Source organism: Xanthomonas sp. CFBP 8151 (assembly GCF_011761885.1).
GTDB lineage: Bacteria > Pseudomonadota > Gammaproteobacteria > Xanthomonadales > Xanthomonadaceae > Xanthomonas > Xanthomonas arboricola_B.
Genome location: NZ_JAASQZ010000004.1, coordinates 1 through 57,671, shown reverse-complemented (window position 1 = coordinate 57,671; position 57,671 = coordinate 1). Strand labels below are relative to the sequence as shown.

41 protein-coding genes and 1 pseudogene (1 of these 42 running past the window's edge) are annotated in these 57,671 nt (G+C 65.3%); 20 read left to right on the top strand and 22 right to left on the bottom strand.

The features are described 5' to 3' along the window. Positions 1–1,814, top strand: the 3' portion of a protein-coding gene (locus FHT08_RS17070) for a glycoside hydrolase family 3 protein (RefSeq protein WP_166775976.1). It extends 874 nt beyond the left edge of the window; 1,814 of the gene's 2,688 nt are visible here — the last part of the coding sequence; its start codon lies beyond the left edge, outside the window; its stop codon occupies positions 1,812–1,814. Positions 1,815–2,041: 227 nt separating this feature from the next. Then, positions 2,042–3,505, top strand: coding sequence for a mannitol dehydrogenase family protein (locus FHT08_RS17065; RefSeq protein WP_166775974.1), 1,464 nt, complete (start codon positions 2,042–2,044; stop codon positions 3,503–3,505). Positions 3,506–3,652: 147 nt separating this feature from the next. Here the strand turns inward: FHT08_RS17065 and FHT08_RS17060 are convergent, their stop codons facing one another. Further along, positions 3,653–4,039 (bottom strand): VOC family protein, encoded by a 387-nt coding sequence (locus FHT08_RS17060; protein WP_166776241.1) that lies wholly within the window; start codon positions 4,037–4,039, stop codon positions 3,653–3,655. Between the two features lie 433 nt (positions 4,040–4,472). Between FHT08_RS17060 and FHT08_RS17055 the strand changes: the two genes are divergently transcribed. The 5 genes and pseudogenes from FHT08_RS17055 to FHT08_RS17035 all read left to right on the top strand — a co-directional run bounded on the left by FHT08_RS17055 (position 4,473) and on the right by FHT08_RS17035 (position 9,839). Next, positions 4,473–4,631, top strand: a complete 159-nt coding sequence (locus FHT08_RS17055) for a DUF2256 domain-containing protein (protein ID WP_166775972.1) — start codon at positions 4,473–4,475, stop codon at positions 4,629–4,631. 227 nt (positions 4,632–4,858) lie between these two features. Beyond that, on the top strand, positions 4,859–5,863 hold the full coding sequence (locus FHT08_RS17050) for a 2-hydroxyacid dehydrogenase (RefSeq protein WP_104537785.1): 1,005 nt from the start codon (positions 4,859–4,861) through the stop codon (positions 5,861–5,863). 38 nt (positions 5,864–5,901) lie between these two features. Then, positions 5,902–7,524, top strand: a complete 1,623-nt coding sequence (locus FHT08_RS17045) for a lactate permease LctP family transporter (RefSeq protein WP_104537784.1) — start codon at positions 5,902–5,904, stop codon at positions 7,522–7,524. A gap of 386 nt (positions 7,525–7,910) precedes the next feature. Further along, a pseudogene (locus FHT08_RS17040) lies at positions 7,911–8,825 on the top strand (kelch repeat-containing protein); the annotation flags it as partial. 117 nt (positions 8,826–8,942) lie between these two features. Next, a complete protein-coding gene (locus FHT08_RS17035; RefSeq protein WP_243849079.1) occupies positions 8,943–9,839 on the top strand; it encodes a DUF3800 domain-containing protein in 897 nt (298 codons plus the stop codon). 207 nt (positions 9,840–10,046) lie between these two features. Here the strand turns inward: FHT08_RS17035 and FHT08_RS17030 are convergent, their stop codons facing one another. From FHT08_RS17030 to FHT08_RS17005, 6 genes are all read right to left on the bottom strand, one after another. Next, on the bottom strand, positions 10,047–11,093 hold the full coding sequence (locus tag FHT08_RS17030; protein ID WP_104607195.1) for an SMP-30/gluconolactonase/LRE family protein: 1,047 nt from the start codon (positions 11,091–11,093) through the stop codon (positions 10,047–10,049). A gap of 76 nt (positions 11,094–11,169) precedes the next feature. Continuing rightward, complete coding sequence (locus FHT08_RS17025; protein ID WP_166775970.1) at positions 11,170–12,354, bottom strand: endo-1,4-beta-xylanase; 1,185 nt, start codon at positions 12,352–12,354, stop codon at positions 11,170–11,172. Between the two features lie 50 nt (positions 12,355–12,404). Continuing rightward, the gene (galB, locus tag FHT08_RS17020) at positions 12,405–15,104 is read right to left on the bottom strand and encodes a beta-galactosidase GalB (RefSeq protein WP_166775968.1); all 2,700 of its coding nucleotides are present in this window, start codon (positions 15,102–15,104) and stop codon (positions 12,405–12,407) included. A 164-nt stretch (positions 15,105–15,268) separates the two neighbouring features. Continuing rightward, positions 15,269–16,690, bottom strand: a complete 1,422-nt coding sequence (uxaC, locus tag FHT08_RS17015) for a glucuronate isomerase (RefSeq protein WP_166775966.1) — start codon at positions 16,688–16,690, stop codon at positions 15,269–15,271. A gap of 41 nt (positions 16,691–16,731) precedes the next feature. Further along, a complete protein-coding gene (locus FHT08_RS17010) occupies positions 16,732–17,721 on the bottom strand; it encodes an endo-1,4-beta-xylanase (protein ID WP_166775964.1) in 990 nt (329 codons plus the stop codon). A 10-nt stretch (positions 17,722–17,731) separates the two neighbouring features. Further along, on the bottom strand, positions 17,732–19,060 hold the full coding sequence (locus FHT08_RS17005) for an MFS transporter (RefSeq protein ID WP_166775962.1): 1,329 nt from the start codon (positions 19,058–19,060) through the stop codon (positions 17,732–17,734). 466 nt (positions 19,061–19,526) lie between these two features. On the opposite strand from FHT08_RS17005, the gene FHT08_RS17000 reads away from it, so the two are divergent. The 3 genes from FHT08_RS17000 to FHT08_RS16990 all read left to right on the top strand — a co-directional run bounded on the left by FHT08_RS17000 (position 19,527) and on the right by FHT08_RS16990 (position 25,125). Next, positions 19,527–22,469 (top strand): TonB-dependent receptor, encoded by a 2,943-nt coding sequence (locus FHT08_RS17000; RefSeq protein WP_166775960.1) that lies wholly within the window; start codon positions 19,527–19,529, stop codon positions 22,467–22,469. 99 nt (positions 22,470–22,568) lie between these two features. Continuing rightward, entirely contained in the window at positions 22,569–24,056 is a 1,488-nt protein-coding gene (locus tag FHT08_RS16995; protein WP_166775958.1) for an MFS transporter, read from the top strand. Between the two features lie 34 nt (positions 24,057–24,090). Beyond that, positions 24,091–25,125 (top strand): glycoside hydrolase family 43 protein, encoded by a 1,035-nt coding sequence (locus FHT08_RS16990; RefSeq protein WP_166775956.1) that lies wholly within the window; start codon positions 24,091–24,093, stop codon positions 25,123–25,125. 182 nt (positions 25,126–25,307) lie between these two features. Here FHT08_RS16990 and FHT08_RS16985 read toward each other — a convergent pair whose 3' ends face one another. Continuing rightward, positions 25,308–25,958 (bottom strand): DUF6058 family natural product biosynthesis protein, encoded by a 651-nt coding sequence (locus FHT08_RS16985; protein WP_166775954.1) that lies wholly within the window; start codon positions 25,956–25,958, stop codon positions 25,308–25,310. A gap of 253 nt (positions 25,959–26,211) precedes the next feature. Between FHT08_RS16985 and FHT08_RS16980 the strand changes: the two genes are divergently transcribed. After that, the gene (locus FHT08_RS16980; RefSeq protein ID WP_104537937.1) at positions 26,212–26,745 is read left to right on the top strand and encodes a lipocalin family protein; all 534 of its coding nucleotides are present in this window, start codon (positions 26,212–26,214) and stop codon (positions 26,743–26,745) included. Positions 26,746–26,836: 91 nt separating this feature from the next. On the opposite strand, the gene FHT08_RS16975 is transcribed toward FHT08_RS16980, so the two are convergent. Continuing rightward, on the bottom strand, positions 26,837–27,190 hold the full coding sequence (locus FHT08_RS16975) for a ribonuclease E inhibitor RraB (protein ID WP_166775952.1): 354 nt from the start codon (positions 27,188–27,190) through the stop codon (positions 26,837–26,839). A gap of 516 nt (positions 27,191–27,706) precedes the next feature. Between FHT08_RS16975 and FHT08_RS16970 the strand changes: the two genes are divergently transcribed. Beyond that, the gene (locus tag FHT08_RS16970) at positions 27,707–27,961 is read left to right on the top strand and encodes a hypothetical protein (protein ID WP_166775950.1); all 255 of its coding nucleotides are present in this window, start codon (positions 27,707–27,709) and stop codon (positions 27,959–27,961) included. 65 nt (positions 27,962–28,026) lie between these two features. Here the strand turns inward: FHT08_RS16970 and FHT08_RS16965 are convergent, their stop codons facing one another. Together FHT08_RS16965 and FHT08_RS16960 are read right to left on the bottom strand one after the other, a co-directional pair. After that, positions 28,027–28,380 carry a hypothetical protein gene (locus FHT08_RS16965; RefSeq protein ID WP_166775948.1) on the bottom strand — a complete coding sequence of 118 codons (354 nt, stop codon included), beginning with the start codon at positions 28,378–28,380 and terminating at the stop codon, positions 28,027–28,029. 185 nt (positions 28,381–28,565) lie between these two features. Further along, positions 28,566–29,138 (bottom strand): hypothetical protein, encoded by a 573-nt coding sequence (locus FHT08_RS16960; protein ID WP_166775946.1) that lies wholly within the window; start codon positions 29,136–29,138, stop codon positions 28,566–28,568. 156 nt (positions 29,139–29,294) lie between these two features. Here FHT08_RS16960 and FHT08_RS16955 point away from each other — a divergent pair, with 156 nt between their 5' ends. Next, positions 29,295–29,498, top strand: coding sequence for a YdcH family protein (locus FHT08_RS16955; protein WP_039513143.1), 204 nt, complete (start codon positions 29,295–29,297; stop codon positions 29,496–29,498). A gap of 233 nt (positions 29,499–29,731) precedes the next feature. Here the strand turns inward: FHT08_RS16955 and FHT08_RS16950 are convergent, their stop codons facing one another. The 3 genes from FHT08_RS16950 to FHT08_RS16940 form a co-directional block, all read right to left on the bottom strand. Further along, positions 29,732–30,712 (bottom strand): zinc-binding dehydrogenase, encoded by a 981-nt coding sequence (locus FHT08_RS16950; RefSeq protein ID WP_166775944.1) that lies wholly within the window; start codon positions 30,710–30,712, stop codon positions 29,732–29,734. A gap of 326 nt (positions 30,713–31,038) precedes the next feature. Next, positions 31,039–33,705: a glycerol-3-phosphate 1-O-acyltransferase PlsB gene (gene plsB / locus FHT08_RS16945; RefSeq protein ID WP_166775942.1), complete on the bottom strand. Its 2,667-nt coding sequence runs from the start codon at positions 33,703–33,705 to the stop codon at positions 31,039–31,041. Beyond that, positions 33,705–34,679: a hypothetical protein gene (locus FHT08_RS16940; protein ID WP_166775940.1), complete on the bottom strand. Its 975-nt coding sequence runs from the start codon at positions 34,677–34,679 to the stop codon at positions 33,705–33,707. Before FHT08_RS16940 ends, plsB begins: the two co-directional genes overlap by 1 nt. 407 nt (positions 34,680–35,086) lie before the next feature. Here FHT08_RS16940 and FHT08_RS16935 point away from each other — a divergent pair, with 407 nt between their 5' ends. The 4 genes from FHT08_RS16935 (at position 35,087) to FHT08_RS16920 (ending at position 44,407) form a co-directional block, all read left to right on the top strand. Beyond that, the gene (locus FHT08_RS16935) at positions 35,087–36,139 is read left to right on the top strand and encodes a LacI family DNA-binding transcriptional regulator (RefSeq protein WP_104537774.1); all 1,053 of its coding nucleotides are present in this window, start codon (positions 35,087–35,089) and stop codon (positions 36,137–36,139) included. 134 nt (positions 36,140–36,273) lie between these two features. Further along, a complete protein-coding gene (locus tag FHT08_RS16930) occupies positions 36,274–39,300 on the top strand; it encodes a TonB-dependent receptor (protein WP_166775938.1) in 3,027 nt (1,008 codons plus the stop codon). 323 nt (positions 39,301–39,623) lie between these two features. After that, complete coding sequence (locus FHT08_RS16925) at positions 39,624–42,656, top strand: TonB-dependent receptor (RefSeq protein ID WP_166775936.1); 3,033 nt, start codon at positions 39,624–39,626, stop codon at positions 42,654–42,656. A gap of 230 nt (positions 42,657–42,886) precedes the next feature. Then, positions 42,887–44,407 (top strand): tryptophan halogenase family protein, encoded by a 1,521-nt coding sequence (locus FHT08_RS16920; RefSeq protein ID WP_166775934.1) that lies wholly within the window; start codon positions 42,887–42,889, stop codon positions 44,405–44,407. A 238-nt stretch (positions 44,408–44,645) separates the two neighbouring features. On the opposite strand, the gene pyrF is transcribed toward FHT08_RS16920, so the two are convergent. Together pyrF and FHT08_RS16910 are read right to left on the bottom strand one after the other, a co-directional pair. Next, positions 44,646–45,377, bottom strand: a complete 732-nt coding sequence (pyrF, locus tag FHT08_RS16915) for an orotidine-5'-phosphate decarboxylase (RefSeq protein WP_166775932.1) — start codon at positions 45,375–45,377, stop codon at positions 44,646–44,648. Continuing rightward, positions 45,374–46,339, bottom strand: a complete 966-nt coding sequence (locus FHT08_RS16910) for a 5'-nucleotidase, lipoprotein e(P4) family (RefSeq protein ID WP_166775930.1) — start codon at positions 46,337–46,339, stop codon at positions 45,374–45,376. The genes pyrF and FHT08_RS16910 overlap by 4 nt, the downstream gene beginning before the upstream one ends. 291 nt (positions 46,340–46,630) lie before the next feature. Here FHT08_RS16910 and FHT08_RS16905 point away from each other — a divergent pair, with 291 nt between their 5' ends. After that, positions 46,631–47,302, top strand: a complete 672-nt coding sequence (locus tag FHT08_RS16905; protein ID WP_166775928.1) for a YceH family protein — start codon at positions 46,631–46,633, stop codon at positions 47,300–47,302. Between the two features lie 132 nt (positions 47,303–47,434). On the opposite strand, the gene FHT08_RS16900 is transcribed toward FHT08_RS16905, so the two are convergent. From FHT08_RS16900 to rep, 3 genes are all read right to left on the bottom strand, one after another. Beyond that, positions 47,435–48,469 carry a DUF4272 domain-containing protein gene (locus FHT08_RS16900; protein ID WP_166775927.1) on the bottom strand — a complete coding sequence of 345 codons (1,035 nt, stop codon included), beginning with the start codon at positions 48,467–48,469 and terminating at the stop codon, positions 47,435–47,437. Positions 48,470–48,623: 154 nt separating this feature from the next. Further along, positions 48,624–49,214 carry a GNAT family N-acetyltransferase gene (locus FHT08_RS16895; protein ID WP_166775925.1) on the bottom strand — a complete coding sequence of 197 codons (591 nt, stop codon included), beginning with the start codon at positions 49,212–49,214 and terminating at the stop codon, positions 48,624–48,626. Between the two features lie 62 nt (positions 49,215–49,276). Further along, positions 49,277–51,253, bottom strand: coding sequence for a DNA helicase Rep (rep, locus tag FHT08_RS16890; protein ID WP_166775923.1), 1,977 nt, complete (start codon positions 51,251–51,253; stop codon positions 49,277–49,279). Between the two features lie 113 nt (positions 51,254–51,366). On the opposite strand from rep, the gene FHT08_RS16885 reads away from it, so the two are divergent. Both FHT08_RS16885 and FHT08_RS16880 read left to right on the top strand, forming a co-directional pair. Further along, a complete protein-coding gene (locus FHT08_RS16885; protein WP_104607414.1) occupies positions 51,367–52,011 on the top strand; it encodes a thymidine kinase in 645 nt (214 codons plus the stop codon). A gap of 224 nt (positions 52,012–52,235) precedes the next feature. After that, positions 52,236–53,480: a GAF domain-containing sensor histidine kinase gene (locus FHT08_RS16880; RefSeq protein ID WP_104537763.1), complete on the top strand. Its 1,245-nt coding sequence runs from the start codon at positions 52,236–52,238 to the stop codon at positions 53,478–53,480. 147 nt (positions 53,481–53,627) lie between these two features. Here FHT08_RS16880 and FHT08_RS16875 read toward each other — a convergent pair whose 3' ends face one another. The 3 genes from FHT08_RS16875 to mutM all read right to left on the bottom strand — a co-directional run bounded on the left by FHT08_RS16875 (position 53,628) and on the right by mutM (position 57,401). Continuing rightward, positions 53,628–55,229: a glucan biosynthesis protein D gene (locus FHT08_RS16875; RefSeq protein ID WP_166775921.1), complete on the bottom strand. Its 1,602-nt coding sequence runs from the start codon at positions 55,227–55,229 to the stop codon at positions 53,628–53,630. Between the two features lie 68 nt (positions 55,230–55,297). Then, a complete protein-coding gene (locus tag FHT08_RS16870) occupies positions 55,298–56,401 on the bottom strand; it encodes a DUF4380 domain-containing protein (protein WP_166775919.1) in 1,104 nt (367 codons plus the stop codon). Between the two features lie 184 nt (positions 56,402–56,585). Further along, a complete protein-coding gene (gene mutM, locus FHT08_RS16865; protein WP_166775917.1) occupies positions 56,586–57,401 on the bottom strand; it encodes a bifunctional DNA-formamidopyrimidine glycosylase/DNA-(apurinic or apyrimidinic site) lyase in 816 nt (271 codons plus the stop codon). Positions 57,402–57,671: the final 270 nt, after the last annotated feature.

Sequence of the window (57,671 nt, the reverse complement as noted above, 5' to 3'; positions counted from 1 at the left end):
TCGTGCCCACGCCCGAGGCCGCGGCCGCGCTCGGCGTCAAGCACGGCACCGACCTGGACTGCGGCGACACCTACGCCGCATTGCCGGCGGCGGTGCGCGCCGGCTTGATCGACGAGGCCAGCATCGACACCGCGCTCAAGCGCCTGATGACCACGCGCATGCGGCTGGGCATGTTCGACCCGCCGGCCAAGGTGCCCTGGGCGCAGATTCCTGCGACGGTGAATCAATCGCCAGAGCACGATGCACTGGCCCGCCGCACCGCGCGCGAATCGCTGGTGCTGCTGAAGAACGACGGCCTGCTGCCGCTCAAACCCACGCTCAAGCGCATCGCCGTGATCGGCCCCACCGCCGACGACCCGATGTCGCTGCTGGGCAATTACTACGGCACGCCAGCCGCGCCGGTCACCATCCTGCAAGGCATCCGCGACGCCGCACCGCAGGCACAGGTGGTCTACGCGCGCGGCAGCGATCTGGTGGAAGGGCGCGAAGACCCCAATGCCGCGGCACCGATCGACACCCGCTATCTGCGCCCGGCGCCAGATGCCAAGCAGAACGGCCTCACCGGTGAATACTTCCGTGGACGTGCGTTGGCCGGCCAGCCGGTGCTGACCCGTATCGACCCGCGCATCGCCTTCCGCTGGGACCGCAATGCGCCTACCGACGATGCCGTCGGCCGCGGTGAACTGCAGGCCGACCGTGCACTGGCCAAGGACGACTTCAGCGTGCGCTGGCATGGCCAGCTGCTGCCGCCGGTGTCGGGCACCTACGAGCTGCAGATCGCCGCCGACGATGGCGTGCGCCTGTTTCTGGACGGCAAGCTGCTCATCGATCAATGGGGCGAGGCCCCGCGCATGCGCGGCGGCAATGCCAGCGTTGCGCTGGAAGCCGGCAAGGCCTACGACCTGCGCGTGGAATACTTCGAGGCCACGCGCGATGCCGGCGTGCGTCTGGCCTGGCGCATGCCCGGCGCCAAACCGCCGCTGCAGGAAGCGGTGGACGCCGCACGCAACGCCGAGGTGGTGGTGTTCGTCGGCGGGCTCACCGGCGATGTCGAAGGCGAAGAGATGGACGTCAACTATCCTGGCTTTGCCGGCGGCGACCGCACCGACACCCGCCTGCCCAAACCGCAGCGCGAATTGCTGCAGGCACTGCAGGCCACCGGCACGCCGGTGGTTGCGGTGCTGACCACCGGCTCTGCGCTGGCGATCGACTGGGCGCAGCACCACGTGCCCGCGATCCTGTTGGCCTGGTATCCCGGCCAACGCGGCGGCAGCGCGGTCGGCGATGTGCTGTTCGGCCAGGCCAGTCCCGGCGGCCGCCTGCCGATCACCTTCTACAAGGAAGACGAGCGCCTGCCCGCCTTCGACGATTACGCCATGCGCGGCCGCACCTATCGCTACTTCGACGGCAAGCCGCTGTACCCGTTCGGCCACGGCCTGTCGTACACGCAATTCGCCTATTCGGATCTGCAGCTGGACCGCACCACGGTTGCAGCCGATGGCACGCTCACGGCAACGGTCACGCTGAAGAACACCGGCCAACGCGCAGGCGATGAAGTGGTGCAGCTGTATCTGCATCCGCTCAAGCCGCAACGCGAACGCGCCATCAAGGAACTGCGCGGCTTCCAGCGCATCACCCTGCAACCCGGCGAACAACGCCAGCTGCGCTTCACCCTCAAGGCGCAAGATGCCCTGCGCATCTACGACGACCAGCGCAAGGCCTACGCGGTGGACCCAGGCGACTACGAAATACAGATCGGCGCTTCCAGCGCAGACATCCGCAACAAGCAGCGCTTCACCGTCACCGACAAGTAGCAAATGCCGACACCCACGCCATGCGGACATGGGCAAAGAAGCCCCCAGCCGCGATTCCCCTAAAGCCCCTCTCCCGCCGGGGCGAAGAGGCACCGCTTGGGCGCCACTGACGCGCGTGCCTTGGAGCGCCCGCGTCGCAAGACGTGGGCCGGGGCGCGGAGCGGGGGTTGGTGAGGGTACGGCCACAGGCGAACTTGCAGCACCCCCACGATTCCAAACAAAAACCCATGCCAATTCCAACGCTCTCCATTGCAACGCTCTCCCATCTGCCAACCACCGTCCTCCCTCCCAGCTACAACCCCAAACACACCACCATCGGCATCGTCCATCTGGGCGCTGGCGCCTTCCACCGCGCCCACCAGGCCGTCTACCTCGACGACCTGCTCGCGCAGGACCCCAGCTGGGCCATCTGCGCCGTGTCGCTACACAGCGCGGGCGTGCGCGACGCCCTGCGTCCGCAAGACGGCCTGTACACCCTCGCCTTGCTCGACGAGCACCCCCAACTGCGCATCATCGGCGCCATCCGCGAGGTGCTGTGCGCCGCCGACGAACCCGCCGCCGTGCTCGCGCGCCTGGCCGATCCCGCCGTGCGCCTGGTCACCCTCACCGTCACCGAAAAAGGCTATTGCCTGGCCGGCGACACGCTCGACCTGGCCCATCCCGACATCGTGCACGACATCGCCAGCCCCGGCACACCGCGCAGCGCCATCGGCTATCTGGTCGCCGGCCTGCAACAGCGCAGGCAGCAAGGCAGCGCACCGTTCACCGTGCTCAGCTGCGACAACCTGCCCGACAACGGCAGCCTGCTGCGCAGCGCGGTATTGCGGCTCACCCAGCAACACGATCCAGCACTTGCTGCATGGATCGACCGCCAAGTCAGCTTTCCGCGTTCGATGGTCGACAGCATCACCCCCGCCACCGACGACGCGCTGCGCGCAAATGTGCAAGCGCAAACCGGCTTGCACGACGCCTGGCCGATCCAGCGCGAGCGCTACAGCCAGTGGGTGATCGAAGACCGCTTCTGCAACGGCCGCCCCGCGCTCGAGCGCGCAGGCGTGATTCTCAGCGACGATATCGCCGGCTACGCACGCGCCAAACTGCGCCTGCTCAACGGCCCGCATTCCGCACTCGCCTATCTCGGCAGCCTGCTCGGTCTGGAGACGGTCGCCGACGCCATGCACCACCGGCAACTGGCCGCCTTTGTCGAAGCCCTGATGCGCGCGGACATCGCCCCCACCCTGCAGCCCATGCCGGGCTTCGACCCGCAGCACTACATCGATGCCATCCTGGCCCGCTTCCGCAACCCCGCCATCCGCCACCTGCTCGCCCAGATCGCCTGGGACGGCTCGCAGAAGATTCCGGTGCGCCTGCTCAGCGCGATCAGTGATGCATTGGATGCCGGGCGACGGATCGACCGGCTCTGCATTCCGGTAGCGGCGTGGTTGCAATTCGTGCGCAGGCAGGCGGCCAACGGCGTGGCCTTGGTCGATCCGCTGGGCGAAGTCCTTAGCGACATCGGCCGTTCGACCACCGGCGATGCCAGCCATGACATCGCGGCATTCCTCACCGTGGATGCAGTGTTCGCTTCGCTCTCTGGCGATGCGCGTTTTATGGAGGCACTGCAAGCTGCCTACGCTACGCTGGGCACTGCAACACCGGCGCAGATACAGCTGCCAATCGATGCAAGGTGATGCACGGCAAACGCATCGCCCGCTGCAATCGCATGCCGACAGGGTCCGATGTCTGCGTCGTGCGATCTCTGGCAGCGTGTACCTCGTGCCACCTGGTCGATGGCCTGTTCCGGCTGTGCAGGTATGCAGATGCAGGCGATTGGACGCCTAGTTACCGATTACCTGCCCAATCCTGATCAGATTGCCGTTTTCATCGACAAGCGCAAATTCCCGCATCCCCCACGGCTTGTCGCTGACAGCATCGAGCCTGGGGATGCCGTGCGCCGGTAGCTGCGCGGCACGCATGGCGGCGTAGACCGCATCGACATCGCCAACCCGGATGTAGCAGCCCGCATAGCAGGCAGCAGGTTCAAGATCCGGGTGCGCGAAGAAATGCAGCTCCACCTCGCCACGCGTCAGGATCGCGTAGCCCGCATCGTGCGGGTGCGCGTCACCGACAAAGCCCAGCCGCCGATAGAAGGCGAGCGTACGTTCGATCGAGCGACCGGGGAGCAGTGGGATCGTACGGTCTGGCGTTTCAGCAGTGGAAGTCATCGCTTTCTCGTAGTGGGATAACGAAGCCGTCTTTGGGCGCAACGATACGCCAGATACGAAAGATCGGTTGGGAACCGTGCCGTGCCGTCTTGACTCGCCGCATTGGCGAATAGCAAGATCCCTGTGCTGCGGCACATTCCACAGCCGAATTTGACAGTCCGAAACCACAAGGCGCACCAGCGCCCCTTGCACGATGTCGGCGCTTCTTTTTCCCGACTTATCGCATGGGCAGGCGCGCTCGCTTTACGGCTGGTGGTGCGCGAAGACCACAAGGTCTGCCGACTCCTTGCAACCTGTCTACTAACTGCGCATCGTCCGCCACCCTTGTTTAGCAGCTTCTTGCCTGCAATGGCATCTGCATCGCGTCGCTCGCCATGACATGCTTGGCCCTATCCACGACCCCCGCCCAGGTTCGGTTAGGTTCAAGCTCCGCATGGGCATGCGCAAGAAACACGAGTTGCCGGAAAAACCCTGCATGCAATGCGGGCGGCCGTTTCGTTGGCGCAAGAAGTGGGAGCGCGTGTGGGACGAGGTGAAGTACTGCTCCGACCGTTGCCGTGGCGAAAGCAAGCGGACGCGTGTGGCTCCGTGATCGGCGCGCTGTATTGATCGCCGGTTAACACATCGGAACTCCACCGCCAAACCCTTGCACACAGGCGCACTCGCGTTGTGTCGGTGCGCGACGTACAGCAGCGGACCTCGGTACCGGTGTGATTTCCCGATGGCCACTGCTGGTCGCAGTCGCGACGTTTGGCCAAGCGCGGTGGAAGACGCGGGGTTGGTAGGCTACCTTGTTCGTGCACCTATGGAGTTCTCTGCATGAAACTGGCTGTCTTCAGCACCCGCCCTTACGACAAGCGCTTTCTCGACGAAGCGAAACTACGCCTGGGCGTGGAATACGCAGTCGAGTTCGTCTACTTCGAGGCATCGCTCAACCTGCAGACGGCAACGTTGGCGCAGGGGTGCGAAGTGGTCTGCGTCTTCGTCAACGACCAGCTCGACGCGCCCGTGCTGCAGGCACTGCACGCGGCCGGCGTGCGCGCAGTGCTGCTGCGCTGCGCCGGTTTCAACAATGTGGATCTTGCTGCGGCTGCGGCACTCGGGCTGTTCGTGGCACGCGTGCCGGCCTACTCGCCCGAGGCGGTGGCCGAGCACACCCTGGCGCTGGTCATGACGCTCAACCGGCAGACGCACCGCGCCTACAACCGCGTACGCGAGGGCAACTTCATGCTCGATGGCCTGCTCGGCCGCACCTTGCGCGGCAAGACGGTGGGCCTGATCGGGCTGGGCAAGATCGGGCTGGCGACTGCACGTATTTTTCAGGGAATGGGCTGCAGCGTGCTGGGCTTTGACCCCTATCCCACGCCGGGGTTCGAGACGCTCGGGCAGCGGGTCGAGCTGGAGACGCTATTGGCTCGCTCGGACATCGTCTCGCTGCACTGCCCGCTGACACCGGCGACCCAGTACCTGATCAATGACGCGTCGCTGGCGTCGATGAAGCCGGGTGCGATGCTGGTCAACACCTCACGCGGTGGGCTGGTGGATACCGATGCGGTGATCCGCGCGCTCAAGTCCCGCCAGCTGGGCCATCTTGCCATCGATGTCTACGAGCAGGAAAACGCATTGTTCTTTCAGGACCGCTCGGGCGAGATCATCGACGACGAGGTGTTTCAGCGCCTGATGACCTTCCCCAATGTGCTGGTGACCGGGCACCAGGGATTCTTCACTGCCGAGGCGCTGCAGGAGATCTCCGAGATCACCTTGCGCAACCTCGCCGACTTCGCTGCCGGTTCCCCGTGCGCGAATCGTGTGCCGACAGCTTAGCGTCACCTTTTCCGTTCACCACTCGCGCAGGTTCGACCATGTGGCAACAACTCTACGACCCGCTCGGTAACGCCAACCTGTCGGCCTTGCTGGCCGCCTTGCCGGTGCTGTTGTTTTTGCTGGCACTGACGGTGCTGCGGCTCAAGGGGCTGACCGCCGCGTCGCTGGCCGTACTGGTCTCGGTGGCGGTGTCGTCGTTGGTGTTCGGCATGCCGATGGCCAGCATCGTGGGCGCCGCGCTGTTGGGCATCGCCAACGGTATCTTCCCGATCGGCTTTATCGTGCTGATGGCGGTGTGGCTGTACAAGCTGGCCATCCGCAGCGGCAAGTTCGAGGTGATCCGCGGCAGCATTGCCACGGTGTCCGAAGACCAGCGCATCCAGGTGCTGCTGATCGCGTTCTGCTTCGGCGGATTTCTGGAAGGCGCCGCGGGGTTCGGCGTGCCGATCGCCATCTGTGCGGCGCTGCTGGTGGAGCTGGGCTTCCGTCCGCTCAAGGCGGCGATGCTGTGCCTGCTCGCCAACGGCGCGGCGGGCGCCTACGGGGCGATCGGCATCCCGGTGCTGGTCGGTGCACAGCAAGGTGGCGTGCGCCTGGACGAGATGTCGCTGATGCTGATGGTGCTGGTGCAGGTCTGCGCACTGTTGGTGCCGGCGGGGCTGGTGGCGATGCTCGATGGTTGGCGTGGCGTGCGCGAGACCTGGCCGGTGCTGCTGTTTGTCGGCGTGGTGTTCAGTGGCGTGCAGACGTTGACGCTGTCTCTGCTGGGGCCGGAACTGGTGGACATTCTCGGACCCTTGGCCGGCATGGGCGGGCTGGCACTGTTCATGCGGTTCTGGCGCCCCAAGCGCATCTACCGCGAGGCGCAGGCCCCGCCGTGCTCCGCCCAGCGCTGGACGCTCACGCAGGTGCTGCTGGCATGGTCGCCGTTCTACATGTTGACCGGCGCGATCCTGGTATGGAGCCTGCCTGCGTTCAAGGCGCTGTTTGCCGCAGACGGCGCGCTTGCCGACACGGTGCTGCGTCTGCCCATCGGCCTGCTCGATCAACGCGTGCAGGAAGTGCCGCCATTGGTCGCCAGCGTGCGTACGCTGCCTGCGGTGTGGAACGTCGGTTGGCTCAACGCCTCCGGCACGGCGATCCTGATCGCAGCGGTGCTCACGGTGCTACTGTCGCCGCGCCTGAACCTGCGCTCGGCAACGGGCGAACTGGTCCAGTCGGCGAAGGAGATGTGGAAGCCGCTGGCCACCGTGTCGCTGGTGATGGCGGTGGCCTATGTCACCAATTACTCCGGCGCGTCCTCGTCCATCGGGCTGGCGCTGGCCCAGGCAGGAGGCGTGTTTCCGTTGCTGTCGCCGGTCATCGGCTGGATGGGGGTGTTCATCACCGGCTCGGTGGTCAACAGCAATACGCTGTTTGCGCACCTGCAGGCAGTGACGGCGGCACAGATCGGCGTGCCTGCTGCGTTGCTGGTGGCCGCCAACACCGCCGGTGGCGTGATGGCGAAACTGGTCTCGCCGCAATCGATCGCCATTGCGGCGGCCGCGGTCAAACTGGTGGGGCAGGAGTCGGCGATCATGCGGACCACCCTGGCCGCAAGCCTTGGATTGCTGGCGTATGTCTGCCTTTGCACGTGGCTGCTGTCGATGGTGTTGCAATGACTCTTCGATGATGCGCGCCGCCATGTGTTGCGCGTTGCGGCTTCACCGGCACGCTCTTGTGCGGATCGACGCGTGCGTTGCTTGAATCGGGTGCTGCGTTCTTTGTGCTGATGCCATAACCGGGCAACCAAACGAGTGCATCGGTTCAGTTCGCTACGGCGTGCGCGCTTTTTTTGTGCCTGAAAGAATCCGGCATTTTCCTTGCAAACCGTATTGCGGCGATGTCGCTACACTCGGCATTCCCTGCGCTCAGGTAGCAGCCGTCCATGACCCTGTCAGCAAACGCGTTACGTGTGGCTTTTGTATTGGCCATGTCTGCATGCTCACCCGCGTTCGCCGAGACGGCGGTGCAGGCACCTGCATCGCTACAAGCTCGGCACGCATTGCAATGGAAAACCATGACCGGCGAAGGCAGGCCGCATGCACGGCACGAGAACAGCCTGGTGTCGGTCGGCGACCGTCTCTATCTGATCGGAGGGCGCGATGACCGGCCGCTGGACATCTTCGACACCACAACACGGCGCTGGTCCAAGGGCAGCACGCCGCCGCTGGCGGTCAGCCACGCACAGGCAGTGGTGTCGTCGGGGAAGATCTACTTCGTCGGCGGCCTGACCGGCGACTACCCGGAAGAAGCGGCGCTGACCCACCTGTTGATCTACGACCCCACCACCGACCGCTGGCAGGTGGGTGCGGAGATTCCCGAGGGCCGTCGCCGCGGCGCGGCAGGCGCGGTGGCGCACGCCGGCGTGCTGTACCTGGTGGGCGGCAATACGCGCGGCCACATGAGCGGTTATGTGCCGTGGCTGGATGCGTTCGACACCAGGACGCAGCAATGGACGCAGCTGGCCGACGCACCGCGTGCGCGCGATCATTTCCATGCGGTGGTGCTCGACGGCAAGCTGTATGCGGCCGGTGGCCGCAGGTCATCGCACGAGAGTGGCAACACCTTGGCGCAGACGATTTCCGAAGTCGACGTCTACGACATCCAGCGCGGCACCTGGAGCGTTGCCCCGGCCGCACTGCCGACGCCGCGCGCCGGTGCCGCCGCCATTGCGCGCAATGGCCAGGTGCTGGTCATGGGCGGCGAGAGCACGCGCCAGGTCAAGGCGCACGATGACGTCGAAGCCTACGACCCGGCCACCTCCACCTGGCAGACGCTGGCTGCGTTGCCGCAAGGACGCCACGGCACCCAGGCCGCAACGGTCGGCGGCGATCTATACATCGTGGCGGGCAGCGGCAACCGTGGCGGCGGGCCGGAGCTGGATGATGTGCTGGTACTGCACGGAGGCAGCACGCCGTAGGCCATGCTGACGCCCGCGTGCGGCATGCTGCGAGAGACATGCTTGAAGATTGTGCCTGTGCAGATGCGGATCTAATCTGCTGCATCGTTGTTCAATGTGCAGCGCCAGGGAGTGGTCATGCCAAAACGTGGATCAGATAACCCGCTATCAACGATGCCTGGCGTTGCCGGGCAATTTTCGCTGCCATTGGTACAGGCGGAAGGCGAGCCGGCGACACCGCCACTGCTGGCAGCTGCCGACCCGCGTTACAGCAATTACATCGTCTATGTCGATGAAAGCGGCGACCACGGCCTGGAGTCTGTAGATCCCAACTATCCGGTGTTTGTGCTGGCATTGTGTGTCTGCCACAAAGGCCACTACGCGCAACGCGTGGTTCCCGCCATCGAGTCATTCAAGTTCAGGCATTTCGGGCATGACGTGGTGATTCTTCACGAGCATGACATCCGCAAGGAAAAGGGACATTTCCGCTTCAGTGATCGGTTGGAAAAGACGATTTTTCTGGACGAGCTGACGGGAATCATCGAGCTGCATAACTTCATCCTGATCAGCTGTGTCATCGACAAGACACGGCTGAAGGAAAAAGCCCAGACCGCAGACAACCCCTACCACCTGGCGCTTGCATTCTGCCTGGAAACACTTTTCGAACTGATGCAAGAAAAGAAGCAGGACGATGTTGCAACGCACGTGGTGGTTGAATGCCGTGGCAAGAAGGAAGACCGCGATCTGGAGCTGGAATTCAGGCGGATCTGCGACGACGCAAGCCGCTGGGGCCGGCAACTTCCCTTTACCATCGTCTTTGCGGACAAAAAGGCCAACTCATCTGGCTTGCAACTGGCTGACCTCGTTGCGCGGCCCATCGGGCTATCGGTACTCCGCCCGGATCATCCCAATCGCGCATTCGACGTGCTGCAGCGAAAATTCTTCTGCAAGCAAGGCCGGCGTCAATTGGGTGTCGACTATGAAGGCTGGGGCCTGAAAATTTTCCCGCTGCCAGAAAGCGAAAAGCCCCGGTGATCTCACCGAGGCTATGACGCCGACCGGGAACCCCCAGTCCACTTGGGGTGCGAGTCTAGAGTTCTGGACCCAAGAATTCAAGGTTGCCTGCTACGAAACCTGGTCAGTCAGCACATCGCACCCATCAGCTGTTGTGACTGCTGAAAGCAGAACGATTTGCAACACAGGGCGATGGGTAAAGCTCCATCGCGGCCAGGGCCGCTCCTACTAAAGCGGCGATTGCGCGAACTCCAAGCCAAGCGCCTTGACCCGCACCCGCGCCAGCATCGCGTGGGAGGTCATGTACAGCGTATGGCCGTCGTTGCCGAAGGCGCAGTTGGAGATGGGCTCGCCGGTTTCGATGCGGCCCAGCCTGCGGCCGTCGGGGGCGAACACGATGACGCCGCCGGGGCCGGTGGCGAACAGGTGGCCGTCGGCGGAGACCGCCATGCCGTCGGGCAGGCCGGGCGCGTCCTTGGCCACCAGATCGGAGGCGTCGGCGAACACGCGCTTGCCGGTCACCGCACCGGCTGCGTCGAGCGTGTAGGCCATCCAGATCGGGCGGTCCGGATCGGAATTGGCCACGTACAGGGTGCGCGCATCCGGCGACAGTGCGATGCCATTGGGAAGGCTGAGGCTGTCGTCCAGCAGGTGCACGCTGCCGTCGGTGTCCAGCCGGTAGACACCGTTGAAGCGCAGTTCCTTGACCGGCGAATCGTTCATGCCCTTCAGGCCGTACGGCGGGTCGGTGAAGAACACCACACCATCGCTGCGGCGGACCAGATCGTTGGGGCTGTTGAAGCGACGGCCGTCGAACTGCGTCGCCAGCGGCGTCTTCTTGCGCGTGGCCGGGTCGAGCCTGGCGACGATGCGCGTGCCGGAATCGGCCAGCAACACGGTACCGCCCGGCTCGGCATACAGCCCGTTGGCACCGGCTTCGCGCAGCGTGGCCTGCTCCGGGCCGCTGTAGCCGGATGGCGACAGCAGCACCGACAGGCCTGCGTCTTCGGACCAGCGATAGAGCGTGTTTTCCGGCACATCGGTGAACAGCAGATAGCCACCGTTGCGGACCCAGGCCGGGCCTTCGGACCAGGTGAAGCCTTCGCTGAGCTTCTCGATGCGCGCATCGCCGGCGACCACGTCGCTGAAGCTGCGATCGAAGCTCTGCAGATGCCCGATCGCGGCAAAGCGCGGTGGCGGCACCTCCTTCCTGGTGCAGGCGGCGAGGATTGCCAGTAGCGGAACGGCCAACAGCAGATAGGGCGGCAAGCGCATCGGTCAGTCCAGTAACGAAGTCGGGCCATGATGCCAGCATGCGTGTGCAGGCCTGCTGCGCACGCCGGCGGCCGTGCTAGCGCCCGCTAGCGTGCGCAGGTACCGCCAGCACCGCATCCAGCGCCGGTTTGGGCTGGTAATTGCGATCGAACAGCAGCGGATAGTTGGTACGGCCCGGCACGGGGTAATCGTTCTTCCATGACATGCCGTCGCTGACACCCCACACGCTGACGCGTGCAAGCTTGTCGCGCTTGCGCCAGAACAGCGCAAACAACGCGGCGTAGCGATCGCGCAGCTGCGCCTGCACCTGCGGTGGCAAGCCCTCGCGATACGGGTCGAGAAAGCGCTTGAATTCCGGCAGTTGGAACTGCTTGTGTGCAAGCCCCGTCCCGATGACCTGGCCTTCCCTGGTCAGCGGCAGTACGTCGATGTCCAGTTCGGTGATCATGACCTTGATGCCGAGCGCGGCGTAGGCATCGATGGCGTCCTCGATGTCGCGCAGGCTGGGATAGTTGAGCCCCCAATGTCCCTGCATGCCGACGCCATCGATGCGGATGCCGGATTGCTGCAGCATCCTGACCATGCGCACGATGCCATCGCGCTTGCTCGGCCGCCATGCGTTGAAATCGTTGTAATAGAGCTCCGCATCCGGCGCATACCGTTGGGCAAAGGCGAAGGCGTTGCGCACCACGGTGTCGCCATCGCCCACGCGCTGCACCCAGTTGGTGGGGCGGTAACTGCCGTCTTCGTCGATGATCTCGTTGACCACGTCCCAGGCCTGCACCTTGCCGACATAACGACCCGCCACCAACGCAATATGCTGGCGCATGCGCTCCAGTTGCTGTGCCGGCGTATTGGGCCGGCCATCAGCGGTGGTGAAGAACCAGTCCGGCGTCTGGTTGTGCCACACCAGCGTGTGACCGACCACGAACATGGCGTGATCACGTCCATAGGCGACGAAGGCGTCGGCCGCGCCGAAGTCGGACACGCCCGGGCGCGGGGCGACCACTTCGGCCTTCATCACGTTCTCGGCAGTGACGGCATTGAAGTGGCAGGCGACCAGTGCGGCAGAGGCGGCGTCCTTGCCGGAGACGATGTCGGCATTGACGGCGGTGCCGATCAGAAAGCCATCTGCGTAGGCGTGCCTGAGCGAGGTGCTGCGGGTGTCGCAGTCAGCCAAGGCCGGCACTGCCATGACAGCGCCGATCAGGGCCAGAACAAAACGCAAGCACGCTGCAGGGCGCTCGTGGGTGTGCTGCATCGCCGGATTCCTGTGCAGGTACCGCAGGTATTGCGTGATCGGGAATTCCATCACTCCACCACCACCTGCGCACTGGCCGCTTGCAAGCTGTCGGAGTCCACATGCAGCGTGATGGTGCCACGCGCGCCGGGCTTGGCACGCACGATCGCCATGCACAGCCCATTGAACGCATTGCGCTGCGGCGCGGCGAAGGATTCCAGGTTGGTGGGATCGCCGTTGTCGGTGGCGACCAGCTCGCCCGGGCCGTCGATGCGGAAACGCAAACGATCGCCGGCGGTGGGCGCAGGGCGTCCTGCGCGATCGAGCAAGCGCACGGTGACAAAGCTCAGATCCTGCCCGTCGCCACGGATGCTGCTGCGGTCCGGCGTGACCTGCATGCGCGCGGCGCTGCCAGCGGTTTGCACGCGGTCGTCGGCCCAGGGTTTGCCTTCCTTGTACGCCTGTACGCGCAGCTCGCCGGGCTGGTAGACCACCGCGTCCCAGCGCAGCCGGTACTGCAGCGGACCCTTGCGCTTGCGCCCCTGCGAGACGCCATTGACGAACAGCTCGGCCTCGTCGCCGGAGGTGAACACATGCACCGGCGTGACCTGCCCCTCGCGGCCGGGCCAGGTCCAGTGCGGCAGCAGATGCGCCATCGGCAGGTCGGGGCGCCAACGCGATTGATAGAGCCAGTAGCGATCCTTGGGAAAACCGGCCAGATCGAGGATGCCGGAATAGGAACTGCGCGAGCTGTAGTACGGCGTGGGCTCGCCCAGATAATCGAAGCCGGTCCAGACGAATTCGCCGGCGACATACCGATGCTGGTCCTGTGCCGCGAACACCTTGTCGGCGCTGGCGCCGAAGTCCACCGCATGCAGTTCGTAGGCGCTGACCTGGTGCGCGACCGAATCGCCGCCGCGTCCATCGCGCACCGGCGCGCTGGTGTCCGGCGTCACCGGAAACAGATACACACCGCGGCTGCTCAACGCCGAGGCGGTCTCGCTGCTGAGAATGGGCTTGTGCGGGAACCTGCCATGGAACGCGGGATACTGCGGTTGTTTGCGGATGCGCTCGGTGCCTGCGAATTCCGGCGTGTCGCGGATGCCTTCGCCCTGGTAATTGAGGCTGATGACATCCAGCGCAGCGGGCAACGGCATCTCGGGCGAGGCGTAGTTCATCGCCACCGTGGCAGGGCGCGAGGGGTCTTCCTCGTGCACGATGGCGTGCAGTGTGCGTGCGATCGCCGCACCCTGCTCGCCGGTGTACTGCTCACCGACTTCGTTACCGACGCTCCACAGCATCACCGAGGGATGATTGCGGTCGCGCCGCAGCATCGCGCGCAGGTCCGGCTCGTGCCATTGCGGGAACACCAGGTGGAAATCCAGCGGGGTCTTCTTCATTTCCCAACTGTCGAACACCTCGTCCACCACCAGCAGGCCCATGCGGTCGGTCAGCTCCAGCAGCTCCGGCGCGGGCGGGTTATGGCTCATGCGGACGGCATTGGCGCCCATCTGCTGCAGCAACTGCAGTTGCCGCTCGGCGGCGCGCAGGTTGAACGCCGCACCCAGCGCACCGAGATCGTGATGATTGTTCACGCCACGAATCGGCACGTGTTCGCCGTTGACCAGCAGGCCCTGGTCGGCATCGAACACGATGCTGCGGATGCCGAACGGTGTTTCGTAGCGATCCACCACGTGCCCGTCCTGACTGACCTCGGTCACCGCGATATAGCGGTGCGGGCGCTGGGTCGGCGGCGGGCCCCACAGACGCGGGCGGTCGATCTGCGTGCTGCCCTGCACGCGTGCGCTGCCACCGGCAGGAACCGCAACCTGCATGGCCGCGACGCGCGCGACCGGCTCGCCGCTGCGCGTGCCGCGTGCATCGTCCAGCACATAGATCGCGGTGCTGACCTGCGCCTGCACCGCGCTGCGCGCGGCGTTGTCCAGCGTGACTGCCAGTTGCACCTGCGCGGTGTCGGCCGACACCTGCGGCGTGGTCAGCTGCGTGCCCCAGTGCGCCACATGCAGCGGTGCGGCGCGGGTCAGCCACACATCGCGATACAGCCCGCCGCCCGGATACCAGCGCGCCGAGTCGGGCGGGTTGTCCAGGCGGATCGCCAGCTGGTTGCGCGCACCAAACACCACATAGGGGCTCAGGTCCACGCGCCAGGAGCTGTAGCCATACGGCCAGCCGCCGACCAGCTTGCCGTTGAGCCAGACCGTGGCATAGGCCATCGCACCATCGAGATCGAGAAACAGCGCGCGCCCGCGATCGCTGGCGGGGATGTCCAGGTTCTTGCGATACCAACCCACGCCCCAGCTCGGCAGGCGCCCCATGCCACCGTAGGGACCATCGGCCAGGAACGGCCCTGCGATGGCCCAGTCGTGCGGTAGATCCACGCGCTCCCAGCCGCTGTCGTCGAACTGCGGCTGCACGAAGGCGACGCCGTTGCCGGGGTGGCCGGGCGGGCGGACATGGCGCTTTGCCGGGTCTGCAATCAACGCATTGGCCGTAGGCAGGATCCACGGCTTGAGCACGCGTGTTGCGGCGGCATCGAGGCGCTGCGCCTGCTCGGGCTGCGCGTCGGCCACCTTGCCGTCTTCGCTGCGTAGCACGTGCGGGCGGATGTCGTAGTCCAGGATTTGCCGATTGCCTGGAGGATCGCCGCGATGGAAGCGCCATTGCGCGTTGAGCGAGACACGCTCGCGTGGCGGCGGGGTCGAGGCCGGTGGCGCTGCCAGCGCGGGCACTACCACGCAGATGCAAAGCATCGCGGCACGTGCAAGGCGTGCGCAGTCCCTGCGCGCGCGCATCACCCTCGCCTGCATGCCCGTGTGCGTCATATCGCGCCTCGCTTCGATCATGCGCGTATGCGTGGCCCATCCCGCCCCACCTGCAGGCGTGCAGGCATCGCTGCGTGCTGCCTCGCTCACCCTCACAGCTTGTAGGCCTGCTTGGGCAAGCGATACGCCAGATCGATCGCAACCTCGACCGCCTCGTCCTCATCCAGCCGATGCTCGGCGACCAGCTTGGCGAGAAACGCGCTGTCCACGCGCCGCGCCACATCGTGCCGCGCCGGAATCGACAGGAAGGCGCGGGTATCGTCGTTGAAACCCACGGTGTTGTAGAAACCGGCGCTGGCCAGGGTCTGCTCGCGGAAGCGCCACATGCCCTCCGGCGCGTCATGGAACCACCATGCCGGCCCCAGCAGCAGCGACGGGTAATGCCCGGCCAGTGGCGCCAGCTCGCGGCTGTAGCTGGTTTCGTCCAGGGTGAACACGATCAGGCGCAGGCGCGGGTCGTTGCCGAACCGATCCAGCAGCGGTTTGAGCGCATGCACATAGTCGGTGCGCATCGGAATATCGGCACCCTTGTCGCGTCCGAAGGTCTGGAACAGCTGCCGGTTGTGGTTGCGGAAGCAGCCCGGGTGCAGCTGCATCACCAGGCCATCGTCCAGGCTCATCGCCGCCATCTCGGTCAGCACCTGGGCGCGGAACAGCTCCGCCTGTGCGGGCGTGGCCGCACCGCGCACCACGGTATCGAACAGGCGTTGCGCCTCGGCCGGCGACAGATCGGCGGTGGCCGCGCTGGGGTGGCCGTGGTCGGTCGAGGTGGCGCCATGCGCGGCAAAGAAGGCGCGGCGCTGCCGGTGCGCACGCAGATAGCCTGGCCAGCTCAGCACATCCTCGCCGGTGAGCGCGCCGAACTGCTGCAGCGCGCCGGCAAACTGCTCATGCTCCGGGTCGACCACCGGGTCCGGGCGGTATGCGGTGAGCACGCGCCCCTTCCAGCCGCTGTCGGCAATGGCCGCGTGGTGCTGCAGCGTATCCAGCGGCGACTCGGTGGTGGCAATCACCTCGATGTTGAAACGCGCGAACAAGGCACGCGGGCGGAATGCCGGCGTCTGCAAGGCCGCGCTGATGTGGTCGTAGTACTGATCGGCAGTGCCGGCATCCAGCCGGATGCGCAGGTCGAACACGTCATGGAAGACATGATTCAACCACAACGCTGACGGCGTGCCGCGCAGCAACGTGTAGTGCTCGGCGAATACGCGCCACGCCGCGCGCGGGTCCACCGCCGCGCGCGATCCATCCGCACGCGCAATTCCCAAGGCATCCAGTGCGATGCCCTGGCTGTAGAGCATGCGGAACACGTAGTGGTCCGGCACCAGCAACAACGCGGTGGCATCGGCGAACGGCACGTCGGTAGCGAACCACGCCGGGTCGGTATGGCCGTGCGGGCTGATGATCGGCAGCGCGGCGATCTGCGCGTATAGGCGGCGCGCGATCGCACGCGTGCCTGAGTCGGCAGGGAACAGGCGATCGGCGTGCAGAGTCAGTGGTGTGGGCGTGGGCATAAGTCAGTCAATAAACAGGCGGAAGATGCGTGATGCAGCGCTCACGGCGTTGCAGTGCGGTGCGCGGCTACGTAGCTACGCAGCCAGGTCAGCGCCGGCCGCTCGGTGCCATCGGCCCGGATCAGGTACGCCGCTTCCTTGTCGCGCCACAGGCCGGGGAGAAAGCCCCACAGCGTGATGCCGCGCACGCCGGGATGCTCCCAGAACACCGGGAATACACGTTGGTAGTCGGCCAATTGCTGCGCATCGGTGGGCCCGTCCAGATCGAACTCGGTGATGTAGATCGGCAAGCCGGTCGCAGCCAGTGCATCGAGACTGTCACGATGCACCGACATCGCCACATTCGGCGTGGTCTCGAAGGCGTGCTCCTGCACGCCGATGGCGTCGACCAGTTGCTCGCGCTGCAGCAACTGCACGATCTGCAGGTACTTCTGCGTGGCCTGGGGGCTGTTGGTGATGCTGTAGTCGTTGATCATCAGCCGCGCTCGCGGAAAGTGCTGGCGCGCCAGCCGGAACGACTGCAGCACCCATTCCCATCCGCTGGCGCCGTTGCCGCCCAGGGCCTGCAGATAGTTGCCGCCGCCGGTGTCGTCCTTGCTGGGCGGGTCGTTGAGCGGCTCGTTGACCACTTCCAGCAGGTCGATATCCGGATAGCGCTGCGCCACCGCGGCAAACCACTGCTCGATCTCGCGCCGCTGCTCGGCCGGCCGCAGCGACTTGATCCACTCCGGCTGCTGATTGCCCCACACCATCACATGCATCTGGAACGGCATGCCGTTGGCCTTGGCCAGCTTGTAGGCGGTGTCCAGCCCGCTCCAGTCCATCTGGTCGCGCACCGCTTCCACGCTGCCCCACTTGCCGCTTTTTTCCGGCGTGAGCTTGTTCCAGTACTGCGCAAATCCCGGGGACTGTTGCGGACTGTAGGCGCTGCCCAGGAACTTGGGCGCGCCGGACGCCAGCGGTGCGGCCTGCGCAAGCGTTGCGACGTTCGCTGCCAACAACAACCCGATTGCCAGGGTGCGTAATTGCATGATGATCCCCTCAGGAAGATGCGTTGGCGGTCGGTGCGGCGGCATCTGCCGGCAGCTGCGCCGGCGCCAAGCGTGGCACCAGCATGTGCACCACCGCCAGCGCCAGCAGATACGCCGAGCCTGCCATCAGGAACACCGGCACATAGCTGCCGGTGGCCTGCAGCAGGAACCCGATGAAGGTGGCGATCAGCATGCCACCGACCGCGCCGGCAAAGCCGCCGATGCCGACCACGGTGGCGACCGCATGGCGTGGAAACATGTCCGACGGCAGCGTGAACAGATTGGCCGACCACCCCTGGTGCGCAGCGGTGGCCAGGCCGATCAGGCCGACTGCCAACCACAGGTTATCGGCGCGTGCGGCGAACACGATCGGCACCACCGAGAGTGCGCAGATCAGCATTGCGCTCTTGCGCGCGCGGTTGACGCTCCAGCCGCGCGCGATGAAGCGCCCGGCGACCCAGCCGCCGGCAATGCTGCCGATATCGGCCAGCACGAAGATCACGATCAACGGCGCGCCCAGTTGCAACAGACTCAAGCCGTATTCGGCATGCAGGAACTTGGGCAGCCAGAACAGGAAGAACCACCAGATCGGGTCGGTGATGAACTTGCCCAGCACGAATGCCCAGGCCTGCCGGTGCCGCAGCACCTGCAACCACGACAGCCGCCGCTGCACCGGCGCGTGCGCATCGCTGCGGATATGCGCCAGCTCTGCCGCCGACAGGCCCGGTTGCTGCTCGGGCGGGTGATAGCTCAGCCACCACACCAGCAGCCAGGTGGCGCTGAGCACGCCGGTGAACAGGAATGCCGCCTGCCAGCCCCAGGCGGTGGCGATCAGCGGCACCAGCAACGGTGCGACGATTGCACCGATATTGGAGCCGGAATTGAAGATGCCGGTGGCCAGTGCGCGCTCGCGACGCGGAAACCACTCGGCCACCGTCTTCAGCGCAGCGGGGAAGTTGCCGGACTCGCCCAGCCCCAGAAAGAAGCGCGCGATCGCAAAGCCCACCATGCTGGTGGCCAGCGCGTGCCCCATTGCCGCCAGGCTCCAGATGCCGATCGCCAGCGCGTAACCGACGCGCGTGCCGAAGCGGTCGATCACCGCACCGCTGCACAACAGGCCCAGCGCGTAGGCGGCCTGGAATGCGGTGACGATGTAGCCGTACTGGATCTCGTTCCAGCCGATCTGCGTCTGCAGAAACGGCGCCAGCACGCCCAGCACCTGGCGGTCGACATAGTTGATGGTGGTGGCGGCAAGCAGCAGTGCGCAGACGCGCCAACGCATACGGCCCAGGCGCGCCAGCGTGCCGGCAGCGGCAGCCGCTTGCGGTAACTCGCTCATGTGCGCGAGCGCCACAGCGCTGCTGGACGCAGTGTGCGATGGGCAATCGCGCAACGACCACTGCAGCGCGCTGCCGCGTGTCGAGTACAGCCCGACGGCTGGTTGCCGCGTTCTTCGGTTCGATTCATCGAGCACTGCACCTGCACGAAGGTGGCCTCGCGCCACGGGTGATAGCGCTACCATTATCACGCTGCCGGGCAAAAACCATCGCGCAGTGCAGCACGCCGGTGCGCCGTCCGCAGCCGACACGGTTTCGATCAGTGCCATTGTCGCACCCGCCGCGATGCCTTCCGTCGCCTATGTTGCCCTGCAGCGTGATGTTCTGAATTTGGTAGCGCTAACATCGGCCACCGCTGATCGCCCGTCTCCCCCATCGCACCATCGCCGCGCCGCTGATCGGCAGCGGCACTCCCTGCGCAGGGGCGATGCGTGGGACATCTGCTCACCTGTTAGGGAAGGGATTACGGTGAAGAACAGCTACGCACGAACCGCGTTGTCCTGCGCGTTGGGCCCCATCCTGCTGGGCATGGCCAGCACTGCCGCCTGGGCACAGTCCAGCGCTGCCGACAGCGCTGCCGCCCCCGCACAACCGCCCGCGGCCGCCGCTGCCAGCAGCGATGCGGTGACCCAGCTCGACACCGTCACTGTGTCCAGCTACCGACGCAGCATCCAGTTTTCCACCGACGCCAAGCGCGACTCGGTGGGCTTTGCCGACACCGTGTTTGCCGAGGACATCGGCAAGTTCCCGGACATGAACATCGCCGAGTCGCTCAACCGCATCCCCGGCGTGCAGCTCTCGCGCGACGTCAATGGCGAGGGCCTCAACATCGCCATCCGCGGCCTGGGCACCAGCTTCACCAAGACCACACTCAACGGCGCCAGCATCGCCACCGCCTCGATCGGCCTGAACGCGCAGAACCAGAACCGCGAAGTCGATCTGAACCTGTTTCCCACCGAGTTCTTCACCCAGCTCACCGTCAGCAAGACGCCGACCGCCAGCATGCTCGAAGGCGGCGTCTCCGGCGTGGTGGACATGCGCAGCGCGCGCCCGTTCGATCGCCCCGGCGTGCACTTCACCTATCAGGCCCAGGCGGACTGGAACAGCACCAGCGAAAAGACCACCCCGCGCGGCGCCTTCATGGGCAGCTGGACCAACGAGCAAGGCACCTTCGGCGCATTGCTGGGCGTGGCCTCGGTGCGCGGCAAGCTGGGCGTGCGCGGCTTCGAAAGCGTGGGCTGGACCAATCCCGGCCTCACCTACACCCAATGCGGTCTCACCCCGCCTGCCGGCACCCCGGCCACCAATCAGCCGGCCGCGTGCAACGTCAATGGCGGCGGCAACTGGCGCATTCCCGACCGCGTGCCGGCCACCGCCGGCAACGGCCTGACCACCGGCGAGACCATCGATGCGGCCTGGCTGCTGGCGCGCAACCCGGGCCTGAGCATCGACCAGATCAGCGACGCGCTGATTCCACGGCTGGGCCGCAGCGTCTACATGAATGGCGATCGCGACCGCGATGCCTCGGTGATGTCGCTGGAATGGCGCCCGTCCGACAGCCTGCATTTCTACCTGGACACGCTGTATTCGGAAGCCGAGCGGACCACCGAGCGGATCAGCATGAATCTGATCGGCCGCAACGGCAACATGATCCCGCTCGGCATGCAGCTGGACCAGAACAACGTGGTCACCAGTGCCACGTTTGCCAATGCGCAGTACTTCCTGGAAGCGCGCCCGTATCGCGAGGAGGTCAAGTTCTGGAGCGTCAATCCGGGTGCAGAACTGTTGTTCGGTGCCGATCAGGACATCAAGCTCAACGTGCAGGCCAATGCCACGCGCAGCTGGCTGGAACGCGAGTCGCCCAGCATCCTGGTGACCTCGCCGTTCACCACCGTCGATTACCGCAACGAAGGCGGCGACCGCCCCTCGATCAGCAGCCCGCTCGATCTCAACGACCCCAATCTGGGCTGGGGCTGGAGCGGTGGCCGGGTCAATATCCAGAACGAAAAACGCGTGACCGAAACCCGTGGTGCACGCGCCGACCTGCAGTTCGGCGAAGACAAGCGCAACATCAAGATCGGCGCCGCCTACGACCAGGCCGAGCGCACCATCCGCGGCTTCGACAACAGCATCGCCTGGGAACAGGTGGTGTGCCGCGGTGGCGGCGGCACTGTCTGCAACGGCGGCCCCGGCTCGGCAATCCCGAATGCGGCGCTGGCCGGTTATCTACGCCCCGGCCCGGATGGCTTCATCACTGCCGATTTCAACCGCTTCCTGGCCGACACCAACTATTACGCACTGCGCGATTCCGCACCGGAGACCAACTCCGCCAACACCGGCGCCTCGGCCGGCGGCATCCGCGAAAAAAACTGGGGTTTCTACATCGAAACCAACGCGGAAACCGAAGTGTGGAACCGCACGCTGCGCTTCAATGCCGGCGTGCGCTATGTGACCACCGACCAGACCATCACCGGCCCGGTCACCATCAACGGCATCCGCCGCATCCAGGTGCTGGATTCGGACTACAAGGAAACCCTGCCCTCGTTCAACGCCGCCTGGGACGTGGCCGACAACGTGGTGCTGCGCCTGTCCAGCTCGCGCACGCTCACCCGGCCCGACCCCAGCGCGATGCTGCCCAATACCAACTTCAGCGACCCCTCCGCGCAGACCGCAACCCAGGGCAATCCGAACCTGGCACCGTATCTGTCCACCAACGTGGATTTCGGCGGCGAGTGGTACACCGGCGGCGAAGGCTATGTGGGCCTGACGTTGTTCAACAAGCGCATCAGCGGCTTCACCGTCAACGGCGTGCGGCGCATTCCCTTCAACGACCTGGGCGTGCCCTACGACAGCCTGCTGCCGATCCAGCAGGCCGGCCTGGACCAGCGCGGCGGCCCGAATGCGGCCACCGTGGATGTCCAGACCCAGGTCAACGCCGACGGCGTGCTCAACATCCGCGGCACCGAGGCGATCTGGGTGCAACCGCTGGACCGGCTGGTCGACGGCCTGGGCTTCAGCGTGAACTACACCCATGTCACCCAGTCCTCCGAAGGCGAAGGCATCCCCGCAGTGGCGGTCGGCGTCGCACCCAACCTGTGGAACGGCACCGTGTACTGGGAAAAGGACGCCGCCTCGGTGCGCCTGTCCTACACCTGGAACGACGACATGGTGATCTCCGGCGCCAACCAGAACGGCATTCCCTACGCGCGCCTCAACGCCGATGCGCGCGGGCAGCTGGATCTGTCTGCCAGCTACACGCTGGAGTCGCTGCCGTCCAAGCCGCAGATCACCCTCAACGTCACCAACCTCACCGACGAGCCGCTGCGCACCACCTACGCCTGGCCCAACGCCACCTACGATCTGTACGAGCCCGGGCGCACGGTCATGCTCGGCATCCGCGGTACCTTTTGAGTGCTGTGTCCGCCGGTCGCGATCACCTCCCATCGCGACCGGCAGCCTGGCGCGCGCCGCGGCGTTTTCCGCAGCACTCCCTGAGCCCCGCCCCACCTCATGAACGATCGCTCACAACAGCTCTCCTTGCGCGAAAAGATCGGCTACAGCCTGGGCGACCTGGCGGCCAACCTGATCTTCCAGACGCTGGTCACCTTCCTGGCGTTCTTCTATACCGATGTGTTCCGCATCCCGGCAGGTGTGGCCGCCACCCTGATCTTCGTGGTGGGCATGCTCGGCGCGTTCGTGTTCACGCCCATCATCGGCATCCTGGCCGACCGCACCCGCACGCGCTGGGGCAAGTTCCGCCCGTGGATCCTGTGGACGGCAGTGCCGTTCGGTGCCTTGTCGCTGGCCGCGTTCAACACGCCAGCACTCGGCGAGCAGGGCAAGATCGCCTACGCCTTCGCCACCTACACGCTGCTGATGCTGGTGTACGTGGCCAACAACCTGCCGTACTCGGCATTGAGCGGCGTGCTCACCGGCAGCATGGAACAGCGCAACAGCTTGTCGGCCTATCGCTTTCTGGCGGTGACCTTCGCGCAGTTCGTGATCCAGGTGCTGTTGCTGCCGCTGGTGCTGATCCTGGGCAATGGCGACAAGGCACAGGGCTTTCGCAACACCATGGCGCTGTTCGCCGCCGTCGGCACGCTGTGCTTTCTGATCACCTTCTTCACCACGCGCGAGCGCGTGCTGCCGATCAGCGAACAACGCAGCAGCGTGCGCCAGGACCTCACCGATCTGGTCCGCAACAAACCCTGGCTGGTGATGCTGTCGCTGACCATCCTGGTCTTCATCAATCTCGCCATGAAGGGCGGGATGTACATCTACTACTTCAAGTACACCCTCGACGCGAACGCATTGACGCTGTTCCTCGACCACGCCGGGTTCAACCGCTTCATCGCTGCGATCAACAGCGTGCTCACCGGCGCCGGCCTGAGCGCGCTGCAATGGCCGCAGGACGCACCAACCTCGGCCTTCAGCGTGTTCAGCGCCGGCGGCATCCTGGCGATGATCGTGGGCATCGGCTTCTCCAAGCGGCTGGCCGACCGCTACGGCAAGCGCAACGTGTTCGGCGGCGCGCTGCTGATCTCCACCGTGTTTCTGCTGGCGTTCTACGGGTATCCGCCGACTGCGATCGCCTGGGTGTTCGCCTCCTACGTGCTGCACGGCTTCTTCTACGGCATCACCATCCCGCTGCTGTGGGCGATGATCGCCGACGTGGCCGACTACTCGGAATGGAAGAACCACCGCCGCGCCACCGCGATCATCTTCTCGGCGATGTTGTGCGGCCTGAAGATCGGCCTGAGCGTCGGCGGCGCGCTGGTTGCCGGCATCCTGGCCTTCTATGGCTACGACGCCGCCCTGCCGCAGCAGAGCGATGCCGTGACGAGCGGCATTCGCCTGACCATCAGCGTGTATGCGTCCATCCCGTTCCTGCTCGGCACCGCGTTGCTGGCGCTGTACGAAATCGACAAGCCGCTGGAAACCCGCATCGAACACGAGCTGGGCCTGCGCCGACGCGGCGCAGCGCTCGCCACCAGTTGATGCCCTCTCTCCCACCTCATGCACAGGTACGCGCATGTCCGATGAACTGCACACCGCTGCACTGCAGGCGCTGGCGCGCACCGCCATTTCCGCACCGCTGGTCACCCACCTCTATACCGCCGACCCTTCCGCACACGTGTTCGACGGCGCGTTGTACATCTACCCCTCGCACGACATCGATGCCGGCGTTGCCTTCAGCGACGACGGCTCGCACTTCGACATGGCCGACTACCACGTCTTCCGCATGGCCCATCCCGGTGCACCGGTGGAAGACCTCGGGCAAGTGCTGCACGTGCGCGACGTGCCGTGGGCACAGCGCCAGATGTGGGCACCGGATGCCGCGCAGCGTGGCGGCAAGACCTATCTGTATTTTCCCGCCAAGCGGGCCGACGGCCTCTTCCAGATCGGCGTGGCGGTCGGCGATGGCCCGCAAGGCCCGTTCGTCGCCGCAGCCGAGCCCATCGCCGGCACCTACTCGATCGACCCGGCGGTATTTGCCGACCACGACGGCGCGCATTACCTGTACTTCGGCGGCATCTGGGGCGGCCAGCTGCAGCACTACCGCGACAACGTCTACGACCAAACCAACCAGGAACCCGCAGACGACGCACCCGCACTCGGCCCACGCGTCGCGCGCCTGCGCGAGGACATGACCCAACTGGCCGAACCCACCCGCGAGATCATCATCCTCGACGAACACGGCGCACCATTACGTGCCGGCGACCATGCCCGCCGCTTCTTCGAAGGCCCCTGGGTCCACCACCACGCCGGCCGTTATTACCTGTCCTACTCCACCGGCGACACGCACCGCATCTGCTACGCCACCAGCGATGCCCCCTACGGGCCATTCGCTTACGAGGGCGTGCTGCTCGCACCGGTGGTCGGCTGGACCACGCATCACTCCATCTGCCTCTTCGACGGCCAGTGGTATCTGTTCTATCACGACGCGGTGTTGTCAGGCGGGCAGACGCATCTGCGCAGCATCAAGATGGCGCCGCTGGAACACGATGCGGATGGAAGGATCGCGACGATTTACCCGTATGGGGAGGGAGCGGTGTCGCCTTGGTGAATGGTCGCCGCTGTGCGGTCAGTTGCAGACGCTAGTCATTGGCTCGCGCCAAGGCAAGTGAGCCATTGCCCGCTCATTGCCGCTGACGGGCGATCCTCCGGGGAGCGTCCTGTGGCGCGTCGATATTGCATTGCATGCTTTGTGCAGCCAGCCACTCAGGCCTTGTCTCCATCGCGCACGCCTCACGCCTTGCGCATGGCCACCAAGGGACGCAGATCGTCCACAAGGCGCTTTCTGCTGCTACGTGCGTACTCGACCGGAGAGAATGGCATTGCCGAGTCTGCGTAGGCATCGATGAGTTGCAAGAGTGCGTCCCTGCCAATCTCCTCCGGCGCGGGATTACTGCCGGCCTCGGTCAGCGATGTCAGCCGTTCCTGGAGCATTTCCTTCCTGGCGATCTCCATGCCAAGGGACGGGTCTGCCACGCACAGGCCAAAGGTGCCATCAAGAAAATAGGGGATGAATCCCTGGATCTTTTTTTCGATGGCATCCGTGTCCTCGATGTGCGCGCGCAACCCTGTCTCCAATTCCCGACCCAATGCCGCAAGCACGGCATCACGCGCGCCCCCCTTTGCGGCTCGGTCAGCGATGTCCACCCATTTCCTGCATTCGGGACGGAAGTAGTCGCCCACAAGGCGCTCGTCGATGTATGTGACTCCAAACGCCGCCGAACGGATGGAATGTCCGTCGCACGTATACGTCGGTTTGGGTATGGCATCCGCTTCCAGAAGCGCATCGAGCCGATCGACCGTAATGCCGGCAAGCGATGCGAACGTTGGCTTGTCGACGAAGTGCGTTTGCAGATAGTTTGCCAGAGTCAGCGACTGCTGCATGGACAATCGCCCGTGTTCATAGAGGGGCGAGACGCTATCACACCGGTACGCAGGCAGGCACAAGATCGGCCTCTGTTCGCCAGAACTGGCGAGACGATGACGACACGCTGCCACGACTTCTCGCACGGTACCGTCATGTCACTGGCACAGAGGGGCAAGCTTGCGCCCGGGCCGGAACTGCATCGCATGGGGCTGCATCCAAGCGCATTGCAGCTACGTAGGCCATGTACGTGCTCTTTTGATGGAGGTTCCCATGCAACATCGTTCGATGCTGTTGTCACTCGCGCTTGCGGTCTACGGGAATGCTAGCGCAAGCGATTCACGCGCTGCACTGCCCCGCGCAGACACTGTTGACGTGCCGCGCTTCATGGGCGACTGGTACGTCATCGCGCACATTCCCACCCGGCCCGAGCGCAAGGCCTACGATGCCGTGGAGCGCTATGCGCTGCGGCCGGATGGCCGCATCCAGACCACCTTCACCTACCGCAAGGGCAGCTTCCAGGCGCCGCTCAAGTCCATGCACCCGATCGGCCAGGTGGCGAAGGAAGGCAATGGCGCGCTGTGGAGCATGCAGTTCTTCTGGCCGTTCAAGGCCGAGTACGTGATCGCCTGGCGGGATGCGGAGTATGCGCAGACCATCGTGGCGCGCAGCAAGCGCGATTACGTCTGGTACATGGCGCGCACCCCGCAGGTGTCCGATGCCGACTATCAGCAGGCCGTTCAACGTATTGCCGCCATGGGCTATGACGTGTCGCAGCTGCGCCGCGTACCGCAGTCGCAGCGGTGACTCGGTGACTCGGTGACTCGGTGACTCGGAAAAAACTGTAACGAGCTTGGCGATGCAATGACTGCATCGCTGAGCTCGCACACGGGCTGCGTCAGACGTCCTTGTCCCCCACGGAAAACTCCCAGCCGTCGTTCAAGCCACCCAAGGGCTTGGCCTCCACGGCCAGCTCCTCCTCGAAGGCCGAAATCGCCTTGTGCGACGGCACCATGGTCGGATACACCGTCACATCCATCGGAAACGCCGTGTTTTCCGGATAGTGGCAGCAACGCACCTTTTGCTCGAAGCGCAGCATCGTCACCGAGAACGCCAATGCCGACTCCTTCGTGGGGAAGACGACAGAGAACGCAATCTCGCGCGGCTTCGACAGGTCCACTCCTTGCTGGGCGATGTGCCACAGGGTGTTGCCGTTATCGTCGTTAGGGTACAGATCCGGGCTTCGTTGCATGGGGCTTCCGTTTTTGGCGGCTGGTTGGCAGAGGAAGAATTCTAGCGCCTGGCTTGTGAAGCCTGTCATTAACTACGGCTTGAAATCGAATGGCGTGGGAATGCTTTTCGAGCCCATGATCTTTCGCAGTTACACTATTTCCGCTTTACCAAATGGCGTATTCGAGTCACCCAAGTATCCCGCAAAGCTGAAATATCTGGATATTAATACCTATATTTTTGCGACACGACATTGATAATCCAAAGAGCACGAGAATTCCAGGCCTGCATCTTGACTCCTCCATGCGTCAGTAGCACACTCCCTCTAGGAGCGTAGCAACTCCGTAGACAGCGGTGCCACCCCCGTCAAGCGGTGGTTTTTTGTGCCTGATGTTTGGGCGCATGCTCGGCATCTCCACGCCGGGAGGGCGGCGAATACAACACCCGCAAGGGAAATAAGCCCGCCGACTGTCTGCGGTTGCTAACCTCCCGGCATCCCGCCGCATCGTGCGGCGGGAGCCTGTCCGGAGAGTTGAGCATGGAGCAGTCTCTGTTCGGGTATTACCTGCTGCCGGAAGACGCGCAGCTTCGGTTGCTGCAGACGCGCGATCATTTACGCCTGCTGGGCACGTTGGCACGGCCACGCAATACGATCGCCAGACATTTCAATGAGCCGCATGTCAGCATGGATGCGCTGGCTTTCTGTTTTGATCTATTGGCTGAGCAACTGGAGACCATCTTGAAGCAGACGCTGACGCCCGATGATCTTCCAGAATCGAAATTGGCACAGTAACTGCGGCAACACCTCAGGCTGTTACCTCAAGGTGGCCAACCCGCAACTAAGGCGTGGCCTCTGATTCATTCAAAACCGATCAAGTTTATATACGACACACCTTTGACTCCCATATGAGATTCGGTGTGACCCGATTCAACGTAGGCGCGGCTAACCCCGCACTGGCAGACTTTCTTGACATTGTTTTTGATGGCGCCTTCAATGCTGTGATCGAAGCTAAATGCACTACTTCCTTCAACAACGCATACTTCTCTTTTCAGGCCACTCTCTATCGCCTGACTCTTTGTTTGATAGACCATCACCTCACAACTACCACTCTTATAGTTGGTAGCTGCGCCTATCATTCTCACCGATCCAGTTGCGCAACCAGACAAACAGCCAAAGATGATAGATAAAAATATTGCTTTATTACTAGTCAAGAAAACCTCGATTTTTGAGCTGACCTGCTATGTGGGAAGTGATTCCGGCACGGATCATGGAATCCCTGCGAGCACGCATTCGTTACGCGCCACAGAGCCACATAAATCACAAGCCATGCGCGTCACAGCAACTCAAAGATGCAGCTTAAAAAGGCGGAGGCATCTTTCGCCTCCGCCGGTGATTATCACGGCAGCCAAACCAGATTCATCAACTGCGGATCGGCCGTCACCTTGACCAGCTTGCCGCTGGGGCCGAACTGCACCTGATACTCGGAGAAGCTGTCGCGCCAGTAGCGCCATAGCGAGGCTTCGAGATTCGGGTTTTCGCTGCTGATCGGGTAGCCGACGGCCATCAGCACTTGTTCGCGCGTCATGCCGCCGGTGAGCTTGCCGTCATTGATGGCCTGGCGGATCTTGGACGGGAAGGTGGCCAGCCTGAGCTTGGGGTCGGCGGTGACGAAATAGCGGGCGGCGAAGGCGATGTTGTCCAGGTCGCGGCTGTAATCGTTGCCGATGGACTGCTTTTCGCCAGCGATCTTGAGGTTGACGCGGTTGCGGCCGAAACCGGTGACGCTGACCGGGGTGCCGACGGGAAGCATGCGCTTGCCGTCTTCGGCGTAGTTGCTGTCGCTGATCCAGCTGCCGTCGGTGCGCAGGTTGCAGCACAATAAGCCGTCGTATTTGGCGACGTCGGCGGCGCTGGCCAGGGTGGCGGCGGTGAGCAGGCTCAGGGCCAGCAGGGAAGAACGCAAACGCATCGTAAAGACTCCTTTCTCGACGGCCGTGGCCGCGCGGCAATGATGGGATCAGGCGCGCCGCCCTTTCCCCAGGGGCGCGCGAGCATTGTCGCAGCCACGGGCGGCTTGGCAAGCACGGGTGACGCGGCCGGCCCGTGGTTGTGTATGCTCGGAGCCGTGGAAACTCTCTCACCCGCCGAGATCGCCGAGCAGATCGCCGAGTTGCGACGCGCCCACCGCGCGTTGGACGAGGAGATCCAGCGCGTGCCCGCGAACATGGAGGACGAGCTGCAGATGAAGCGCTTGAAGAAGCGCAAGCTGCATCTCAAGGACTGCATCACACGGTTGGAAATGGAGCTGGTGCCCGACGAGCCGGCATGAGGTTGGTGCGTGCGGCCGCCGGCTTGAGCTGAGGCGCGTCGCGTTGGTCGCTTGGGCCGCTACCCTCACCCCAGCCCCGCTGCGCGCCCCGGCCCACGTCTTGCGACGCGGGCGCTCCAAGGCACGCGCGCCAGTGACGCGCAAGCTGTGCCTCTTCGCCCCGAAGGGAGAGGGGCTTTTGACCTCGAACTTTTGGGCGTAAGCGTTGTCGCCGAGCGGTCTGCGCTCTTGTCCTAGCCTGCGCGTAGCAGGATCTTGCCGCGGCGGCCCGGTTCGGCGCTTGCCGCGGCCGCCTTGGCTGCATCTTCCAGGTCGAACACCGCTTCCACCGGCAGGGCCAGGCTGCCATCGACGGCGGCCTTGAGCAGTTCGCCGATCATGCGGCGCTTGTCCTCGGGCGTGGTGGCGGCCATGACCTTGCTGCCCCAGAAGCCGCGCACGCTGGCCTGCTTGAAGATCACATCGCCGCTGGAGATCTGCAGCGGCTCGCCGGTCATCGAGCCGAACGAGATCAGCTCGCCGCCCTCGGCAAGCAGCCCCATCAGCTCACCAGCCGCGCTGCCGGCGACAGAGTCGATGGCGCGCACGATCGGCGCCTCGCCGACCAGCGCGCGCACGCGGTCCTGCCAGCCCTCCCGGGCGGTGGAGACCGCGTTACCGATGCCCAGTGCCTGCAGCTCCTCCACGCCGGCGTCGCGGCGCACCAGGTTGACCACGTTGATGCCGCGCGCGGCGGCGAGCATGGCGACCGTCTTGCCGACCGCGCCGTTGGCGGTGTTCTGCACGATCCAGTCGCCTTTTTCGACCTGCAGGAACTCGATCAGCATCAGCGCGCTCAGCGGCATGGCGATCAACTGGCAACCGCGCTCGTCATCGAGTGCGTCGGGCAGCGGCACCACGCCGGACGCGTCGGCCAGGAAAAATTCCGCCCAGCTTTCGTGCACGCCAGCGGCGACGACGCGCTGGCCGGTCTGCAGCCCTTGGACGCCTTCACCGAGGGCATCGATCACGCCGGCTGCTTCGCTGCCGCCGATTGCGGGAAGCTCGGGCTTGTAGCCGTAATTGCCGCGCACCGTCCACAGGTCGTGGTTGTGGATCGGCGAGCGACGCATCGCGATGCGTACCTGGCCCTTGCCGGGCTGCGGGGTGGGCCGTTGACCGGGTTCGAGCACCTTGGCCGGGTCGCCGAATTGGGTGTGGATGGCTGCGCGCATGGAGATCTCCTGCCGGGCATGCCTGTGGTCCAACGCACCCGATCGTAATGAAAGGTGGCGCGATGCTATCGGCACGGCTGCAAGAGGGGGATGAAACGAACGGAACTGCTGTGTGAAGTTGCGGGCGTGGGTGAACAACGCGGGGAGTGAATCTGGTCTGCTGCAGCGCCGGGCGGTTTGCGTGCTCACCGGCCCTCATCCGCCCTTCGGGCACCTTCTCCCGGAGGGAGAAGGGAGGCGTCGTGCGCACCTGCGCTTCCCTGCTGGTGCGCTGCCATTGCCCGCATCACCCACTGCAGGGAGACGATGGCATTTGTACCGCCGCCTTACTCGGCCGGCGGCAGCACCACATCCGGCTTGACCGCTTCGGGGCTGACCCGCTCGATGGTGTGGCGCAATTCGCGGCCGAGGATGAACTTGGCGTCCTTGGCCCAGGCATCCAGGCGCTCGTCGAACAGCAGCTTGCTGTTCTCGTCCGGCCACACCAGGCGCAGCTCGCGCAGTTTCTGGATGAAGCTGCGGAACAGGGTCTTGTCGAAGAACTCCGGGGCGGCCGGGGCGTACAACAGGCTCAGGCGTTGCGCGGCCTGTTGGCACAGGCTTTCCAGTTCGCCGGCACCGAGCACGCCGGGGCCGTTCTTCACCAGCACCGAAATGGCGATGTAATAGCGCTCGAAGGCCTGCTGCAGCGAATGGCCGATCGCACGCAGGCGGAACACCTCGTCGGTCTGCCCGGTGTTGCGGGTCAGCACGCCGCCATCGTCGTCGGCGACGTTGAGCAGCAGGCCTTCGCGCACGAACATGTCGATGGTCTGCTCGATACGTTCGGCAAAGCGGTCCTCGCTCCACGGCAGGAACAACTCCGCCTGCAGGAACGGGTACACGGTACGCCCCAGGCGCAGCAGGCCTGCACGGCTCATGCGGCGGTTGTTCTGGAAGCAGCACGCCACCCACGACGATGCCGTGAACAGGTGCAGCACGTTGTTGCGGAAGTAGCTCAGCAACACCGCAGTGTCGCCGCTGACGCTCAGCACATCGCCCAGCGGATGCGACACGCGCGTCAGCACGTTGATCTCTTCGGCGTGGGTGATGATGCGCGCCGGGGTGTGCGGGGTGACGGTGACGCGGTTCGAATACGGCATCTCCGCCAGCAGCTTCTTGCACAGCTCGATCTGCGCGATCAGGTCGGCCTCGCCCATTGCGTGCTTGGGCGTGGACAGCAGCGCCAGCGCCAGCAGGTTGATCGGGTTGACGTCGGCGGCGCAGTTGATGCGGGTCTGGATCTGGGTGGACAGCGTGTCCACCGCCGGCGCCAGCCAGGTGGGTTTTTCGTCGTCGGGCAGCGGTTGGCCGTCCCAGTCGGGCGCGTGCTTGGCCAGCACGTCGTTGAGCGCGATCGGCTCACCGAAGTTCACCACCACCTGGCCGTAGTTCTGCTTGAGCACCTTGGGGATGGACCACAGCAGGCCCCAGATGGATTCCTTCTCCTTGGGCCGGCCGGTGAGCTCGTCCAAGTAGCTGTTGCCTTCCATCAGCTTCTCGTAGCCGATGTAGACCGGCTGGAACAGCACCGGCTTGCGCGGCTGACGCAGGTAGGCACGCAGCGTCATCGCGATCATGCCGCCCTTGGGCTGCAGCAGACGCCCGGTGCGCGAGCGCCCGCCTTCGACGAAGTATTCGATCGAGTAACCGCCGGCCACCAGCTGGGCGACGTATTCGCTCAGCACCGCCGAATACAGCGCATTGCCCTTGATCGAGCGGCGGATGAAGAACGCGCCACCCTTGCGCAGCAGCGTACCGACCACCGGCAGATTGAGGTTGATGCCGGCCACGATGTGCGGCGGCACGATGCCGCGTTCGTACAGCAGGTAGCTCAGCAGCAGGTAATCCATGTGGCTGCGGTGGCTGGGCACGTAGACCACTTCGTGCCCGGGCGCGGCCTGCTTGAGCTTGTCCAGGTGATGCACCAGCACGCCGGCGTAGATGCGGTTCCACACATGGGTGAGCAGGAAGCTGGCCGAGCGCACCACCGGGCTGGAATAGTCGGCGGCGATTTCCCAGGCGTAGGCGTGCGCCTTGCGCCAGGCATCGACCGGCTTGGAGTTGTCCCGCTTGGCCTGGGTGGCGATGGCCTCGCGTACCGAGTCGGCCGCCAGCACCTGGTCCACCAGCAGGCGGCGGGTGGACAGGTCCGGCCCGATCACCGCCTCACGGATACGCCGGAAATGCGTGCGCAGCACGCGCTGCAGCTTGCGCAGGGTGCGCTCGGGCGGCAGGCCTTCGGCCATGGTCTGGCGCAGCGAGATCGGCGGGGCGAAGCGCACGATGGTGGTGCGGCCATTGAGCAGCACCGCCAGCAGCCGCCGGAAGCGGCCGACCAGCGCCCAGTTTTCCGAGAACAGCACCGCGAACCAGCCGCTCTGCTTGTCGGGTGCGCGGCCCACGAAGATCGACACCGGCACCAGGTGCACGTCCAGGTCGGCGCGCACGCGATGCGCCTGCAGCAGCTTGGCCAGCGAATCCGAATGGGTCTTGCCGCCGCGCTGCTCGGGGATCAGCGAATTGCTGCTGCTGCGCCGCGACAGCGCCAGGTAGGCGCGTTTGCGCTGCAGCGGGTCGCCCGGCAGCGGCACCAGTGGCGAGGGCAGCCCGGCCTCGCGGCAGGCCTTGTCCAGGATCAGGGCGCTGGACAGGCCGTAGTCTTCCAGCACGTAGACCACCGGCGTGCCGTCGTCGTAGCGGCTCGGCTGATCCGGTTCGATGGTCAGGCTCAGCCAGGGGTCGGCCAGGCGGCCGAGCAGGCGCGCCCACCACGGGCGTTTGGCGCTGCGGGCGGCGGCGACGGCGGGCGCGATCGACGGTGCAGCGTCCGGCGGAACCGGTACGGCGGTCGGCAATGCGGCGGCCGGGGCACCGAGATCGGCGGCGGCGCTGGGCGGGGCGGGCTGGCCGTCCGGGAACGGCAGGGGATTCTGGTCTGGCATCACGGTCATTATCGCCTAGCGGGGCCTTGCCCGGTGGCGGCGGGCGTGGCGGGCGCGGCCGCCGGGGTGTCAGGCCTTGCAGCGGCGTCGGGTACGGGCGCCACCGGCGCGGCGCCGAGCAGCGCCTGCACCTCGTCCTGGGTCTGCTGCTGGTACCAGTGGCCCTCGCGCTTGATCAGGCCGATGCTGAGGTCGATGTCGTGCGCGGCCAGCGGATAGCGCAGCCGCACCTGAGCGCGGTCGCCGTCCTGCCTGATCAGGCCGGTGCGCAACGCATCCAGGCTGCTGTCCAGCGACAGGCCGTAACGCTCCAGCACCTGCTTGGCCGCGGCCCAGAACGGCCCCAGCCGGCGCAGGCTCTCTTCCATCCCCAAACGCTGCAGATCGGCGTCCGAACCGATGCCGGTGGCGCGGGCGGCGGTTACCAGGTCGGTGATGCTGGCCCTGGCGCGCGCGCGATCGGCCAGCGGCGCAGTGGCGGCCCAGTCGCTCAAGGCATCGACCAGTTGCACGTAGTGGGCGCGTTGCTCGGACTGATAATCGCTGCGGCTGCGCAGGTATTGCACGCCGAACTGGCCCAGCGACTGCGCGGCCTGGCGGATGCCCTGCGACTGGCCGGCCAGCTGCGCATCGAAGGCCTGCTGCAGCTGGCGCTCGGCGCCGGGCGCGGACAAGCTGCCGAGCAGGCTGCCGACCTCGTTGGGCAGCGGCAGCTCGGTCAGCGGCCAACGGCTGGCACCGCTGCGCCAGGTCGCCTCCAGCTGGGTGTACTGCGCGGGGGTGACCCGGATCCGCGCATAGGCGACCAGGTCGTTGCGCCGCAGTGGCAGGGTCATCGACTGCATCGCCGCGGCCGGCTCGGCGCTGGCGCCTGGCAAGGCAGCGGTGTTGTCGGCGCGCTGGCAGCTGCCCAGGCAGAGCGCTGCCAGCAGCACCCACGCGATGGACTGGAACCGGCCGGCGCGGACGGTGGATGGCGACATGCGCACGCTGTTCCCCTGATCGATCGGCGCATCTTGCTGTCTGAATGCGTTGGCGGCAAGGCGCGCCACCACCGTGCGCCCGGGTACGGTTCTGAAAACGTTAGTTTTTCGTAGTTCCGGGCATATTGCCGTCCAGTGTCCGATGTTGACCGGCGTTGTCCCCTCCGGACAAACTTGTCCAGACGATGCTGGCAAGCCCTTGTGCCACCAGCGTTTGGCCCAATGCTGCAGCGCATCATGTAAGCGCTTGCAGTTCCTGCTAGCGTGCGCGCCATCTCGCTCTGAGGTCGCCATCGGTTGGGGCCGATGTCATTCATGTGCACGTGTGACACGAACGTTCTGCGCCAGCGGACCGTGCGCCCCTTTCCGGCGTGCGGTGCATACCGCATTGTTCTGGAGGTTTCGCCATGAGTCGGCCACGCTCCGAAGGCGGTAGCGTCACCATCAAGGACGTCGCGCGCGAAGCGCAGGTGTCGGTGGCGACGGTCTCGCGCACCATGAATGGGCATCAGCATGTGGCCGAGTCGGTGCGCGAGCGCGTGCTGCAGGTGGCCCGTGCGCTGCATTACATCCCGCATCACGCCGCGCGCAGCCTCAGCAGCCGGCGCACCCACACCATCGGGGTGGTGTTGCCGGACCTGCATGGCGAATTCTTTTCCGAACTGATCCGCGGCATCGACCAGGTGGCGCGCGAGCAGGGCTACCACCTGCTGGTGTCCAGCTCGCACGGTGACCCGCAGGCGCAGCGCCGGGCGCTGGAACGCCTGCCCGGACGCGTGGACGGGGTGGTGGTGATGTCGCCGTCGCTGGGCGACTCCGGCGTGCATGAGGACGCCCTGCCCGGCGGCCTGCCGGCGGTGCTGCTCAACTGCGCCGGCACGGCCAGCCAGCGCCCGGTGCTCAACGTGGACAACTACGGCGGCGCGCGGACGATGACGCGACATCTGCGCGACAGCGGCCACCGCCGCATCGCCTTCATCGCCGGGCCGGCCGACAACTTCGATGCGCACGAGCGTCTGCGCGGCTACCGCGACGAGCTGGCGCTGGATGCGCAGGCGCAGCCATGGGTGCTGCCGGGCAACTTCGACGAAGAGTCCGGCTACCGCGCCGGCCAGACGCTGGCGCAGGACGCGCGCCCGGATGCGGTGTTCGCGGCCAACGACATGATGGCGCTGGGCTGCCTGTTCGCGCTCGGCCATGCGGGGCTGAAGGTGCCGCAGGACATCGCGCTGGCCGGCTTCGACGACGTGCCGATGGCGCGCTACGTGCTGCCGGCGCTGACCACCATGCGGGTGGATATCGCCGGGCTGGGCGCACGTGCATTGCAGCTGTTGCTGGGTCAGCAACTGATCGATGCGCCTGCCCCGCCCGCCGACGCCGTACCGCCGGCGTTTTCCGAGATGGTTCCCGAACTGATCGTGCGCGCGTCCAGCGCGCCGCGTGCGGCGCCTCCCCCCTGAGACGCGCCACCGCGCGTTGCCGCACGTGTGTTGCTTGCAGTCCCTGCCGTTGTTGCCAGCTGTTCCGCTTTACGCCGTACCGACGCGCCAGTCACTCCGCTGGGTCGCGCTTTACCCCTGGGAGGGGGAAAGTCATGAAGAATTACCGCACCGTCTCCACCCTGCCAGCGCGCAGCCTGTTGTGCTGTGCGCTGGCCGCCTCGTTGCTGGCCAGCACGCCCGCCATGGCCCAGTCCAGCAACGCCACCTTGCGCGGCCAGGTCGCCGCGGCACAGGCCGGCACCACCGTGACCGCGACCAATGTCGCCAACGGCGCCGTCCGCCGCGTGCCTACCGGTGCCGACGGCAGCTACGCGCTGGTCGGCCTGCCGCCGGGCACCTACAAGGTGGACGCCGGCCCCGGCAGCGAGCAGACCGTGACCCTGTCGGTGGCCTCGTCGGTCACCTTGAACCTGGGCGGCGCGGCGGCGGCGCCTGCCGGCGATGCCACCACGCTGGACGCGGTGCAGGTCACCGCCACCACGCTGCAGGAGGTCAAGACCTCCGAAGTGGGCACCAATGTGTCGCTGAAACAGATCAGCACGGTGCCGCAGCTGACGCGCAACTTCCTGGAGTTCGCCGACACCGTGCCGGGCATGCAGTTTGAGACCAACTCCAACGGCAACAGCCAGATCCGCGGCGGCGCGCAGGGCAGCTCGGCGGTGAACGTGTACATCGACGGCGTCGGCCAGAAGAGCTACCTGTTCGGCGGCGTGTCCGGGCAGGAGCAGAGCGCGGGCAACCCGTTCCCGCAGCTGGCCATCGGCGAGTACAAGGTCATCACCTCCAACTACAAGGCCGAGTTCGACCAGGTCGGTTCGGCGGCGATCGTGGCCTCGACCAAGTCCGGCGGCAATGAATTCCACGGCGAGATCTTCGGGCGCACCAGCAATACCGATTTCCGCGCGCGCCAGCCCGACGAACGCGCCGGCGCGCCCAACTCCGATGGCAGCAAGCGCAAGACCCACCAGGACGAATACGGCTTCGCGCTGAGCGGGCCGATCGTGCAGGACAAGGCGCATTTCTTCTTCAGCTACGAAGGCAAGGGCTTCGAGGTTTCGGCCGATCCGGTCGCCGTGCCCGACCGCTTCAGCGCGCTCAGCGACGACCTGCCGGCCGGCGTGCAGAGCCGGCTCGGCTCGGTCACCCGTCCGTTCAACGAAGACCTGTACTTCGGCAAGGTCGACTGGGACGTCGGCCAGAACGACCGCCTGGAGCTCACCGGCAAGTACCGCGACGAGGAAAGCCGCGACAGCGTCGGCGGCCAGACCACTGCGATCGCCTCCAAGATCAACCTCAACACCGAAAAACGCGTCGACCTGCGCTGGCAGCATTACGGCGAGCGCTACGTCAACGAAGCGCGCGTGTCTTATGAAGACATCCTGTTCAATCCTACCGCCTACACCGTGGGCAGCCAGAGCGTGTACACGCGCGGCATCGCCGAAGACGACGTGCTGCTCAACGACGGCGCCACCAGCGGCCTGGCGATCCAGCGCAAGGGCCAGAAAGGCCCCAGCTTCCAGAACGATCTGACCTTCAACAACCTCGAGTGGCACGGCAATCACGTCATCAAGATGGGCGTGAAGTACAAGGAAGTGGAGCTGACCCAGAGCGAGAACTCTGCGGCCAACCCGTCGTTCTACTACGCGGTGGGCGATGGCACGGGCACCTCGGCCATTCCCTACCAGGTGCGCTTCAACCTGCCGTTCGCCGGTGCCGCACCGTCGGTGACCACCACCAGCAAGCAGCTGGGCCTGTACATCCAGGACGATTGGGACGTCAACGACAAGCTGCAGTTGAATCTTGGCGTGCGCTGGGATGGCGAAAAGATTCCCTCGTACCTGGACAACGTGACCCCGCCGGAAGTGGTGGCGGCCTTGAACGGCCCCGGCACCGATCCGGCCGTGAGCGCCACCTACGCCGAGCAGCTGGCCAAGGGCGGGGTGGATATCAACGACTACATCAGCAACGGGCGCAATCGCAAACAGGACAACAACAACTTCGCACCACGCCTGGGCTTTTCCTACGACTTCCGTGGCGACGAGTCGCTGGTGCTGTTCGGCGGTGCCGGCCGCAGCTACGACCGCAACCTGTTCGACGTGATGGGCCTGGAGCAGATCAAATCCGCGCTGGCGCAGTACACGATCCGCTTTGCCGGGCCCACCAACTGCGTCCCGGCGCCGGGTACCTGCACCGCCTTCGATCCGACCTATGTGAGCAATCCCGACAGCCTGGGCAACCTGGTCGATGCGCGCGTGCGCAACGGCGAAATCGACCTGCTCAACAACGATCTGAAGACGCCGTATGCGGACCAGTATTCGCTGGGCCTGCGTACCCAGCTGGGCGACTGGAACACCTCGGCCACGGTGTCCTACATCCACAGCAAGGACGGTTTCATCTTCACCCTGGGCAACCGCTATGCCAACGGCGATTTCTTCCAGAACGGCGGCCAGGCATTCGGACAGACGCCCCGCGGCTTCGGCAACCTGATCATCGGCAACAACGGCGTGGAGACCAAGACCGGCCAGCTGCTGCTGTCGGCGGACAAGGCCTATACGCAGGAAAGCGGCTGGGGCCTGACCGCGGCGTACACCTTCTCGCGCGCGCGCGGCAATCGCGGCAACGACGATCGCTACGGATTCGATGCGGCCACCATTGCCGACTATCCGTTCCTGGACCTCAACGCGGTGCCGCGCCACCGCCTGGTGCTCACCGGCATCTACGACCTGTTCTGGGGCATCAGCGGCTCGGCCAAGCTGACCCTGGCCACGGTGCCGCCGCGCAACGAGGCGATCTCTTACGACCAGTACGGCGGCCCGAGTTCGGACAACATCCGCGTGGTCTCGGTGGATGCGCCCGGCGGCAAGTTCATCGCCGGCGGCGACATCTTCGGCACCCGCCAGCTGGACCTGTCGTTGTCCAAGGACATGCACATCACCGATGCGGTGACGGTGCAGGTGCGCGGCGATCTGATCAATGCGCTGAACTTCCGCAACTACGATCAGTACAGCATCGACTGGGGCAGCGCCGGCACGTACGACCCGCGCGTGAGCATCAACCAGTACGGCGCGATGTCCACTCCGCCACGGACCTTGTTCATGAGCGCCCGCATCATCTGGTAACGGCTGGCTGGGCGACGCCCGGTGCCTCGGCGCCGGATGCCATTGGTTGCCAAACCAGTCGTCGATCACTGCACGGCCCCATTGCACCGGGGAGGGGCCGCCTGCAGGTTTCATGCAGTTTGCTTATCGGCAGTGTGTCCACGCAGCGCAATGCTTGATGCGAGCGATGCTGCAGGCGACACGCTTCCTTCGCGATCGTTTTTTGTTGTGTTTGCAGTCTCTGCTGTCTGTTGCCGCTGTACCCGTTCCGTCCACACCAAGCACCAACCTGACGCGCCAGTCACTTCACTGGTTCGCGCTTTACCCCTGGGAGGGGGAAAGTCATGAAGAATCACCGCACCGTCTCCACCCTGCCCGCACGTAGCCTGTTGTGCTGCGCCCTGGCTGCCTCGTTGTTCGCCACCACCCCGGCCATGGCCCAGTCCAGCAACGCCACGTTGCGCGGCCAGGTCGCGTCCGCGCAAAGCGGCAGCGAGGTCGTCGTCACCAACCTCGCCACCGGCTCGGTGCGACGCGCACCGGTCAATGCCAACGGCAACTACACCATCGTCGGTTTGCAGCCGGGCACCTACAAGGTTGAATCCAACGGTGCCAGCCGCACGGTGACCCTGTCGGTGGCCTCCAGCGCCACCGTCGATCTCGGCACGGAGGCGGCGGCATCGCCGGCCGGCGATGCGACCACGCTGGACACGGTGACGGTCAGCGCGCCGATGATTCGCGACGTGAAAACTTCGGAAGTGGGCAACACCGTGTCGTTGCGCCAGATCCAGCAGCTGCCGCAGGCCACGCGTAACTTCCTGGAATTTGCCGACACCGTGCCGGGCATGGTGTTCACCATCGACCAGGACGGCAACACCAAGTTGCGCGGCGGTGCGTCCAACGCCAGCTCCAGCAATCTGTACATCGATGGCGTGAGCCAGAAGAGCTACGTCTCCGGCGGCGGCATTGCCGGCCAGGACGAGACCCAGGGCAATCCGTTCCCGCAGTTGGCGATCGGCGAATACAAGGTCATTACCTCCAACTACAAGGCCGAGTACGGCCAGATCAGCGGCGCGGCCATCACTGCGGCAACCAAGTCCGGCACCAACGAGTTCCACGGCGAGGCGTTCTACCGCTTCACCAATCAGGACCTGCGTAAAGAGCGCCCGGACGAAGCCGACGGCAAGGTCGATTCGCAGACCAAGGAATACGGGTTTGCGATCGGCGGACCGCTGATCCAGGACCGCATGCATTTCTTCTTCGCCTACGAAGGCAAGGACAACGTCGCGCCCAAGAGCGTGCAGCCCAGTGCCGAAGCGACACCCTTCATCGGGCTGTTGCCGTCGAACCTGCGCGATCAATACGGCGCGTCGAACATGCCGTTCAGCGAGGACCTGTACTTCGGCAAGATCGACTTCGAACCGACCGACAACGATCGTATCGAATTGGCCACGCAGTACCGCGACGAAACCCAGGTCAGCAACGTGGGCGGCCAGAACGCGCCCGACCGCGCCGTGGACAAGGTCAACAAGGACAAGCGCACCAGCCTGCGTTGGCAGCACAGTGCCGATGGCTGGTTCAACGAAGCCATCCTCACCACCGAGGATTCGCGCAATCTGCCGACGCCGCGCGGCGTGGGCAATGGTTCGATCTACACCTACATCGATCGCACCCAGGCCGACCCGCGCCAGTGGGTGTTTCTCAATACCGGCGCCGCCAGCGGCGAAGACTTCAAACTGCGCAGCCAGAAGGGCTGGTCGTTCCAGAACGACCTGACCTTCAATGCGCTGGAGTGGCACGGCGAGCACACCATCAAGACCGGTGTGACCTACCGCGACATCAAGCTGACCTCGCGCGAATCCAGCTCGCTCAATCCGCAATTCAGCTACGAAGTCGGCCAGAACGGCGTGGCGCCGGTGCCGTTCCAGGTGCGCTATATCCGCGCGTTCGACAATCCCGGCCAGCTGCCGGTGGTCGAATCGCCGTCCAAGCAGTACGGCATCTATCTGCAGGACGACTGGGCCGCCACCGACAAGCTGATGATCAACATCGGCGTGCGCTACGACTACGAAGACACCCCGGCCTACACCGACTTCGTGACCTCGCAGCCGTTCGTGGATGCGCTGTATTCCGACGATCCGGAAAACCCCGGTCAGCCGTGGGCCAACCGCCTGCTGCCCAGCGGCGTCAACGTGGCCGATTACATCAGTACCGGCAACAACCGCAAGAACTTCAAGGATGCCTGGGCGCCGCGTCTGGGTTTCTCGTACGACCTGTTCGGCGATGAGGCGGCGGTGATCCACGGCGGCGCCGGTCGTTCCTACGACCGCAATCTGTTCGAACAGCTGGCGCTGGAATCGGTCAAGGCCGCGCTGTCACCGGTGGTGGTGTACTTCAGCGATGCCGCCAGCGGCCAGGGCTGCTTCCGCGACGACCGTGTCTGCGCCCCATGGAATCCGGCGTTTCTCAACGGTATCGATCAGCTCAATACGATCGATGGCACCAACGACAGCTCCGAGCTTTTCATGTTCAAGAACAAGCTCAAGACCCCGTACAGCGACCAGTACAGCATCGGCATCAGCAACCAGGTCGGCGACTGGCTGACCGATGTCACCTTCCAGCGCATCCTGTCTTACGACGGCCTGGTGATGAGCCTGGTCAACCGCTATCCGAACGGCGCGTATTTCGATGCCAACGGTGGCGTACCGTGGGGCGAGCCGGTGCCCGGCTATCGCAATACGATCATCGGTGACAACGGTCTGGAGCAGCGCAGCAGCCAGGTACTGCTATCGGCCGAAAAGCCGTACACCAAGGAATCGGGTTGGGGCTTGAACCTGGCGTACACGCATACCAGCGCGCGCCAGAACCGCAACATCGACGAGCCGTTTGCGTTCGACAAGGCCACCATCCGCGACTACCCGTTCGTGAAGTCCGATGCGGCCTCTGCGCATCGCTTCGTGGCTTCCGGCTCGCTGGATGGTCCGTGGGGCGTCACCTTCGGCGCCAAGCTAGTGTTGGCCACGCCCGAGCCGATCAACACGATCGCCTGCTACGGCTTCACCGATCCCGATGGCGGCACCTGCCAGCAGGTCGGCGTCGTCCCGCCGGGCAACGGCAAGTTCCTGCTGGGCGGCAAGATCTGGGGCTATCGCACCGTCGATCTGCAGGCAACCAAGGACTTCACCGTGGCTGGCGACTTCAAGCTGACCGCTCGGGTCAACGTGCTCAACGCGTTCGACTTCAAGAACTTCACCCAGTACGAGTACAACAGCTTCGGCAGCAATGGGCGGCTTGACCCGGATATCACCGTTGTCAACAACGGCGAGATCAGCTACGTGCCACGCAGCGTGATCTTCGAGGTGGGCGCAAAGTTCTGATCCAACGTAACCTGCACGCGCATACGCTTGGATGCGCGTGATTCGAACGGGGCCGATTGGCCCCGTTCGCCTATCAGCTTCTGGAGCGGCTGACACAACGTAATGAGCAGTCGTCAGGTGGATGCGTCAACGCATGCAAATGGTGCTGCATGTCGCACCGGTTGCAACCGCCAGGCAGTGCGCGCAGACGTTTTGTCAGTGGCTTTTTTTCTTTTGAGGACCGGACTTCCATGATCCCCGCTCCGCTTCGCAACATCGTCATCGTCGGCGGTGGCACCGCCGGCTGGATGGCGGCCGCCGCCTTCGCGCGCGTGCTCGGCCCCGGCTTCAACGTGCAGCTGATCGAATCCGAGCAGCTCGGCACCGTCGGTGTCGGCGAGGCCACCGTGCCGCACATCAAGGCCTTCAACAATCTGCTCGGCATCGATGAGGCCGAGTTCGTGCGACAGACCCAGGGCAGCTTCAAGCTCGGCATCGAGTTCGTCGACTGGCAGCGGCCCGGCACCTCGTACATCCACGGCTTCGGCACCCAGATCGGGCATCCGCTCGGGCTGCTGCCGTTCCATCAGTACTGGATCAAGCAACACCTGCGCGGCAAGGCGCAACCGCTGGGTGCGTACACGCTCAATACCGTGGCCGCCGTGCGCGGCAAGTTCATGACCTCGGCCGGCGATGTGCCAGCCAATTCGCCGCTGGCCAACATCGCCTACGCGTACCACTTCGATGCCTCGCACTACGCGCGCTTTTTGCGCAGTTATTCGGAACAGCGCGGCGTCAAGCGTATCGAAGGCCTGGTCGAACAGGTTCAGCTGCATGCGGACAGCGGCCACGTGCAAGCGCTGCAGCTGGCCTCCGGGCAGGTCGTCGGCGGCGACCTGTTCATCGACTGCTCCGGCTTTCGTGGGCTGTTGATCGAAGAAGCCCTGCACACCGGCTATCACGACTTCACTCATTGGCTGCCCTGCGATCGCGCACTGGCGGTGCCGTGCGAAAACGTCGGCCCGCCCACCCCGTACACGCGCTCCACCGCGCGCGCGGCCGGCTGGCAGTGGCGCATCCCGCTGCAGCACCGCACCGGCAACGGCTATGTGTATTCCAGCGCGCACATCAGCGACGACGAAGCCGCCGCCACGCTGCTCGCCAACCTGGATGGCAAAGCGCTGGGCGATCCGCGCCCGCTGCGCTTCACCACCGGGCGGCGCAAGCAGTTCTGGAACCGCAATGTGGTGGCGCTGGGCCTGGCGAGCGGCTTTCTGGAGCCGCTGGAGTCGACCAGCATCCATCTGATCCAGGCAGGCATTTCCAGGCTGCTGGAGCTGTTCCCGCGCGAGGGCATCAGCCCGGTGTTGGTGCAGCGCTACAACGACCGGCTGGCGTTCGAGTTCGACCGCATCCGCGATTTCCTGGTGCTGCATTACCACGCCACCGAACGCGACGACAGCGCGTTCTGGCGCCACTGCCGCACCATGCCGATCACCCCGGAGCTGCAGTTCACCCTGGACCTGTTCCGCGACAGCGGGCGCTTCTACCGCAATGCCGAGGAAATGTTCGCCGAGATCAGCTGGGTGCAGGTGATGGTGGGCCAGGGCGTGCTGCCGCAGGGCTATCACCCGCTGGTGGATCAGGTGCCCGACCATGATGCCGAACGCTTCCTGGCCAGCATCGCGCAGACCATCGGCCACTGCGTTGACGTCATGCCGACCCACCAGCAGTTCATCGATCGCTACTGCAAGGCAGCGGCGCCGCGTTGAGCGATGGCTCGACGCCGCAGTCTCCGCACGCGCCGATCGGCGGGCAAAAAAAAGGATCGGGCACAAGGCCCGATCCCTTCGAAAACCGGGACAAGCCCGGTGGACAATGAGTGGCACAGCTTCCGACTGACATCGGACGAGGGCATCGTACGCAGCCCTTAACGTTAAAGCAACACTTTAATTCTACCGAATTAACTTATTGATTTTATTAGCCAGCGGATCCCATCAAGCGCCTCCACTACGCCTGGCGCTGCGCCAATGCCATACGAATCTCGGCCTGGATCGCATTCGCCGCCGCCGCCGGATCGGCAGCCAGGCGAATCGGGCGGCCGACCACGATGGCATCGGCGCCGTCGTTGAACGCCTGCGCCACGCCCACGGTGCGCTGCTGGTCGTCGCCGACCGGGCCGCCGGGGCGGATGCCGGGGCAGACGATCGAAAAGGCCGGGCCGGTGGCGCGGCGGATCGGGCCGGCTTCCTGGCCGGAGGCGATCACTCCATCGATGCCGGCGGCCTGGGCGGCCAGCGCGCGCTCCACCACCACCTCCACCGGTTCGCGGTCGATGCCCATCGCGGCCAGGTCCGGCCGGCCCATCGAGGTCAGCACGGTCACCGCCAATAGGCGCATGTCGCCGTGGTTGGCCTCGGCGGCGGCCTGCAGCATGCCCGCGTGCCAGCCGTGCACGGTGCAATAGCTCACCGGCCACTGCGCCAAGCGGCGGATGGTGCCGGCCACGGTGGCGGGGATGTCGAAGAATTTCAGGTCGACGAACACGCGTTTTTCGCGCTTAGCCAGCGCATCGAGCACGTGGAAATACTCGCCGGAGGCCAGCAGCTCCATGCCGATCTTGTAGAAAGACACCGACTCGCCGAGGCGGTCGACCCAGGCGATCGCCTCGTCATGGCTGGGCACATCCAGCGCGAAGATCAGCCGCTCGTGCGCGGCCAGCGGCAATGGTGCGCGGCTCATCGGGCCACCTCCAGCGCGGCGCGCTTGGCGTCGTGGCGCTGCTGCCAGGGCTGGCTGAAGTCGTTGTTGAACTGCGCCGGCTCCCAGCCGCCGTAGCTGGGGTTGGGCAGCATCCACCAGCGCTCGCCGAACCAGTCGTGATATTGCTGCAGCAACGCGCCACGCGCCTGGCTGGTGTTGGCGGTGACTTGCACAAAGTCGCCCAGCTGGTCGCCGAACTGCATCAGCACGCGGTACTTTTGCCCGGCCAGCTGGCGGCGGCAGTTTTTCTCGCTGCCGTTCTGCTCGCAGCCTTCGACCACCGTGCCCAGGCCCAGAAACACGCTGTCATCGGCCACCGGCAGCCCGACGCTGCGCAGGTTGGCCAGCGTGGCGTCCTTGAGGTGCACGGCGCGGTTGGAGATATAGATCAGGGTGATGCCGCGGGCGTTGGCGGCCTTGGCGAAATCCACCACGCCCGGGATCGCGGTGGCCTTCTTCTCGGCCACCCACTGGTCCCAACTCAGCTCGTCGTATTCCTTGCCGTCGCGCAGCAGGCGCGCCTGGTAGGGCGAGTTGTCCAGCACCGTCTCGTCCACGTCCAGCACCACCGCCGGCTTCAGCCCGGTGGCGGCATTGCCGCGTTCTTCGGGCACCAGCGCGTCCCAGTTGGGCTGCTTGAGTGCGGCGTCCAGTTTGTCGGCAGCGGCGCGGTAGGTCTGCTCGGCCACCGCGCGGTATTCCTCCGAGCGCTGCATCCACAGCACCGCGTTGAGGTTGTCGTCGCCGGCCAGCGCGGTGGCGGCTACGGGCGGCGTAGCAGTCCTGGCTGCGGCGGCGCCGGCGGCCGCATTGGCGGACACGGCGGCGTCCTGCGCGCGCTGCGCCGGCTCCTTGTCGCCGGGTTTGCAGGCGCTCAGGGCCAGCGCGGTGCAGGCGAGCAGGGACAACGGGGCGTAAAGCGAGGGGCGCATGGCATCCACCAGGACAGGAGCGGCAATGAAGGCCGCGATTTTAGCGGGTTCGCGCCGTACCGCCCGCTCCGGCACACGACACTGCTGCGGGCAGTGGCGCCTGCGCACGCACGGCGAGATCGCCACCGTGGGATTTCCTGGCGATGCATGAGTGCCTCGTGCGCCTGCCACGACAGTCTCGGCGCCTGACGGCGTCTTCGATGCCGCTGCCGATCTGGACGCCCGCGCGGGATCGCAGCCGGAACAATGCCGACGCAGGATCGGCATATCCTTGTGCGCTGATTGCCCGGAGTCGCCCCCATGACAGATGCACCTTCCCCGCCCGTCCTCGATACCGCCCAGGCCCGCGTGCTCGGCTGCCTGATCGAAAAAGAGGCGACCACGCCGGATGCGTATCCGCTCACGGTCAACGCCGCGCAGGTAGCCGCCAACCAGAAGACCGCACGCGAGCCGGTGCTGAACCTGCAGACCGGCGTGGTGCATCACGCCCTGCGTCAACTCGAAACCCTGGGGCTGGTCCGCCAACAGTTCTCCTCGCGCGCCGAGCGTTACGAGCACCGGCTGGGCAGCGTGCTGGACCTGACCCGCCAGCAGGTGGCCCTGATCGGTCTGTTGCTGCTGCGCGGCCCGCAGACGCTGGGCGAGCTGTTCGCGCGCAGCGAGCGGCTGGCGCGCTTCAACGATGCCGACGACGTACGCCACCATCTGGACCGGCTGATCCAGCGCGGCCTGGCGGTGCAACTGCCGCGTGCCAGCGGCCAGCGCGAAGAGCGCTATGCGCATCTGCTCAGCGGCGAGCTGGATGTGGAGGCGTTGCAGGCCGCGGCGGCACGCGCTGCTGCGCCAGGCCCCCGCAGCAACGCCGACAGCAGCGCGCTGGAAGCGCGCGTACAAACGCTGGAAGCCACCGTCGCCGATCTGCAGGATGCGCTAGCCGCCGTGCAGGCGCGCCTGGAGGCGGCTGGCGCCTAGCGCGACGGTTCGCTCATGGAGATGCCCGCTTCACATCGACGCCTGCGCGGAGCGCAAAGCGCACAACGAGCGGCCAGACCGCCAGACGACGCGCTTGCCGCGCAGTGACGGCGCAGGCTGCGACCGACCCGCTCAGGTCGGCGTATCCACCTCGTCCCAGTCGGCGTCTTCGAAGTGCAGCAGCCAGTTGAGGGTGTAATGACGCTCGTAGACCACGCCCGGCACGATGCCGGCCGGTGGCGGTTGCTCGCTCTGGCCGGCCTGGCGCACCGCCCAATGCAGGCGCAACTGCCGGTCCAGCGCATCCAGCAGTTCGGGCACCGGCCGTAGCGTCAGCGACGGCCGCGTTGCGGCTTCGGCATGCTCCAGCGCGCGCTGGGCAGCCAGGGGCACATCGCACAGGTCGGTCGGCTCCGGCAGCGCCTCGGCCAGCCCCAGGGCCCACTGCAGCACGGCCAGGCTCTCGTAGCGCCAGCCGAAGTTGGCGAGCTGCTGCGGCTCCGGCGCGGGTTGACCAAAAAAGGCCCGCTCCTGCGGCGACAGTGCCGCCGCCACGCCGGGCAGGCGGGCGTCCATGTCTTCCAATGCGGGTGGCGTATCGCCGGCCGCCAGCATCTCCGCGCGCAAGGCCACCGCAAACAACGCCAGCATGCGCTGCGTCACCGCCGCCGCATCGCGCACCCGCGCTTCGGCCTCGCCAGGCACCGGCGGCAGGCTGGGTGGCACGCGGATGCCTTGCGCGGTCAGCTGCGCAAGTTGCTGCGCACGCCGCTGCAACGCATCCGGCGGATACGGCACCTGCGCCTGCTCATCGATCGCCGGCTCGCCCTGGCTGATCAGCACCCGCCCGTGCGGATCGCGCACGCTGCCGTCGGCCAGGAAACACACCGCGTTGGCCTGCTCGGCCCACTGCGCCAATTCCCCGAACGCCGCATCGTCAACTTCGAAGCTGAAGTGCTGGCGCACCCGCTGCACGTGCCGCATCAGGTGATAGCGCGACTGGGTCATCTGGCCGTCGCCGGCCTGATTCACGTAGCCGACGAAGCCATGCAGATGCGTGGCCAGTTCCGGATCGGTGTGGTCGCGGTGCTGCACGGCGGTGCGCGGCAGGAAATCCGGCCACACGGGGTCGCGCAACGTGGAATAGGCGTTGACCAGCAATGGCATGCGAGTGTCCTTGTTGGGGCGAGCGACACAACGACTGCGCTCATCGCCAGGCAGGTGCGGTGATGGCCGCAGTCTCCTGCGCCGTTCGCCCACCGCGTGCTTCCGCGCCCCCATACGGCGCTGACGATTGTTTGCTGCGTTGTGTCGGCCGCATTCAGCGGTGAGCGTCGTCGCCAGGGTGCCGCAGGCCTGCCCGGCTGTCCATGTCGGCCGGAGCGAGCGCGATCGTGTAATACAGCACCGGATCGGCCTCCTGGCTCAACATGCGCAGGCCTTGCCGCTGCAATCCGAGTTTTTCCAGTGCGCGAATCGAATCGGCATTGTCCGGCGACACGATCGCGCACAGCTGCGGCAACCCCAGCACAGCGCGCGCATGGTCCAGCACCGCGCGCCCGGCTTCGCTGACATAGCCCTTGCCGCGATGCTCGGGCAGCAATGCAAAGCCGATATGCGGCACCGGCAAGGTGTCGCGGCACAACAACCCCAATGTGCCGGCAAACGTCCCTTCGGCGCGCGTTTCCACCGCCCAGTGCGCAAAGCCGTATCTTTCCTGGTGCGCCTGCGCCCACTCACGCAGATGATCACGCGCCTGCTCGCGGGTGCGCACACCGCGATCGTTGATGCCGGCGATGAAGCCGGGGTCGTTGACCAGCGTCAGCACCGCGTCGGCATCGCGCTCGGGATCCAACGTACGCAGGCGCAAACGCGGGGTTTCGATCACGACAGTCACGGCGCACTCCGGCATCAGGGCCAACCAGACTGCCGTGCAGGCGTGGCGCTGGCAAGCCCGTGCGCACGCAACAACCGCTAGTCGAACAACGCCTGGATCGCCGCCAATCCCGCGCTGGCGCGCTCTTTCTTGCGCTCGGCATCGGCCACCGGGTCGGCGCCATCGCGCTGCAATTCTTCGGCCGGGATCTCGTCGAAGAAGCGGCTGGGCTTGAGCCGCACGTGCTCGCCGAATTTGCGCGTCAGTTTGCTGTGGCTCATCCACAGCTGCTCTTTGGCACGGGTGATGCCTACATACAGCAGGCGGCGTTCTTCCTGCAGGTTGCCTTCTTCCAGGCTCACTTCATGCGGCAGCACGCCGTCTTCGCAGCCGACGATGAATACGTAACGGAATTCCAGGCCCTTGGAGGCGTGCATGGTCATCATGCGCACCTGGTTGCCGCCGTCGTCCTTGTCGTTGCGCGACAGCAGCGCCAGCTGCGCGGCCAGATCGCTGGCACTTGCGCCACGCGGCCCGCCTTCGAACCACTCGGCCAGCTCGTCGAGGTTGCGCTTGCGGCGCTGGAAGCCGGTTTCGTCCTTGGATTGATTGCGCAGGTCGTTGAGCAGGCCGGATCTGTCGGCCAGCATGCGTACCAGTTCCCCCGCCGGCAGCCTGGCCGAATGCTCGCGCATATCGCGCAGGATATCGGTGAACGCACTCAGGCCATTGGCCGCACGCGGCGGCAGATGCTGCAGCGCGCCCATCGACTCGGCCGCGCGCGACATCGGTACCGCCTTCGCACTGGCAAGCTCGGCCAACCGCGCCAGCGAGGTCGCACCGACCTCGCGCTTGGGCGACTGCACTGCGCGCAAAAACGCCGCGTCATCTTCGGGATTGACGATCAGCCGCAGCCACGACAGCACGTCCTTGACTTCCTGCCGCTCCAAAAACGCGGTGCCACCGGTCAGGTGATACGGCACGCGCAGCAGCTGCAGCGCTTTTTCCAGCGGCCGCGATTGAAAATTGCCGCGGAACAGGATGCAGAAATCGCTCCACGGCACCTGCTTGGCGGTACCCAGGAACGAGATCTCGGCGGCAACCTTTTCCGCTTCGTGCTCGCTGTCGCGGCATTCCCACACACGGATGCGCTCGCCGTCGGCCTGGTCGCTCCACAGCGTCTTCAAGTGCTCGTGCGGGTTGTGTGCGATCAAGGCATTGGCCGCACGCAGCACGCGGTTGGAGCAACGGTAGTTCTGTTCCAGCTTGATGATTTGCAGCGCCGGATAATCGCGCCCCATCTGCTGCAGGTTTTCCGGATTGGCACCCCGCCAGGCGTAGATGCTCTGATCGTCGTCGCCCACGCAGGTGAAGTTGCCGCGCGGCCCGGCCAGCATTTTCAGCAGGCGGTACTGTGCATCGTTGGTGTCCTGGCACTCGTCCACCAGCAGGTAGCCGATGCGCTCGCGCCAGCCCATCACGATCTCTTCGTTGGCCTCCAGGATCTGCACAGGCAGGCGGATCAGATCGTCGAAGTCCACCGCGTTGAAGGTGGTCAGCCGCGCCTGATAGCGCTCGTACAGGCTGGCGGCTTCCTTTTCGCGATTGCTGCGTGCCGCCGCCATCGCCTGCTCGGGGGACAGGCCGGCATTCTTGGCGCGCGAAATCAGGTTCTTGGCATCCTCGATCGCATCGGGCTTGGCGCCGTGCATCAGGTCCTTGATCTGGGCGGCGGCATCGTCGGAATCGAAGATCGAAAAGCCGCGCTTCAAGCCGGCAGCGGCGTGCTCGATCTGCAGGAACTTCAGTCCCAGCGCGTGGAAGGTGCAGATGGTCAGGCCATCGGCGCCATCGCCACGGATGCGCTTGGCCACACGCTCGCGCATTTCCTTGGCCGACTTGTTGGTAAAGGTGATCGCCGCGATGCGCTTGGCCGGGTAGCGGCCAGTGGCGATCAGGTGCGCGATCTTCTCCACGATCACGCGCGTCTTGCCGCTGCCGGCACCGGCCAGCACCAACAAGGGACCTTCGCAGTGCAGCACTGCGGCGCTTTGCGGGGGATTGAGACCGTGCATAGAGGCTTCCAACAGAGCAGGCCATTGTACCGGCGCCGCGTCGGGCAGGCCTGCGCCGCCGGTTCATGCAGATGGCTGTCACCGCAAGCCGCCCGGCCCGCTAAAATCCACCGATGGCCAAGCTCTACTTCTACTACTCGGCAATGAATGCCGGCAAGACCACCACCTTGCTGCAGTCGGCGCACAACTACCGCGAACGCGGCATGCGCACCTTGATCCTCACGCCCAAGCTCGATCACCGCGCCGGCAGCGGCGTGGTGGCCTCGCGGATCGGCCTGCGCGCGGACGGGCGCACCTTCGATCGCGGCACCGAGTTGCAGCAGCTGATCGAACGCGACATCCAGGCCGAGGGCGCGCTGCATTGCGTGCTGGTAGACGAAGCGCAGTTCCTCAACCGTGGCCAGGTCTGGCAGCTGAGCGAGGTGGTCGACCGTCTGCGTGTTCCGGTGCTGTGTTACGGCCTGCGCACCGACTTCCGCGGCGAGCTGTTCGAGGGCAGCCAGTTTCTGCTGGCCTGGGCCGACGAGCTGGAGGAGATCAAGACCATCTGCCACAGCGGCAGCAAGGCCACCATGACCGTGCGCGTGGACGCACAGGGGCACGCGGTGCAGGACGGCCCGCAGGTGGAGATCGGCGGCAACGAACGCTACGTGTCGGTCAGCCGCGCCGAGTTCAAGAAGATCATGCGTGGCGAAGGCCGCATCGACCCGCTGCAGATCGCGCTGCCGCTGCCGCCAGCGGGCTCGTCGGACAGGTAACCCGCGTGGTGACCGGCTGAAGAATTCAGCCGCAATCTCGCCAGCACGCGGTTCCGGCATGCTGCTTGTGATGCGTCACTAACCCTTGCGGGCATTTGCTATCGGCCGTATGTCCGCCACACAGCAACAAGCGTATCGTTGCCATGCCGTTGCAGCGGTCCACGCGCAACCAGGGGCACGGCAGTCCTGTAAAATGGCGACCATCCACTTGTCGGGAGGCACCCATGGATCCGCTTCCCCCCGAGTTACGCGCAGATGTCGCGCGCGTTGGCCGGCTATCGTCGGTGCCCGATGTCCTGACCATTCTCACCCGTCTGACCGGCATGGGGTTCGCTGCCGTTGCGCGCGTGACCGATACGCGCTGGATCACCTGCCAGGTCCGTGACGACCTGTCGTTCGGCCTGGCGCCGGGTGACGAGCTGCCCCTGGTCACCACCTTCTGCGACAGCGTGCGCACCCAGGGCAACGCGTTGTGGTTCGGCCATGCCTCCGAGCACCCGGTCTTCCGCGACCACCCCACGCCGCAGCTGTACGGCTTCGAAAGCTATGTCTCGGTGCCGATCAAGTTCGACGACGGCAGCGTGTTCGGCACCTTGTGCGCGCTGGACCCCCTGCCGCGCGTCATGGATGCGCCGATGGTGGAAAAGGTCGAGCTGCTAGCGCAACTGCTGGCAGCGCAGATCCAGGCCGAACAACGCGCCGAAGAGAGCGCGCAGGAATCGCGGCGTGCGCGCCGCGAGCTGGGGCGTATCGGCGCCTCCGCCCGCCTGCGCGAAGAATTCATCGGCATCCTTGGCCATGATCTGCGCAACCCGCTGCAGTCCATGCATGCGGTGGTGGACATGCTGGCGATCGACCCGCTCAACCAACGCCAGGGCGGTGCGATCCGGTCGATGCAGCGCAGCCTGCGGCGCATGGAAGAACTGATCGACTTCGCCAGCGATTTCGCGCACGGTATTGAACGCGACTGGCTGCAGCTGGATTACGGCAATGGCAGCGATCTACTCGATGCCTTGTCCCAGGTTGTGGACGAAACCCGTGCCGCGTACCCGAACCAGGTGCTGTCCACGCATGTGGCCATCGACGAACCGGTGCATGGCGATGCGGTGCGCCTGGCGCAGATGTTCGGCAGCCTGATGATCAACGCCGTGGTGCAGGGACAACAGAGCTCGCTGATCAAGGCAATCGCGGTCACCGAGCAGGGCCGCCTGCGCATCGAGGTCTGCAATCTGGACGGGATCGATCCGCGCCGGCTCGACGTGCTGCACGCCTCCACCCACGTGCATACCGGCGGACGCGCCTTGCCCGAAGTGGATCTGGGCCTGCATATGGCCGCCCAGATCGCCCGCGCCCATCAGGGCGAACTGCGTATCCTCAGCGACAAGGACGGCACCTGCTTCCGGGTGGATCTGGCCTGCGTGCGCCCGCGTGCGCGCATGCAGTTGGTCAACAGCTCGACGTCGGCCTGAGTCCGCGGCGCCTGGGCGACGCATCATCGACTATGCGGCTGCAACGCAGCCACGCTCGACATTCGAAATCCGCGGCCTGTCGTCACTGCAACATCCGCACCTGCCTGACAATCGCGCACCTTATCGGGCGCGCGACGTGCCTGTGCGCTAGTAGACCTTGCGCTCGCTCGCCGGTGGCGGCGTCCACTGGTACAGCCAGGTTTCGGTCAGCGGCTTGCCGTTGGCGCGCAGGAACAGACGGATGTCGATCTGCTGGGTACCGTCATCCGGCGGCACCAGATCGAACATCGCCCGATAGCCCTTGAGCTCATGCAGCGGACGCGCGGACACGATCTCGGTGCTGCCACGCGACACCTGGATGATGGCCTCGACCTTGGCTTTCGGGTCCTTGGTCAACGCGGTCAGCTCGCCTCCGGCGAAATCCACCGCAAACCGCCACGAAAAGTGGCTGCGCTTCTGCCCGACGATGCCGCCCAGGCCGGTGCGGGTGGCCACGCAATGCGCCAGCGGCGAGCTGGCCGGCGGATGCGCGCCCCAATACAACCGGTACCCCATCAGCAACTCCTGCCCCGGCTGCGGCTTTTCCTGCGGATTCCAGAACGCCACGATGTTGTCGAAGGTTTCGTCCACGGTCGGAATCTCGACCAGCTGTACCGAGCCCTTGCCCCAGCCGCTCTTGGGTTCCACCCACAGGCAGGGGCGCTTCTCGTAGAACACGCCGTCGTCCTGGTAATGGTCGAAGTTGCGATCGCGCTGCAGCAGGCCGAACCCGCGCGGGTTCTCATCGACGAACATGTTGAAGCGCAGCTGCGGCGGGTTGCACAACGGCCGCCAGATCCACTCGCCGCCGCCGGTCCACATCGCCAGGCCATCGGTGTCGTGGATTTCCGGCCGCCAGTCCCAGTCCATGCGGCGATCGTTTTCGCCGACCTGATACATGCTGGTGCACGGACCGATGCCCAGCCGTTCGATGGTCTTGCGCGGGTAGAGCGCGCTGTCGATCTCCATCACCAGCACCTCGCCATTGGTGATGGCGAAACGATACGCGCCGGCAACGCTGGGCGAGTCCAGTAGCCCGTACACCACCACGGTGTTCGAATCGTCGGCCGGCTGTTCCAGGTAATAGGCGATGAAGTCCGGGAACTCCTCCGGCCCGCCGGTGCCGGTATCGATCGCCAGCCCGCGCGCCGACTGCCCGTACTGGCCTTCCTTGCCGACCGCACGGAAATAGCTCGCACCCAGGAAGGCCGAGAAATCGCGATCGGTGTCCTTGCGCGTGTTGAGACGGAAGCCGGCGAAGCCCAGGTCCTTGGGCAACTGCTTGCCGCCCAGCCCGCTGCTGCCGTAATCGAACGCCGCCGGGTCGTAGGCCAGCTGCTGCGCCTGGCCGTCGACGATGTCGTAGATGTGCACAGGGGTGTGGAAATACAGCCCCAGATGGAAGAACTTCGCCTGGAACTTGCCATTGCCGTCGGCCCATAGCGCATGGTCCTGGCGGTAGCGGATCGACTGGTACTGATCCCAGTTCAACGCTTCCAACGACCCCGGAAGCAGCTGCTTATGGCTCTTGTAAGGCGCCGTGGCCAACGCACGCGCCTGCCCCTTGAGCCAGCCATAGTCGAATGGTTGCGGCTGCCCCAGGCGACGCAGACCAACGGCCTTGGCCGCCAACGCCCACTGCGGCAGCGCCGGCAAACCGAGCGCGGCCAATGCGGCGGCGGCATTCTTCAGGAAGTGGCGTCGTTGCATGCGCATCGGTCTGCTCAGGGAATGGCCGCCATCATAGCCACAGCGCGGCACGCAGGTGAATGCGCAGGTCAGGGCGCCGCAGACGAAGGCGCACACGCATTGGTCAGCTGCAGCTCCTGCGCCTTGCTGCACAGGAACTGTTGTTGCGCCTGCTGCGCGTCGGGTCCGGTGTAGCGCAGCAAGGTCCATTGCTCGCTCGCCTGCATGCGCTCGCCCGGCGCCAGCTGCCGGTACGGTGCGTGCACTTCCATTTCCAGCAGTCCGCGCTCGGGGTGCTGCGGCGGCGCGTCCAGGTACAGCTCCACCTGCCCTTGCTCCGGATGGATCGCAGACAGCGGCTGATGCGCAAAGCGGATCACCAGCACCTGGTCGCCCGCAAACCCCGCCATCCAGCCTGCCGAAGGCTGCAACAACACTTTGCCGCGCTGAATCAGCCCGTCCTGTCGTGCATCGGCACGCAATGCAAACACACCGCCTTGATGCCGGTAGGTCGGCGCAACCGTGCCGGCCTCGGTCGGCGGCTGAACACGGACATCAGCTGCATTGGCCACCGGTACGAATACACGCGTGCCCGCCGCGACCCGCGTGTTGAACCACAGATCCCAGGCGATCGACTCCTTGCGAATATTCCGAGCGATTGCTTCCACCTCGACGGTATCGGCACGCGTGGATGCAAGAGCCACCCGCTTGCGTAGCTGCACGCCGGTGACTGGACTAGGCACGCCTTCCAGGATCAGTTGATCGCCACTACGTGTGACTGCACGTGTGGTTGCCAACGACAGATACGGATCCGGTGGCCAAACCGCGGTGGCCGCCTTGCGTGTCGGGTTGACCTGTTGGTGCATCCACCACTGACTCTGCGGCCCCACCCAGACATCGTGGCCGAGGTACGGGATATCGCCGGCAGTCGCGGATACTTCTGGCGCGGGCTGCTGATCAACCGCCTCACCCGTCTTCAACACGTTGGGGTGTCCACGCAAATTGAAGGACAGCACGCGCCCACCGAACGCGGGCGTAGCACTGAGTTCAACAACCCCGTTGTGCAACTGGATGCGCTCAACTGCAGGTTTGGTGTTGGACGCAAGCTCATCCGCGCATGCGCCTGTTGCCAGCGGCAACGCTGATGCACCCACAAGCATGATCGGCATAAAGTAACGCAGTGACGCAGGCATGGACGACTCCAATCGCAGGACGTCACGATTGTGGCGCGATGCACGGCAACGCACCATCAAGCAATCGGCCACTGCGGCTCCAAGCGCGCCGTTTGCTGTTATCCGAGGGCTACTGGCCAGCGGTCGTCACTGATCCAGAACTGGAGGTTGGTGTTTCGATCAGTGTGGGTCACGTGGCCGGCATTCAACGCTGGCAATTGCTGCACCACACCGTCGCGCGTTGCCCGATCGTGGCGTGTTTCAACACACGTCCACACTGCTTGCAGGTTTCACCCTCGCGCCCATACACCGTGAGTTCCTGCTCGAAGTAACCGGGCGCCCCGTCCGGGCTGATGAAATCACGCAGCGTGGTTCCGCCGCGCTGGATGGCGTAGCCGAGGATATCTTTCACTGCTGTGGCCAGGCGCCGATAACGTTCCAATGACACCTTCCCGGCTTCGCGTAATGGGCTGATTCCCGCACGATGCAGGCTTTCTGCCGCATAGATGTTTCCCACGCCGACGACAACGGCCTGATCCATCAGAAAGGTTTTCACCGCCGCGCGCCGGCCACGCGCCAGCGCATGCAGATAATCGCCAGTAAATGTATCCGATAATGGTTCCGGGCCAAGTGCTGCCAGCAGATCATGCACGTGTGCATTGTTCTGCCATAGCAGGCAACCGAACCGACGCGGATCGTTGAAGCGCAGGACACGGCCATTCTGCAGGCTGATATCCACATGATCGTGCGCTCGCGGCGGCGTATCGCCGGGTAATACGCGCAGACTTCCGGACATTCCAAGATGCAGCAGGGCGCTGCCGCCGGCATCGGTATCGATCAACAGGTATTTGGCCCGGCGACGTACATCGGTGATGGTCGCACCGGGCAACAAGCGCTCGATCTGTTCTGGGATGGGCCAGCGCAGGTCGGGGCGTCGCAGGATGACGCCATGGATGCGTTGGCCGACCAGATGCGGAGCCAGTCCACGCAAGGTGGTTTCGACTTCGGGCAGCTCGGGCATGCAGGTCTCCAATCGGCCAGGCCGGCGGTGCGCCGGCACCGGTCAATATGGTGGCCAACGGCAGTAAATCCAGCTCGTCGCCCCAGCGGCGTTGCGGTACCGGGCGTGCGCTTTGGGCATCCGAGACCTGTAGTGAGGTTAGGACATTTGGCCTTTGATGTGGTTTTTCGCAGCCAAATGTCGCGCAAAAAAGAAACCCCCAGTCCTGTTGGACTGAGGGTTTCGGGTAAAGCCCCTGGCGATGACCTACTCTCGCATGGCTTGAGCCAC

What these genes read in the sequence shown, in the direction of transcription:
- uxaC (WP_166775966.1), bottom strand. Translation starts at nt 16,690, where the DNA reads ATGCCCACGCCCACACCACTGACTCTGCACGCCGATCGCCTGTTCCCT.
- rep (WP_166775923.1), bottom strand. Translation starts at nt 51,253, where the DNA reads ATGCACGGTCTCAATCCCCCGCAAAGCGCCGCAGTGCTGCACTGCGAA.
- FHT08_RS16920 (WP_166775934.1), top strand. Translation starts at nt 42,887, where the DNA reads ATGATCCCCGCTCCGCTTCGCAACATCGTCATCGTCGGCGGTGGCACC.
- plsB (WP_166775942.1), bottom strand. Translation starts at nt 33,705, where the DNA reads ATGACCGTGATGCCAGACCAGAATCCCCTGCCGTTCCCGGACGGCCAG.
- FHT08_RS16895 (WP_166775925.1), bottom strand. Translation starts at nt 49,214, where the DNA reads ATGCCGGAGTGCGCCGTGACTGTCGTGATCGAAACCCCGCGTTTGCGC.
- FHT08_RS16950 (WP_166775944.1), bottom strand. Translation starts at nt 30,712, where the DNA reads ATGCGCGCAGCCATCCACACCCAATTCGGCGACCCGGCCAAGGTGCTC.
- FHT08_RS16885 (WP_104607414.1), top strand. Translation starts at nt 51,367, where the DNA reads ATGGCCAAGCTCTACTTCTACTACTCGGCAATGAATGCCGGCAAGACC.
- FHT08_RS17065 (WP_166775974.1), top strand. Translation starts at nt 2,042, where the DNA reads ATGCCAATTCCAACGCTCTCCATTGCAACGCTCTCCCATCTGCCAACC.
- galB (WP_166775968.1), bottom strand. Translation starts at nt 15,104, where the DNA reads ATGCTTTGCATCTGCGTGGTAGTGCCCGCGCTGGCAGCGCCACCGGCC.
- FHT08_RS16925 (WP_166775936.1), top strand. Translation starts at nt 39,624, where the DNA reads ATGAAGAATCACCGCACCGTCTCCACCCTGCCCGCACGTAGCCTGTTG.
- FHT08_RS16975 (WP_166775952.1), bottom strand. Translation starts at nt 27,190, where the DNA reads ATGCAACGAAGCCCGGATCTGTACCCTAACGACGATAACGGCAACACC.
- FHT08_RS16875 (WP_166775921.1), bottom strand. Translation starts at nt 55,229, where the DNA reads ATGCAACGACGCCACTTCCTGAAGAATGCCGCCGCCGCATTGGCCGCG.
- FHT08_RS16870 (WP_166775919.1), bottom strand. Translation starts at nt 56,401, where the DNA reads ATGCCTGCGTCACTGCGTTACTTTATGCCGATCATGCTTGTGGGTGCA.
- FHT08_RS17010 (WP_166775964.1), bottom strand. Translation starts at nt 17,721, where the DNA reads ATGCAATTACGCACCCTGGCAATCGGGTTGTTGTTGGCAGCGAACGTC.
- FHT08_RS16970 (WP_166775950.1), top strand. Translation starts at nt 27,707, where the DNA reads ATGGAGCAGTCTCTGTTCGGGTATTACCTGCTGCCGGAAGACGCGCAG.
- FHT08_RS16940 (WP_166775940.1), bottom strand. Translation starts at nt 34,679, where the DNA reads ATGTCGCCATCCACCGTCCGCGCCGGCCGGTTCCAGTCCATCGCGTGG.
- mutM (WP_166775917.1), bottom strand. Translation starts at nt 57,401, where the DNA reads ATGCCCGAGCTGCCCGAAGTCGAAACCACCTTGCGTGGACTGGCTCCG.
- FHT08_RS16960 (WP_166775946.1), bottom strand. Translation starts at nt 29,138, where the DNA reads ATGCGTTTGCGTTCTTCCCTGCTGGCCCTGAGCCTGCTCACCGCCGCC.
- FHT08_RS17025 (WP_166775970.1), bottom strand. Translation starts at nt 12,354, where the DNA reads ATGCAGCACACCCACGAGCGCCCTGCAGCGTGCTTGCGTTTTGTTCTG.
- FHT08_RS16995 (WP_166775958.1), top strand. Translation starts at nt 22,569, where the DNA reads ATGAACGATCGCTCACAACAGCTCTCCTTGCGCGAAAAGATCGGCTAC.
- FHT08_RS16980 (WP_104537937.1), top strand. Translation starts at nt 26,212, where the DNA reads ATGCAACATCGTTCGATGCTGTTGTCACTCGCGCTTGCGGTCTACGGG.
- FHT08_RS16985 (WP_166775954.1), bottom strand. Translation starts at nt 25,958, where the DNA reads ATGCAGCAGTCGCTGACTCTGGCAAACTATCTGCAAACGCACTTCGTC.
- FHT08_RS16935 (WP_104537774.1), top strand. Translation starts at nt 35,087, where the DNA reads ATGAGTCGGCCACGCTCCGAAGGCGGTAGCGTCACCATCAAGGACGTC.
- FHT08_RS16930 (WP_166775938.1), top strand. Translation starts at nt 36,274, where the DNA reads ATGAAGAATTACCGCACCGTCTCCACCCTGCCAGCGCGCAGCCTGTTG.
- FHT08_RS17045 (WP_104537784.1), top strand. Translation starts at nt 5,902, where the DNA reads ATGTGGCAACAACTCTACGACCCGCTCGGTAACGCCAACCTGTCGGCC.
- FHT08_RS16900 (WP_166775927.1), bottom strand. Translation starts at nt 48,469, where the DNA reads ATGCCATTGCTGGTCAACGCCTATTCCACGTTGCGCGACCCCGTGTGG.
- FHT08_RS17055 (WP_166775972.1), top strand. Translation starts at nt 4,473, where the DNA reads ATGGGCATGCGCAAGAAACACGAGTTGCCGGAAAAACCCTGCATGCAA.
- FHT08_RS17050 (WP_104537785.1), top strand. Translation starts at nt 4,859, where the DNA reads ATGAAACTGGCTGTCTTCAGCACCCGCCCTTACGACAAGCGCTTTCTC.
- FHT08_RS17030 (WP_104607195.1), bottom strand. Translation starts at nt 11,093, where the DNA reads ATGCGCTTGCCGCCCTATCTGCTGTTGGCCGTTCCGCTACTGGCAATC.
- FHT08_RS16990 (WP_166775956.1), top strand. Translation starts at nt 24,091, where the DNA reads ATGTCCGATGAACTGCACACCGCTGCACTGCAGGCGCTGGCGCGCACC.
- FHT08_RS17035 (WP_243849079.1), top strand. Translation starts at nt 8,943, where the DNA reads ATGCCAAAACGTGGATCAGATAACCCGCTATCAACGATGCCTGGCGTT.
- FHT08_RS17060 (WP_166776241.1), bottom strand. Translation starts at nt 4,039, where the DNA reads ATGACTTCCACTGCTGAAACGCCAGACCGTACGATCCCACTGCTCCCC.
- FHT08_RS16905 (WP_166775928.1), top strand. Translation starts at nt 46,631, where the DNA reads ATGACAGATGCACCTTCCCCGCCCGTCCTCGATACCGCCCAGGCCCGC.
- FHT08_RS17005 (WP_166775962.1), bottom strand. Translation starts at nt 19,060, where the DNA reads ATGAGCGAGTTACCGCAAGCGGCTGCCGCTGCCGGCACGCTGGCGCGC.
- pyrF (WP_166775932.1), bottom strand. Translation starts at nt 45,377, where the DNA reads ATGAGCCGCGCACCATTGCCGCTGGCCGCGCACGAGCGGCTGATCTTC.
- FHT08_RS16880 (WP_104537763.1), top strand. Translation starts at nt 52,236, where the DNA reads ATGGATCCGCTTCCCCCCGAGTTACGCGCAGATGTCGCGCGCGTTGGC.